Annotated in this window: 47 protein-coding genes (1 of these 47 running past the window's edge); 15 read left to right on the forward strand and 32 right to left on the reverse strand. The window is 54.4% G+C overall.

The window, feature by feature from the left end; genetic code table 11:
- Positions 1-77: 77 nt before the first annotated feature.
- The 5 genes from INT33_RS09115 to INT33_RS09135 all read right to left on the reverse strand — a co-directional run bounded on the left by INT33_RS09115 (position 78) and on the right by INT33_RS09135 (position 4,172).
- Positions 78-791: a Fic family protein gene (locus INT33_RS09115; RefSeq protein ID WP_193091701.1), complete on the reverse strand. Its 714-nt coding sequence runs from the start codon at positions 789-791 to the stop codon at positions 78-80.
- 126 nt (positions 792-917) lie between these two features.
- Complete coding sequence (locus INT33_RS09120) at positions 918-1,490, reverse strand: cysteine hydrolase family protein (protein ID WP_193091702.1); 573 nt, start codon at positions 1,488-1,490, stop codon at positions 918-920.
- A 98-nt stretch (positions 1,491-1,588) separates the two neighbouring features.
- A complete protein-coding gene (locus tag INT33_RS09125) occupies positions 1,589-2,035 on the reverse strand; it encodes a hypothetical protein (RefSeq protein ID WP_193091703.1) in 447 nt (148 codons plus the stop codon).
- A gap of 139 nt (positions 2,036-2,174) precedes the next feature.
- Positions 2,175-2,645: a hypothetical protein gene (locus INT33_RS09130; RefSeq protein WP_193091704.1), complete on the reverse strand. Its 471-nt coding sequence runs from the start codon at positions 2,643-2,645 to the stop codon at positions 2,175-2,177.
- An 87-nt stretch (positions 2,646-2,732) separates the two neighbouring features.
- On the reverse strand, positions 2,733-4,172 hold the full coding sequence (locus INT33_RS09135; protein ID WP_193091705.1) for an alkaline phosphatase: 1,440 nt from the start codon (positions 4,170-4,172) through the stop codon (positions 2,733-2,735).
- Between the two features lie 258 nt (positions 4,173-4,430).
- Between INT33_RS09135 and INT33_RS09140 the strand changes: the two genes are divergently transcribed.
- Positions 4,431-5,516 carry a PA0069 family radical SAM protein gene (locus INT33_RS09140; RefSeq protein ID WP_193091706.1) on the forward strand — a complete coding sequence of 362 codons (1,086 nt, stop codon included), beginning with the start codon at positions 4,431-4,433 and terminating at the stop codon, positions 5,514-5,516.
- A gap of 87 nt (positions 5,517-5,603) precedes the next feature.
- Here INT33_RS09140 and INT33_RS09145 read toward each other — a convergent pair whose 3' ends face one another.
- Positions 5,604-5,834, reverse strand: coding sequence for a hypothetical protein (locus INT33_RS09145; RefSeq protein ID WP_192537622.1), 231 nt, complete (start codon positions 5,832-5,834; stop codon positions 5,604-5,606).
- 10 nt (positions 5,835-5,844) lie between these two features.
- Entirely contained in the window at positions 5,845-7,029 is a 1,185-nt protein-coding gene (locus tag INT33_RS09150) for a Na/Pi symporter (protein WP_226940128.1), read from the reverse strand.
- A gap of 203 nt (positions 7,030-7,232) precedes the next feature.
- On the opposite strand from INT33_RS09150, the gene INT33_RS09155 reads away from it, so the two are divergent.
- Positions 7,233-7,544, forward strand: coding sequence for a winged helix-turn-helix domain-containing protein (locus INT33_RS09155; protein WP_192537623.1), 312 nt, complete (start codon positions 7,233-7,235; stop codon positions 7,542-7,544).
- 21 nt (positions 7,545-7,565) lie between these two features.
- On the opposite strand, the gene INT33_RS09160 is transcribed toward INT33_RS09155, so the two are convergent.
- The 4 genes from INT33_RS09160 to coxB are packed head-to-tail and all read right to left on the reverse strand — an operon-like array spanning position 7,566 to position 13,714.
- Entirely contained in the window at positions 7,566-9,752 is a 2,187-nt protein-coding gene (locus INT33_RS09160; protein WP_193091707.1) for a heavy metal translocating P-type ATPase, read from the reverse strand.
- A gap of 9 nt (positions 9,753-9,761) precedes the next feature.
- Positions 9,762-10,118 carry a hypothetical protein gene (locus INT33_RS09165; RefSeq protein ID WP_193091708.1) on the reverse strand — a complete coding sequence of 119 codons (357 nt, stop codon included), beginning with the start codon at positions 10,116-10,118 and terminating at the stop codon, positions 9,762-9,764.
- Positions 10,119-10,121: 3 nt separating this feature from the next.
- On the reverse strand, positions 10,122-12,650 hold the full coding sequence (gene ctaD, locus INT33_RS09170) for a cytochrome c oxidase subunit I (RefSeq protein WP_193091709.1): 2,529 nt from the start codon (positions 12,648-12,650) through the stop codon (positions 10,122-10,124).
- The gene (gene coxB, locus INT33_RS09175; protein ID WP_192537626.1) at positions 12,647-13,714 is read right to left on the reverse strand and encodes a cytochrome c oxidase subunit II; all 1,068 of its coding nucleotides are present in this window, start codon (positions 13,712-13,714) and stop codon (positions 12,647-12,649) included. The genes ctaD and coxB overlap by 4 nt, the downstream gene beginning before the upstream one ends.
- 35 nt (positions 13,715-13,749) lie before the next feature.
- Between coxB and INT33_RS09180 the strand changes: the two genes are divergently transcribed.
- Positions 13,750-14,211 (forward strand): DUF2231 domain-containing protein, encoded by a 462-nt coding sequence (locus tag INT33_RS09180; RefSeq protein WP_192537627.1) that lies wholly within the window; start codon positions 13,750-13,752, stop codon positions 14,209-14,211.
- A 21-nt stretch (positions 14,212-14,232) separates the two neighbouring features.
- On the opposite strand, the gene INT33_RS09185 is transcribed toward INT33_RS09180, so the two are convergent.
- The 8 genes from INT33_RS09185 to INT33_RS09220 form a co-directional block, all read right to left on the reverse strand.
- Positions 14,233-14,658: a CopD family protein gene (locus INT33_RS09185; protein ID WP_018917476.1), complete on the reverse strand. Its 426-nt coding sequence runs from the start codon at positions 14,656-14,658 to the stop codon at positions 14,233-14,235.
- 83 nt (positions 14,659-14,741) lie between these two features.
- A complete protein-coding gene (locus INT33_RS09190; protein ID WP_226940129.1) occupies positions 14,742-15,587 on the reverse strand; it encodes a DUF2797 domain-containing protein in 846 nt (281 codons plus the stop codon).
- Positions 15,571-15,855, reverse strand: a complete 285-nt coding sequence (locus INT33_RS09195; protein WP_018917478.1) for a YeaC family protein — start codon at positions 15,853-15,855, stop codon at positions 15,571-15,573. Before INT33_RS09195 ends, INT33_RS09190 begins: the two co-directional genes overlap by 17 nt.
- Before the next feature lie 10 nt (positions 15,856-15,865).
- Complete coding sequence (locus tag INT33_RS09200) at positions 15,866-16,717, reverse strand: rhomboid family intramembrane serine protease (RefSeq protein WP_193091710.1); 852 nt, start codon at positions 16,715-16,717, stop codon at positions 15,866-15,868.
- A 243-nt stretch (positions 16,718-16,960) separates the two neighbouring features.
- On the reverse strand, positions 16,961-17,911 hold the full coding sequence (locus tag INT33_RS09205) for a metallophosphoesterase (RefSeq protein ID WP_193091711.1): 951 nt from the start codon (positions 17,909-17,911) through the stop codon (positions 16,961-16,963).
- A 2-nt stretch (positions 17,912-17,913) separates the two neighbouring features.
- The gene (locus INT33_RS09210) at positions 17,914-18,846 is read right to left on the reverse strand and encodes an NAD(+) kinase (RefSeq protein WP_192537630.1); all 933 of its coding nucleotides are present in this window, start codon (positions 18,844-18,846) and stop codon (positions 17,914-17,916) included.
- Between the two features lie 85 nt (positions 18,847-18,931).
- Positions 18,932-19,801, reverse strand: a complete 870-nt coding sequence (locus tag INT33_RS09215; RefSeq protein ID WP_193091712.1) for a carboxylate/amino acid/amine transporter — start codon at positions 19,799-19,801, stop codon at positions 18,932-18,934.
- 99 nt (positions 19,802-19,900) lie between these two features.
- Complete coding sequence (locus tag INT33_RS09220) at positions 19,901-20,494, reverse strand: YqaE/Pmp3 family membrane protein (RefSeq protein ID WP_193091713.1); 594 nt, start codon at positions 20,492-20,494, stop codon at positions 19,901-19,903.
- A 234-nt stretch (positions 20,495-20,728) separates the two neighbouring features.
- Between INT33_RS09220 and INT33_RS09225 the strand changes: the two genes are divergently transcribed.
- From INT33_RS09225 to INT33_RS09250, 6 genes are all read left to right on the forward strand, one after another.
- Entirely contained in the window at positions 20,729-21,136 is a 408-nt protein-coding gene (locus INT33_RS09225; protein ID WP_192537633.1) for a CBS domain-containing protein, read from the forward strand.
- A gap of 246 nt (positions 21,137-21,382) precedes the next feature.
- Complete coding sequence (locus tag INT33_RS09230; protein ID WP_192537634.1) at positions 21,383-21,742, forward strand: hypothetical protein; 360 nt, start codon at positions 21,383-21,385, stop codon at positions 21,740-21,742.
- 32 nt (positions 21,743-21,774) lie between these two features.
- Entirely contained in the window at positions 21,775-22,608 is an 834-nt protein-coding gene (locus INT33_RS09235) for an AraC family transcriptional regulator (RefSeq protein WP_193091714.1), read from the forward strand.
- 150 nt (positions 22,609-22,758) lie between these two features.
- Positions 22,759-25,950, forward strand: a complete 3,192-nt coding sequence (gene putA, locus INT33_RS09240; RefSeq protein ID WP_193091715.1) for a bifunctional proline dehydrogenase/L-glutamate gamma-semialdehyde dehydrogenase PutA — start codon at positions 22,759-22,761, stop codon at positions 25,948-25,950.
- 293 nt (positions 25,951-26,243) lie between these two features.
- Positions 26,244-27,734, forward strand: coding sequence for a sodium/proline symporter PutP (gene putP, locus INT33_RS09245; RefSeq protein WP_192537637.1), 1,491 nt, complete (start codon positions 26,244-26,246; stop codon positions 27,732-27,734).
- 154 nt (positions 27,735-27,888) lie between these two features.
- A complete protein-coding gene (locus INT33_RS09250) occupies positions 27,889-28,515 on the forward strand; it encodes an OmpW/AlkL family protein (protein WP_192537638.1) in 627 nt (208 codons plus the stop codon).
- A gap of 92 nt (positions 28,516-28,607) precedes the next feature.
- Here the strand turns inward: INT33_RS09250 and INT33_RS09255 are convergent, their stop codons facing one another.
- A complete protein-coding gene (locus INT33_RS09255; RefSeq protein WP_192537639.1) occupies positions 28,608-28,940 on the reverse strand; it encodes a YqcC family protein in 333 nt (110 codons plus the stop codon).
- 286 nt (positions 28,941-29,226) lie between these two features.
- Here INT33_RS09255 and INT33_RS09260 point away from each other — a divergent pair, with 286 nt between their 5' ends.
- From INT33_RS09260 to INT33_RS09275, 4 genes are all read left to right on the forward strand, one after another.
- Positions 29,227-30,261, forward strand: a complete 1,035-nt coding sequence (locus INT33_RS09260) for a DUF3549 family protein (RefSeq protein WP_193091716.1) — start codon at positions 29,227-29,229, stop codon at positions 30,259-30,261.
- Positions 30,262-30,298: 37 nt separating this feature from the next.
- Positions 30,299-30,739, forward strand: a complete 441-nt coding sequence (locus INT33_RS09265) for an ATP-dependent zinc protease family protein (RefSeq protein WP_018917491.1) — start codon at positions 30,299-30,301, stop codon at positions 30,737-30,739.
- Between the two features lie 40 nt (positions 30,740-30,779).
- A complete protein-coding gene (gene rimK / locus INT33_RS09270; protein ID WP_192537641.1) occupies positions 30,780-31,688 on the forward strand; it encodes a 30S ribosomal protein S6--L-glutamate ligase in 909 nt (302 codons plus the stop codon).
- A gap of 88 nt (positions 31,689-31,776) precedes the next feature.
- Positions 31,777-32,223, forward strand: coding sequence for a hypothetical protein (locus INT33_RS09275; RefSeq protein WP_192537642.1), 447 nt, complete (start codon positions 31,777-31,779; stop codon positions 32,221-32,223).
- A gap of 7 nt (positions 32,224-32,230) precedes the next feature.
- Here INT33_RS09275 and INT33_RS09280 read toward each other — a convergent pair whose 3' ends face one another.
- The 12 genes from INT33_RS09280 to INT33_RS09335 form a co-directional block, all read right to left on the reverse strand.
- A complete protein-coding gene (locus INT33_RS09280; protein WP_192537643.1) occupies positions 32,231-32,953 on the reverse strand; it encodes a SanA/YdcF family protein in 723 nt (240 codons plus the stop codon).
- Positions 32,954-32,971: 18 nt separating this feature from the next.
- Positions 32,972-33,541, reverse strand: a complete 570-nt coding sequence (sufT, locus tag INT33_RS09285) for a putative Fe-S cluster assembly protein SufT (RefSeq protein WP_193091717.1) — start codon at positions 33,539-33,541, stop codon at positions 32,972-32,974.
- 8 nt (positions 33,542-33,549) lie between these two features.
- Positions 33,550-34,815 (reverse strand): cysteine desulfurase, encoded by a 1,266-nt coding sequence (locus INT33_RS09290; RefSeq protein WP_193091718.1) that lies wholly within the window; start codon positions 34,813-34,815, stop codon positions 33,550-33,552.
- Positions 34,816-34,880: 65 nt separating this feature from the next.
- Complete coding sequence (gene sufD, locus INT33_RS09295; protein ID WP_193091719.1) at positions 34,881-36,224, reverse strand: Fe-S cluster assembly protein SufD; 1,344 nt, start codon at positions 36,222-36,224, stop codon at positions 34,881-34,883.
- Positions 36,221-36,970: a Fe-S cluster assembly ATPase SufC gene (sufC, locus tag INT33_RS09300; RefSeq protein ID WP_018917498.1), complete on the reverse strand. Its 750-nt coding sequence runs from the start codon at positions 36,968-36,970 to the stop codon at positions 36,221-36,223. Before sufC ends, sufD begins: the two co-directional genes overlap by 4 nt.
- Positions 36,971-37,049: 79 nt before the next feature.
- Positions 37,050-38,492: a Fe-S cluster assembly protein SufB gene (gene sufB / locus INT33_RS09305; protein ID WP_193091720.1), complete on the reverse strand. Its 1,443-nt coding sequence runs from the start codon at positions 38,490-38,492 to the stop codon at positions 37,050-37,052.
- A gap of 67 nt (positions 38,493-38,559) precedes the next feature.
- Positions 38,560-39,024: an SUF system Fe-S cluster assembly regulator gene (locus INT33_RS09310; protein ID WP_193091721.1), complete on the reverse strand. Its 465-nt coding sequence runs from the start codon at positions 39,022-39,024 to the stop codon at positions 38,560-38,562.
- A 244-nt stretch (positions 39,025-39,268) separates the two neighbouring features.
- Entirely contained in the window at positions 39,269-39,610 is a 342-nt protein-coding gene (locus tag INT33_RS09315; protein ID WP_192537649.1) for a zinc ribbon domain-containing protein YjdM, read from the reverse strand.
- 77 nt (positions 39,611-39,687) lie between these two features.
- Positions 39,688-40,164 (reverse strand): YbhB/YbcL family Raf kinase inhibitor-like protein, encoded by a 477-nt coding sequence (locus INT33_RS09320; RefSeq protein ID WP_192537650.1) that lies wholly within the window; start codon positions 40,162-40,164, stop codon positions 39,688-39,690.
- A gap of 61 nt (positions 40,165-40,225) precedes the next feature.
- Positions 40,226-40,783 (reverse strand): hypothetical protein, encoded by a 558-nt coding sequence (locus INT33_RS09325; RefSeq protein ID WP_226940130.1) that lies wholly within the window; start codon positions 40,781-40,783, stop codon positions 40,226-40,228.
- Between the two features lie 49 nt (positions 40,784-40,832).
- On the reverse strand, positions 40,833-41,204 hold the full coding sequence (locus INT33_RS09330; protein ID WP_193091722.1) for a thiol-disulfide oxidoreductase DCC family protein: 372 nt from the start codon (positions 41,202-41,204) through the stop codon (positions 40,833-40,835).
- A gap of 214 nt (positions 41,205-41,418) precedes the next feature.
- Positions 41,419-55,041 (reverse strand): carbohydrate-binding protein, encoded by a 13,623-nt coding sequence (locus tag INT33_RS09335; protein ID WP_226940131.1) that lies wholly within the window; start codon positions 55,039-55,041, stop codon positions 41,419-41,421.
- Between the two features lie 633 nt (positions 55,042-55,674).
- Here INT33_RS09335 and INT33_RS09340 point away from each other — a divergent pair.
- Positions 55,675-57,444 carry a type I secretion system permease/ATPase gene (locus INT33_RS09340; RefSeq protein ID WP_193091723.1) on the forward strand — a complete coding sequence of 590 codons (1,770 nt, stop codon included), beginning with the start codon at positions 55,675-55,677 and terminating at the stop codon, positions 57,442-57,444.
- On the forward strand, positions 57,441-57,671 hold the 5' portion of the coding sequence (locus tag INT33_RS09345; protein ID WP_193091724.1) for an HlyD family type I secretion periplasmic adaptor subunit. The gene runs 1,110 nt beyond the window's last position; the window shows 231 of its 1,341 coding nt (coding positions 1-231); its start codon is at positions 57,441-57,443; the stop codon falls past the right edge of the window. Before INT33_RS09340 ends, INT33_RS09345 begins: the two co-directional genes overlap by 4 nt.

Here is a 57,671-nt window from a genome sequence, read left to right on the forward strand (position 1 = left end):
AGAAGAATGTCTGAATTTTCGATTTTTTCTCGGCTCAAGTGAGCGGTGATGAATATCGGCAGTTATTCAGACCTTCCCTAGCTAAGAGGTAGATCAAACGTAAAATTCTTGATAACACTAGGATGTAAACAGCTACGTAAAAACGTGTTCATAGGCTTCATATCATTTGACGAGTAGAAATCCAGCATCAATGTATTGAATTCCTGCTGACGTTTAGCGGGAACGTTAATAATTGGAAATCCATATGCCAGCAAGATGCCGTTCATCAAAAAACGACCTGTACGCTTGTTTACATCCCAAAAAAACTGAGCCCTGGCTATTTGAAGAAACGCAGTGATCGCTTGATCATAGCAATCAATTTCACTTTTCACCTGCCTCTGTAAGCTCTGCCATCTTGCTTCAAGCTGCTCAGGCGCGGGCGGCTCATAATCAGACCCTGAAATCGTGACATAGCCGGAACGAAACTTTCCCCATTCCAAAGCTTCCTCTTTACCCGCTATGGCATGGATATTTAAAACTGTTTCTTTATCAAAGCTAAACTTACCTTGATCGACTAGATCAAATATATATTTCCAAGCCTTCGCCTGATTAATCGCCATATTCTGATCGCTGATTTTGTGACCACCGACCGTAATCCCATCCAGAATCGTTTGCACTTCAGGTAGCGTCATGGCGACCCCTTCCAGGTTCACCGCATCGTAAACGAGGGCTGGTACATCCCGCACAGCAAGTTGCCGAGCCAAGCGAACGTTAGGCTTCATATTCCACTGTTTATCGTGTGCGGTTGTCATAGAACGTTCTCTGTATCCAGCAAGTTGATTAAATATATCACTACGGCACGGGCAGTAGATCGGCTACATGCACCATCGATTTATTTCAGGGCAGAAATATCCCCAGCGGTGGTTTGCGGCTAATACTCACTGGTGATGGCCAGAAGCCAATAGCTTTAGCGCCTCACCAGTGCTAAAGATAGCCGCATACTCCCCTTCCAAGTTCGCCAGTGACATGGCGTGCACTTCATCCGCCGTACGGTAAGTGCCTGCGTAGTCCTGCTTGGCAAAGGTAAAAGTGGCATCCGCGACAACGTGGGTATCAAAGCCAAGATTACCGGCTGTGCGAGCGGTGGCTTCAACCGAATTGCTGGTACTCACACCAACGATAACCAGCCGCTTGATCTCGCGAGCGTGGAGCCAGCGCTCTAAGCCTGAGTGGGTAAACGCACAGGGTATGTTCTTTTCTACTACGTGCTCTTTAGGTTGCGGGGCTAGTGCAGGCTGGAACTCTGCGCCTGGTAACCCCGGCCAAAATGGCGAGCTGGGGGTGCGTGAGATATGGCGTACATGCACTACGGGCCAGCCCGCTTTACGCCATTCAGTGAGCAGGCTCTGAATATTATTTTCGGCATCCGGGTTATTGCGCTCACCGATGGCGGGATCGCTCATTCCTCGCTGCATATCGATGACCATCAGGGCGACAAGTTGATTACTCATTGCTAATTCAACGTCCTCTTTTGTGTGCTTCTTGGATCAGGAATACACTCAGGCACGAATAGGAAAGCTAAGCGATACTGACCAACCATTACTTTCAATTATTTAAAATACTTCAACCACCGATACAGCTTGCCTAAAAAACGTGTGCCCAGCATTAATCCAATGCTGAGTATAACCACTGCCAGCGAACCGTAAGCTACCATTCCGCCCCACGTCCATTGGCTAATCGCCGTGCCCAAGTGCTGAACGAAAAGATACACGCCGATTAAGAAACTACCGGCCCGTACCAAGCCTGCCTCGCTGATGGATAAGGCTGAGCCAACACTATCACTGTCATGAATTTTATTGGCCAGAGTTACGGCAGAAAACCACAGTGCGATGCCCACGATAATAGGAATAACAACGGTGGCCACTAGTCCTGGCAGCCACTGGGTTAGCTCTGCCTCAAAGCTTGGGCTAAACAGCAACGGCGATACGCTAAGTAAAGGATTGATGGCAAGGTAAACGGCGAGCAATCGAATCAGCAAAATAGAAAAAGGTTTCATGGGTTTACCTAACACGCAAAACTTAAGCATAAGCCAACTTTGGCACGAAATCCCGATAGCAGATACAACATCGCCCTGATAATTGTTTATCAAGGCGATGAGGCAGCACCGTTATATCAAGAGTTATTGGATCGGTTAATTAACGATCGCGAATGGCAATAGGCCCAATAGGTGCAACGTTGGGCATAAAGATGGTGACCTCATTAACATCGTGCAGAGGGGCAACGAAATCTGCTTTCCAGGAGCCGACGCGAGGGTTCTTGGAAGGATCATAATTAAAGCCCAGATGCAGGTTATCCGGTGCGACCACGCCCCCATCTTTACGTAGCAACGAGAATGACTGGTCACCAAACTCGGCGTAGATCTGTCCATCAATGCGCTCTAACGGAATGTCTTCGTAAATAAGTTCGCCGGAATAACCGGGGTAGTCGGTCACAAAGCGCACCTCAATATGCAAAACGCCATCCTTGCGCACGGCCTTGTAAGGCTCGGCATAGGCGTGGCCACTGGCAGTGGGTGCCTGCTCAGCGTTGAGGGCAAGGGCCGGGCTGCTAGCCACTGCCGCCAGCGTTAGAAAAGAAAGGCTTAAAAAAGTGGTTCGAAGCTTCATATCTGGCTCTATTCGAAAGTTTCGTAAGTGTCTAACGGAATAGAGCCGCCCGAAGGCGGCTCTTAGGTAATTGCAGTACGTGAGTATTTACTCGGCGTCGATACCAAAGGCGTTCAGGCCCGCGCGGAATACGTCGGTGTTGTCGACCCAGTAGTGGCTGTCTGCATCCACTTCGTAGCGGGAAAGTCCTTCTTCTTGCTGAGCGATGTCATAGAAGAACTCGGCACCTGCACCGTGAGCATACAGCGGCACCAGTTCACGGGTGTGGGTGTCGGAGTGCCAACGTACCAGCGGTAGCGCACCAGCGCCCTGATTGACGATCGGGCTATAGGCATTGACGTCAGAATCAGGACCTTGCAGCAGGCCGTTGCCGTGGTCGGTAGTAACGATGATCAGCGTATCGTCCCAGGAGCTGTTGTTTTCTACCCACTCGACAGCGGCTTCGACGGCTTCGTTGAAGTCGATCTGTTCTTCGATGATACGCGGCAGGTTATTGGCATGAGCGGCCCAATCGACGGCGCCGCCTTCAACCATCAGGAAGAAGCCGTTTTCGTTGCCGGTTTCGCTGGCGTTGAGCACGTTCAGGGCAGCCCCGGTCAGGGTAGCCAAGCTCGGAGAGGTATCCAGGAAGTTGCCACCGCTCACACCAGGACGGTTGTATTGAAGGGTCTGAATGTTCTGCACCAGGCCCAGCAGCTTGTCCTTGGGCAGGTCGATTTCACCGGCGGCCAGCGCTTCAAAGTCTTCCTTACTTTCGATAAAGGCGTAATCCGTTTCGCCGTCCATCAAACGCTGGTAGTACTCTTCACCACCGATAAAGCGAAAATTGCTCTCCCCGGGGTTATCGACACGCTCGCCTGCCGCATCGTAATAAGGGTGGCCGGTACCGATGGCCACAGTGGCAAGGCCGGAATCAACGATTTCACGGCCAATCGCGCTGTAGTCGTTGCGACTTACGTTATGGGCCAGGAAACCGGCCGGAGTGGCGTGTGAAATCTGCACGGAAGAGACAACGCCTAGAGCACGGCCGCTTTCCACCGTGTATTCGCCGATATGCTTGAGCGACTCATCGTCGTTGGACCAGTTGATGGCATTGTTGAAAGTCTTTTGGCCGGACGCCAGTGCAGTCGCCGCCGCGGCGCTATCGGTGTAATCGGCGCGGGCATAGTCGTAACCGGCAAAGTAGCCTTTGTAGTTACCCAGGCTGCCCTCGTAAACGGTGTCTACCGCTTCGTCGTTCCAAAGCTCGGCTGGCTCAAACGTGACCGTACCCTCATCGCTCTTGGTGGGCGTATTGGAGGTATTCAGCGGATGAGTGGCCATGAAAAGCTGCACATCAAACTCATCGTAAACTTCATGACCCAGCGCACCATGACGGAAGTAACTTGCCGCGCGGAACGTCTCAATACCGGTACCGTCGGTGATCATCAATATAACGTTCTTAGCCGTATCTTCCTGCGCTAATGCTGGCGTAACCATGATTGATGCCAGTGCTAACGTGAGTGCATTCCACTTAAAATTTTTCATTTTCATCCCTTGGCTAAATTTAGCTAACTCGTTATTCGGCTAAGCCTAACGTTTGAAAATGTCATTTCTATGAATCTGAATTAATAAAATTAATTTTTGCTAATAAACGATTGGCTGCTTTCTACTCACTCATTAACGGGCCATTCAATAACGCCCCGTCTTAGCCATAAATTCGCCAATAAATCGCCCAAGGCTTGCACGTTCAGCCACACCGCATATACTGTATATATAAACATATATACAGATAGAGGCAGGCGTATGGCGTCTCTCGGTAAACCATCAGCGCAAACTACCGTGCATAAAGGGCGTGGGGCTACTTATGATCCGCACAACCGCTTTGCGCCAACCCACAGCGTGGCGGAGGATGATGGCTGGTGGCGAGAGGAAGCCTCCACCACGTTGGTCACGGAAGTACGCGAAGAAACCAGTAAAAGCGCGCTCTCCTGGAATAAATCGCCCGACCTTCCTTTTGACCGCTCGTTGAATCCTTACCGAGGCTGTGAGCACGGCTGCGTTTACTGCTACGCCCGGCCCTCCCATGCTTACTGGGATTTATCGCCGGGCCTTGATTTTGAAACCAAGCTGATTGCTCGCAACGGCTTGGTGGAGCGCTTAAGTGAGGAATTTTGCAAACCGGGCTATGTCTGCCGGCCTATCAACCTCTCGGGCAATACCGATTGCTACCAACCGCTGGAAGCCAAGCGCCAGTTAACGCGCCAGCTGCTTGAGCTTTTATTGGCATGCCGCCATCCGGTCATTATCGTGACCAAAAGCACTCTGGTGCTAAGGGATATTGACCTACTGGCTGAAATGGCGGAACACTGTCTGGTGCGTGTGTTTGTTAGCCTGACCAGCCTGGATGCCAATATGAAGCGCACACTTGAACCCCGTGCGGCCTCTCCTCAGGCACGCTTAAAAGTCATCCGCGAGCTTAATACCGCAGGCATTCCTGTGGGCACTTTGGTTAGCCCGGTTATTCCAGGGCTTACCGACCACGAAATAGAGCGCATTCTGGAAGCCGCCAGCCGCGCAGGCGCACGAACAGCCACCTGGATGTTGCTACGTTTGCCTCATGAGGTAGCGCCGCTTTTTGAAGCATGGCTTGAAGCTCACTACCCTGAGCGAGCGGCGAAAGTAATGAGCCTGATGCGCCAATGCCGGGGCGGGAAGGCCTATGATGCCCAGTTTGGCAAACGCTTTCGCGGTGAAGGAATTTTTGCCGATATGATCGCCCAGCGCTTTAATCGCGCCAGCCGTCAGTGGAATTTCCAGGCACGCACCGAGCAGGGGCTGAATACCCGAGACTTTCGACCGCCCAATGCCCAAGGCGATCTCTTTTATTAGCGCTTAATAAAAAGGCATCTGATCGGCGTTCTCTGGATAGCAAAGAGTGCCTGACAAATGCCTTGAAGATACTATCTATACATAGCCTTAATTACGCCGCTCACGCAGCTCATTAAGCACCAGTGTGAAAAAGCCTCGGATCTCATCGAGTTTGGGACGCGCTTGTTCAATCAGCGTATCGAACGGCTCCAGTTCGCGCTCCTGAGCTTCTCTCTCGGCCAGCTCATCGCGTATTTCTTCAATAAGCTCGGCTGAATCATCGAGCATGGACTTGAGTTCAGCGGTCGAGGTTGAAACGATCTTTTGATGGGGCGTCATGTTTTTTACCTCAAAGCAGCGTCGTGAATGCGATCAGGATGGCCGGTATGACAATAAATACGCTTAATACCCAAGCGGCCGCCAAAGCTTTTCTTTCTGAAGCTACACGGCCTAACCATTCAGCGCCTTTTACCGGCAGCGGGCGAAGAAACGGAAGTCCGAAAATGACGACTACCGCCAATAGATTAAAGAATAGATGAACCAGAGCGATCTCAAGGGCCAATATGGCCGTGGCGCCGGTTATTGCGGTGGCTGCAAGCAGCGCCGTAAAGGTCGTGCCGATGTTAGTGCCCAAGGTGAAGGGATAAATCTGACGTAATGAGAACGCGCCTGACCCCGCTAATGGCACCATTAAACTGGTGGTCGTGGATGAGGACTGTACTAAAAATGTTACCACCGCGCCGGAAGCAATACCGGCAACCGGGCCACGCCCGATGGCTTTATGCATTATATTTTTTGCCTGTCCTACCATTAATACTCTCAGCAGCGCACCGATATAACGAATCGCTAAAAAAATCAGCGCAATGCCAAAAACAATCATGGCAATTCCACCGGCAACCGTGGGCAGGTTCATGGCCACACTTTCAACAGTAGAGGTAATCGGCTTCGTTGCCATGCCGACAATATTGATGCTACCCATGGAAAGATCGGCGTCGCCGTAAAATAGAAATGCCGTGCTTTGCGCCATCTTCTCCAACGGATGAAAGATAAGTTCGATAGGCAGGAAAATAGCCACCGCCAGCAAGTTAAAAAAGTCATGCACTGTTGCTGCGGAGAACGCGCGTTTAAACTCAGCTTTATCGCGTACATGACCCAGGCTTACCAGCGTATTGGTAACCGTTGTGCCTATATTCGCGCCCATGATCATGGGGACCGCGGTGGCAACCGGCAATCCACCGGCCACAAAGGCGACGATAACCGAGGTAACGGTGGAGGATGACTGAATCAACGCCGTAGCGACAATCCCGACCATCAGGCCAACAAAGGGATTGGTGGCAAACTCAAAAAGCTGTTGGGCATGATCGCCAGCAGCTATTTTGAAACCGTTACCAATAATTGATACTGCACAAATCAAAAAGTACACCAGCAAGGCAAGCGTGAGCCACTGCCTTAATGTCCCTTTGCGCCTGACCTTTACCCTTCCACGCTGGCTGGGTAACACCTCTTGTACAGCGCTATTAATATTCTCGGCCATTTGCCACACCCTCTTGGAAGGAAAAACGCCCTGATGCCCACCTACTTCAACGAAGGATGGCGGCTATAGGTGACATAAGCGTGACAACAGCGTGGCACTATGATGTTAGTGCAAATAGAGTGGACACACATATTAAACGGTGGCTGTGGCAAAAAGCGTTCCGTATGCTTTAGCCGACGCTCATTTTTAAGGCAATCACACTTATGGCCGATGCTCTCAGCAAGACAAAATCCAGCTTCTATCGCCGTCTTTACGTGGCTTACCTGATCGATCAGGGAGTCTCTAGCGTGCCTGCGCTCGTGAGCTTCTGCGGCATGCCGCGTCGTACGGCTCAGGACACCATCACCTCGCTTGCCGAGCTGGATATTGAATGCCAATTTCAAACGACACAAGGCGAGCGCCATAACAGCGGTGAATACCGGATTATCAGTTGGGGTCCTATTGATCCTGCCTGGGTCAAGAAGCAAGCAAACCAGCTGGCCGAAGCGCTTGACTACCCCGCTCTCTCGGCTTGATTAATGTGCTGATTCAGCGGATCAGTCGCGCCAGGCAAGCCGTGCGGCGTTCAGCGTAACGCTTAATGAACTGGCGACCATGGCCAGCACCGCCACCAGCGGTGGAATGGCCATAATGATGACAAGCCCCAGTGCCAGCGTGTTATATAGCGCCGAAAGGGTTAAGTTTTGGACCATCACGTGACGGGTAGCGCGCGCGGTGGCAAGGCCCGTCACTAAACTGGCAATGCCAGGTTTTAACAGGTGCGCAGCGGCGCCTTCTCGGGCAGCGTCGCTGGCATTAAAAGGGGCCATGCCGACATCGGCGGCGGCTAGGCTTAAGGTGTCATTAATCCCATCGCCGACAAACAGAGTGGGAGCAGGCAATCCTTGCACCAGACGCGCTTTTGCTTCTGGCGAGCGCTCGGCATAGCAGGCTTCATCGGGCAACCCCAGCTGCTTGGAAGCGGCGTACACCGCGCTAGGCCGGTCACCGCTGAGCATAGCGACCCAGTAGTTAGCCTGCAATGCGTGAACGCTCTGCGCCGTATCCTCCAACAGGGCATCCTCTAGATAGAAGCTGCCTAGCCAGCCTTCCTCATCCGCGAGCAGTACTTCTGACGCCGATGGGCTTGAAGCACTGGCCGCCTGAGGCGGCAGCTTAATGCCCTGGCTTTCAAAAAAGCGTTGGCTGCCCAGCCAGATATCGCCGTGTTCAGGCAAGCGAAGATGCACGCCCTGCCCTGGCACATCCTGTGTCACACTGGCGTTTATAGTCGTTGTTTTCTCAGAACGCGCCCAGCGCGTCAATGCCTGGGCCAGCGGGTGCTGGCTATTAGACGCGGCCTGATAAAGTGTGGCCTTAAGCGTCGGCTCTGCCACACCCTCTCGGCTTACCCAGGCCATAAGCGCAGGCTCGCCCTGGGTAAGCGTGCCGGTTTTATCCAGCGCAATCGCCTGAATTTTAGCCAGCGTTTCAAGTGCTGCCGGGTCGCGTAATGCAATGCCTTGCTGAAGCAGTTGCCCACTTCCCGCCAGGCTTGCCAAGGGGACGGCAAGCCCAACGGCGCATGGGCACGCAACTACCAACACTGATAATGCGCGCACGGCGGCCTCTTCAATACCCAGCCCGAGTAACAGGCCCGCCGGAAAGGCGGCAACTCCAAGCAATAATGCCACCGGGCTTAACCAGGCGGCAAAGCGGTCGGCGAGTTTTTGAAGCTCGCCTTTCTGGGCCTGATAGTGACGCATTTGTTCACGCAGACGGTCCAGGCGGCGCTGGCCTAACGCCTGGGTAACGGTAATGACGACTTCGTCGCTGCCTAACAGCCGACACCCGGCGTAGACCGCCTCCCCTCTTGAAAAATGCCGGGGAATACTTTCCCCGGTGAGCGATGCGGTATCCACCCAGGCAGCGCTTTCCAAAATGCCATCCAGTGCAATCAGCGTTTGAGGCGCAAGTTGTATCCTCGCCCCTGGCTCAATCTCAGCTAATGGAGCTACCCGCCACTGATCCCCCTGCCATACCGCGGCTTCGTTATTGGGCTCGGGCAAGGCGTCTAGTGCCTTTAACCCTCGGTGGCGGCATAGGGTTTCTACCAGACGCCCGCCTAGCAGCAGCACAATCAGCATCACGGCAGTATCAAAATACACCTCTGCCGAGCCGCTCAATAAAAGCCCTATGGAAACCACTACAGCGGCAAGAACGCCGAGGGTTACCAGTACATCCATGCCCGGTCGCTTGGCGCGTAGCGTACGCAGGCCCGCACGATAAAACGGCCAGCCGGCAAAGGTCACAACCGGAATAGAAAACGCCCCGGACACCCAAGCGACGACCCACTCAATCGTTGGATTAGGCAACGCGCCGGCATAGATCAGGATGGAGGCGAGCATGGTCCACATGCCAAATACCGAACCTACCAGCAGGCGCAAGCTCAAATAGCGGCTTTCCTGCTCTAAGCGTGCATGCGCATCAGCATTGGGTTCCAGCTCGGTTAAACGGTAGCCCAGGCGCTTTACTTTAGGAGCCAGGGCCTCGAGCGAGATAGCCTCAGAGGCGCCCTTTACCCATAGCGTGGCCGTCGGGTAATGCACACTGATACTCTCAACACCTTTACGGTGACTAAGCACTCCCTCAACGGCGAGCGCACAGCTGGTGCACCACATACCGTTTAGGGTATAGAGCGCCTCGTTATTGCCCGGCTCACCCGGTGCCGTTTGAGTTGCCACACTAAACCCTTATAAACAAGGCGGCAGACCCACCATTGGCCCGGCAACAAACATCACGCCTCCGGCAGAAAACACATAAAGCCAGGCGGAAACAAAGGCGTTAAAGTGCCGCCGTCCTTCATGCATTTTGGCTTCCTGGAAACATCCCCAGGCTAGCCCTGCCAGTAGCAAAGCAGTCAGCAGGCTCAACAATAACAGGCTGATATTGATTGTAGTGAGTGCCCCCTGCGCGGGATCGGGCGGCGCCACGGCGCAGGCGACCGAAAGGCCGCCATATATCGTGATAAACCAGATACTCCAAAGCGTTAGCCCGCCGACAAAATGGCCCGGATGAGTGAGATGCAAACGCTGAATAATAGCTTTCATGCTTTAGCTCCCAATCACTCTAGGTAACACGGCCAGCGCAACAATCAGGATCCAGAACACCACTGCGTTATAACGCCAGAAATAGGCCACTACCACGGGCTCAAACGGCGCATGAACGCCTACATAGCGATAGCCAACACGCATGCCTTGAAGCAAAGAAATTACTGCTCCCAAGGCGCTGTGCAGCAATGCGTAGTACAGGCCTACCATTAAGATAGCGTCATGGGAGGTTTCCGTAACTGCCAAATCAGCGCGCCACATTACCCATAAAATCAACGCAAACTGTAAGGCGCCTAAAATCGCTGCCCCGTAAAGGCGCATCGCCAAGCCGCTGTCCTGCTGCTTACGTAGCTTACTGACACTGCTCTCCATTAGCGCCGAGCCTCCCAGCAAGGCAACCCCGGCGACCACTAACGCAATTAATGAAAGCGGCGAGGCGTCAGGCATCCTCCACCCTGGCGACACGGTCCACAAATAGAACCAGCCAAAAAGGTAAGACAGGAAGAAGGACCCGTTGGCGATCATCGCCGTGGTCATGGCCCATAAACCGGGGCCATCCATGGTACGCGAATGAAGCGGGGGATCGCCGGGCATCACCTTGGCATCGGGCGCCGCTCTGGGGTGAGCGCCATTTTCCCACGACCAGCGCAGTAGAAAGCCGATGGCAATCAACACGCCGACCCCAGCCACTGGATACCAGCGCAGCAACAGGCTGATACACACCACGGCCAGCGCCATAGCCGCAAACAGTGGCCACCAGGAGTTACCGGGCAAATGAATGACCTCCCGCACTTTGCCGGTCAGCGGGTCAGTACCCCATAGTTCACGGCGGCCGTGGTCGGCTGTCGCCAGGCCATGCTTGCCTTCCTGCATCTGCTGTGGCAGTTCAGGATGCTCCCAAAGCGGGTGGCGGGTTTCGACGGGTGGCAGGCTGACAAAGTTATAGGGGCTAGGCGGCAGTTGGTTGGCCCACTCAAGCGTGTCGGCATTCCAAGGATTGGTCTTGGCGGGTTTGCCGTAGCGAAAGTGTAAGGCAATATCGATCAGTACCATGGCAAACCCGGCGGACATCACAAAGCTACCGACAGACGACAGTAGATTGAATATGTCCCAACCAAAGCCGGTCTCGTAGGTATATACCCGCCGCGGCATACCCAAGAGCCCTGTCCAATGCATGATTAAGAACGTGGCATTAAAGCCTATAAACACCAGCCAGAAGCCCCACTTGCCGATCGTTTCAGATGGCATACGCCCGGAAAACAGCGGCAGCCAGTAGTAAATGCCCGCCATCAGCGGAAACAGCATGCCCCCCACCAGCACATAGTGCATGTGCGCGACCACAAAGTGAGTGTCATGGACCTGCCAGTTGAACGGCACCAGCGCCAGCATGACGCCGGTCAACCCGCCGCAAACAAAAATCACCAGAAACCCGACGATCCATAACATGGGTAGTTTCATTTTAGGCTTGCCAAGCCATAGCGTGGCCAACCAGGCAAATATCTGAATACCGGTTGGGATCGCCACCAGCATGCTGGCCGCCGAGAAAAACGCCTGGGCCAGTTGAGGGATACCCACAGTGAACATGTGGTGAACCCACAGGCCGAAACTGATAAACCCCATGACGGTAATCGCAAAGACGACCCAGCCATATCCTACGATAGGCCGCCCGGCAAATACGGGAATGATCGTTGATACAATGCCCGCCGCCGGCAAGAAAATGATGTAAACCTCTGGATGGCCAAATAGCCAGAAAAGGTGTTGCCAAAGTACCGGATCACCGCCGCCTGCAATATCAAAAAATGGCATACCCACAGCACGTTCAAGTTCGAGCAAAATACTGCCCAAAATCAATGGCGGAAAACCCACCACGATCATTAGCGCCATAGCGAGGATGTACCAGGCAAACAGCGGCATTTTATGCAGCGCCATGCCCTGCGTGCGGGTACGCAAAATGGACACCACCAGCTCTACACCGGCAGATAATGCGGAGATCTCAACAAACGTAATGCCCAATAGCCAGAAGTCGGACCCCAGTCCTGGCGAGTATTCGCTGCTACTCAGCGGCGTATACATGAACCAACCGCTGTTGGGGGCCATTTCGAGCACCATGCTGAACGACAAGATGATACCGCCAAATAGATAGCACCAGTAGCCCAAGGCAGTTAGCCGTGGGCATACCAAGTCGCGTGCGCCAATCATCTTGGGGATCATGTAGATCGCCAAACCTTCCAAGATGGGAATGGCGAACAGGAACATCATCACCGTGCCGTGCATGGTGGTCACTTGGCTATAGATATCCGGGGTCAAAAAATTCTGATCAGGCGTCGCAATTTGCGTGCGAATCAGCATCGCCAATATGCCGCCAATCAGAAAAAATGCCATCCCGGTGACCATAAACCGCAGGCCAAGCGTGGTGTGGTTAACGATGGTTAAGGCTTTTAATCCGCGTGGATTTCCCCAAACATCAGACAGGTCATCATGCAGCTTTTGCAGATTTTCTGGGCCGGTTGCTTCTGGGTTTCTCGTGGTCATGGTGTCAGGGTCTCCAGCCAAGCACCCAGGGACTCCAAGGTGGCAGTATCCATATAATCGTGCGGCGGCATTTTGTTACTCGGTTTAAGCGTTTGATGATTTTCCAACCAGTAATGGATGGCGCCCTCTTCCATGGGCAGCACGCCAGCACCCAGATTATGGCGCGCGCCTACATCAGACAGATCGGGTCCGATGGACGATGAAGAAAGTCCGGCCACGCTATGACAAGCGGCGCAGGTGGAGGCAAAGGTTTCGCGGGCCTGGGCAAAATTCTCATTGGCAATGGCCAGCTCCGCCAGCCGCTCTTCCTGCCGGTCAGCCAGCCACGCCTCATACTCCTCGCGCTCGACGGCCTCTACGTAAAGGTTCATATGGGCATGTTGCGCGCCACAAAACTCGGCGCACTGAGCGCCAAAAATGCCCGGCTCATCGGCCTCAAGACGAATAACGTTAACCCGACCGGGTAACATATCGATCTTGCCACCTAATCGTGGCACCCAAAACGCGTGGATCACATCAGCGGAGGTAACGTGAAAGTCCACGGGCTCACCGGCCGGCATAATCAGCTGGTTCGAGGTCACGACTTCGCCACCCTCTGCGCCTGGGTAGCGTACTTCCCACCACCACTGGTGGCCGATAACTTCTATAACGTCCGGTGGCTCGCTTAACGGCAGTGGCAGCATACGTTTACCGGTCGGTACGCCAAAAATGAGGAGCGCGCTGACACTGAACACGGGCAATAAAATTCCGCCGCCCACAATCCAGCGGCGAGCAATTTTACGCTCTTGCTGAGGTGTCCGTTCATGGTGCTTGCGCTTAAACGCATAAAGCCACAGCGCGATGACCCCGATAAACACGACCGTGGCAAAGGTCAGCATGATCCACCAAATAAGCACTACATCGCGTGCAGCTTGCCCAGCGGGGTCTAGAATAGACTTATCACCGGCACACCCCGTGAGCCCAAACAGAGCCACCAGCGATACGTACGTTAACCGGTTGACCCGCCGCGCAACAGCACGTTGAATACACAACGAGGCGACGTGATATAAGTAACGCTCCCTCATGTTTTTATCCCTATTTCTGCCCACAGGAAGTGATTATGGCAAACCCCAATAGGCGCACAATTAAAAGCCGCGCCGCGATTGCTGGCCACCCGCTGCACCCGTTGATGGTGCATTTCCCCGTCGCCGCACTCATGGCCCTGGTAGCCTGCGATTTGGGCTACTGGTATACCGCCGACCCTTTCTGGCTGCGCGTTGGACTTTGGCTGGCGGGCATTGGCGCGCTCGGGGGCTGGCTTGCGAGCATCGCCGGCACGATTGATCTGGTCAGCGTGGGGCAGATTCGCCGTTTGATCACAGGTTGGAGTCACGCCATTGTTGCCGTTGTCATGCTGTCGCTGGCATCGTTTAATTGGCTGATACGCTTTAATCAGCCCGAGATGGTGCTGCCCTGGGGCATTGCAATTTCCGTCATCACCGCTGGTTTGGTGGCGCTGGCAGGCTGGCTGGGTGGTCAGTTGGTGTATGAACATGCGGTGGGTGTTGAAGTAGAGGAATAGCTTGGCACTGGTCATGGCGGGTTAACTCCAGTCCAAGGGTTTAGCCAATACAAATCCTAATACGCTAAGAATACCCGCCAAAGCCAGCAGCAATGCTAAAATCGAGGCCGTTTTTACACCTTTATAAATGCCCATTTCCAAACGCAGGATTAACCAGCCGCAGCTGCCATGCGCCGCGACCATGGCCACGACCGCGGCTAGTTTAAAAGCTAACCACCCCCCCATTAAGCCGTGCAATAAAAATAACGCGGTGCCCGAAAATATGGCGACCAGGGCTGCAGGGGTTGCCACGGAAATATAAAAAAACCGCGGCATGGGAGGCGAGCCTTGAGCAAAACCCGCATCTTTACGCAGCTGAAGCGAGTAGCTCAGTAACGCAGGCAGGTATAGAAGTGAGCCGCACCAGATAACGAGCGAGGCTATATGCAGAAGTTTTAGCCAAGGCATTGTGGCTTCCTTGCGTTGCGTTAGGCTTGGATGAATTGCGCTCCCTATACCTTAGCCAACACTTGCCACTCTAGCTAGCCGATTTACGTGAGGCTAATTTCGTAACCTGTGAATTTTCGGAGATTAATTACGCCAGTATCCAATATCAGATACTGTCCTTTAATGCCTTGGAGCACTCCCTCGACCCGCGGCTGCTTGTCAAAATTATGCGATACCACCTTACGTGGAAACGTCTCAACCGGGTAGTCAAAGGCGTGCGGCGCCTCATCCAGCGTGCGGATAGCGTCCTGCCCATGCAGATCGCGCAGCTTGTCTAATCCGTCACTCAACACATCCAACAGGCGATCGCGCTCAGCGTTTAAGTCAAGCGGCTCGACTTCCCCTTTTAGCATAGCGCGCCAGTTAGTGCGGTCGCTCACCTGCTCTTTAAAGAGCATCTCGACAAACCCCGACTGTTGACGCGTATTGACTTCGAGTATGGGCAGCGCCTGAATAGCGCCCTGATCCAACCAGCGAGTAGGCATCTGCGTTTTACGCGTAATACCTACTTTTAAGCCTGATGAATTAGCCAGGTAAACAATATGTGGTTGAAAGCAGTGTGTTTCGCCCCATTCCGGCTCGCGGCAGGTACCCAAAAAAAAGTGGCAGGTTTCAGGCTTCATGATGCAGGTATCGCACTGCGCCAAACGTTTGAAACATGGGTAACAGTGACCTTGGGCAAAGCTTTTCTTGGTTGCCCGCCCGCAGTGCGTGCAGGCAATGGCGCCGCTCCATTCAAGCGATAACGGCATTCCAATACGTGAATTGAGGGGAATCTCTTGATCCCCTGCCCGCAGGTGATAGACCACCTTATCGCCTAGCTGGTCGGGCAATGTGGCGGACATCTTACGTAAGCACCCTTGCACTACCTGATCAGTCACGCGTTGCATCCCGGCCAAGCCCTGCCATTTCCGGTGTAACGCCAGCACCTGAGGACGCTGCACCACAAGTACGCTGCTCCAGGTAGCCCACCCGGTTTTCTTCAGCAACGTTATTTTCGGCCTCGTAGCGCATTACCGCTTCCAGACATAGCTCTGTTTGTTCGGCGGTTAGAAAGCGGCCGTCGGGCCATTTACGCAACGACACAGCCTGTTTAAGGCTTTCATAAATCGCCGGGGTCATCTGGTTGATCATTTTATCAAACGTCATATCGCTCATTGCGGGCCTCTTAATCTGTTTTCAAACGGCGTGAAGAATAATACCAGCCTGTGACAAGCCCCACGAGAAGCCCACCTAAATGTGCTTCATTGGCGACATTGCCAAACCCTACTGAACCAGCCAGATCCGTCATGGTAAATACCATCCATCCCAACATGAATACGACTAGCATTTGCGGAACGAAAAAACCGCTACGCGGCACGCGGCGAGACATCAGCCAGACATGCCCCAGCAAGGCATATACCACGCCCGACATTCCGCCAAACAGCACCGTGCCAGTGACGTACTGAGCGAGGTTGGCGCCAATACCAGCGATTAACAGCATAAGCAGCATGGTACGGCTGCCCTGTAACGCTTCGATTTGGCGCCCAAAATACCATAGCCACATTAGATTGAAGATAAGGTGCATCAAGCCGAAATGCAGAAATGCCGGAGAAAGCAGGCGCCACACCTGACCAGACGTCAGGGCTTGCGTTAAATTGCCGTACACCAGCTGATTGCCCTCGATGCCTACCGGCACAATGGTCAACGCCATGACGATAACGTCACCAAACATTTCGGTTAAGGCAAATATCGCAAGGCTTATCGCAATGGATAGCACGGTTACCGGCACGCCACGCAGCAGCGTCAGCATATTGCCTGTCGTACGCTTGCTTGTGGCAGGCCGATCCAGAATCAGTGGTTCGCCACGCTCCCAACGCCCTACCAGGGCTTTTAATTCTTCATGCTGGCGCGGGTCGGCCACCCATAACAGCGGGCCATCGGCTTCATCAGTAATACGGTGGCCGATTCGGTGGTGCCATAGTGCTTTACGCAATTCCTGCGTATCGACGCCACTGGGTAAACGTATAACGGGGTGCATAGCCTCTCCCTGTTGAAGGCCTTGAAACTTAACCACCACCCTATAGATCAAGCCACCAATCTATAGACAAAAAAAATCCGGCGGAGGGGCCGCCGGAAAAAAGCAAGGGATCATTCAAGGGAACACTTACTCTGATAGCCGACCGCACAGTTAGTTCAGCAGTTTCATAAAAAAAATGTAACCAGTTGTATCTATGACTAACGCAGGTTAATAAAAATCTTTCGCGTTTATTGAAAAACAGTTTTAACCCTCGTTAACCACCTGAACCCAAACAAAATTATCCGAACTTAGCTGCTTTTCTCCGCTCCACCGATAGGCCACCAGACGGCCATATTTAACCGCACTATAATCCAGACAGGCGATATTGTGGGTAGGCAACGCGGGGATTCCTTCGCACCAATAATGGCCTATAAAAAGCGGTGGCTCTTCCGGGCCATAATAGCTCAGGCGCTGGTGCTCACTCTCGGAGAGCACACGCTCTTCCAGGTCGCCCGGCAGGTTATCCGGTTGAAAAACGACATCGCCCCACTGCTTAGGGCGAGCCGACCAGAAATGCGCCCGAAAGCTCTGCCGGGTATAACCATCGCCGGATTGAATGGCGATGCCGCTAGGCAGCGGAATATTCGCTCCCCGGGTTAGCCGGTCGATAATACGATAAGCCTCGGTAGATGTGTCGGCAGATTCAATTAAAAACTGGTCATCCAGACGTCCATTAGGTAGGCGCTGCTTTAATTGCCCGATCAACCCATCATCCCAGCAGGCGTGTACTACGCGGATTCCGTCTATTTCTAGAAAAAGCGGCAGCGTTTTAAACCAGGCAAGCGTGTCTTCCCACTCGCTGGGGTAATCCTGGTACTGGGCCAAAGTGGCTTCAATAATACGGTTATGGCGCGGTGTGTGCTCACACAGCCAGCGTTTATGGCTGTCTGGCGGCGCCGGGTGGGTATACGTCAGAGCATTGTGCTCGTGATTACCCATGACGATATGCGCCTCCCCCGCCTCCACCATACGCCGTGCAACGGTGACGGCAAGACGAATACGTGGGCCACGGTCAATTAAATCGCCTAGAAAAATAACTTTTCGCTGAGGATGTCGATAAACGCCCCCTGAGTCGCGATAACCCAGTTTTTCCAACAGGGCAATCAGCGTTGCACCGCAACCATGCACATCACCAATCAGGTCGTAACCTTCCATGCTTAATCTCCCAGCCGGTGGCTCCAACCTAATTTACTGCGCAGCACCTCATAAAAGTTATGTCCAATAGGGTGTACAAGCTTGACGCGCTCTGGCTTGCGCTTAATGACTAGTATGTCGTCTGGCTTGGCCACCGCTCGTGTTTGTCCATCACAGCTTATGTGTGGGTAGGCCTGATTGGTTTCACCAATATGAATTCGAATTTCGCTGGCCGCATCAACCACGATGGGGCGGCTGGAAAGCGTATGCGGGAACATGGGTACCAACGTCACCACATCAAGCTTGGGATGCATAATCGGGCCGCCGCCGGAAAGCGCATAGGCTGTCGAACCCGTCGGCGTTGCAATAATCAAGCCGTCGCTGCGCTGGCTATAAACAAACTGGCCATCAATGAACAGCTCAAACTCGATCATGCGCACGGCTTTGCCAGGGTGCACGACCACTTCGTTTAACGCATCACCATTACCGACGGCGACTCCGTTACGATACAGCACCGCATCGAGCAAAAAGCGCTCTTCAATTTCAAACTCGCCAGCCAGCACTTCACCCACCCGGCTTTCCAGTTCGTCGGGCGAGATATCGGTAAGAAACCCCAGCCGACCCCGGTTCACGCCCAACATTAACGTGCCGCTGCGGCACAGCGTGCGTGCCGCGCCCAGTAGGCTGCCGTCTCCGCCAATCACAATTACCAGGTCACACAGTTCGCCCAACATCCGCCGGCTGGCTTCAGGCTGGCCGTGGCTTGGAATTACGGTGGCCGTGCGATCCTCAACCAACACGTTATAGCCGTGCGCTACCAGATAGCTGATCAACCGTTGAAGCGAATCGACGACTTTGTCGCTGCCTAAACGACCAATCAAACCAATCGTTTTAAAGGGCCGTGTACTCCTTTCGCCGGATAACGGCGCGGAAGATGGCGGTTGAGTGTTAAGCATGGGAGGCTCTCGCTGGCATCAGCCTCACATTATGGCGATACCGGGAGTAACGGGCAAATAAGCTTAACGAACCCAAAGTAATAACTCAGGCCACGCTTGCGGTCCGACGCGTCAGCCACCAATGATTCAACCATAGTGACCCGACCATGATGAGCGCGCCCACGGCTAACCGCACGATATCCGCATCACGGTTCCAGATTAGCAGGTTGACCAGTAAACCGGCCGGCACAAGGGCATTATTCATAATCGCCAGCGTACCCGCATCGACCTTGGTAGCGCCCTGGTTCCAGGCAAAGTAACCTACGCCTGAAGCCACTAGGCCCAGCCACGCCAATACCCCCCACTGCAGTGACGTGCTGGGCAGCGCTGCACTATTGCCAAACAGAAGGTAAGCGGGCAGCGCAACCAGCATGGCGCCGATAAAAAACCAGCCAAACACGTTATGCCAGGCAAGCGTTGGCGGCAGGTCGGCCGCTAAGCGGCGATAGCCAACTTGGCCAAGCGCAAAGCAAAGGTTGGCGCCCTGAACCACAAAGAAACCCTGCCAAAAGCCGCTATCGATCCCATCGTAGCGAATAATGGCGGCGCCGATTACCGCCAACAGCGCGGTGATAAGGTACATAGGCGTAAAGCGGCCAAACAGTAAATCGTCAAGCAGCGCGATATACACAGGCGTAAAGATAGTAAAGAGGAGCACTTCCGGTACGGAAAGCAGCAAAAAAGATTGGTAAAAAAACGTGTACATTACGCCAAGCTGTATCGCACCCAAGCCCATCAAAGCGAGGCGTTGCTTACCGCGTAGCAGGCTTGGGCGTAAAAAAGGTAAAAAAACCAGCATTGCCAGCGTTACCCTAATCAGCACCGCGAAATAGCCATCGACCTGGCCCGCCAGGTAAACGCCTATTAACGAAAATGAAAACGCCCATAGCGCCGTTACACTAATTAGATAGCCCACTGGTAAACCTCGTTTATTAAAATGGTTTACGCAGATTATACGGACTTATCGCGGCCTGCCAACTGGTAAACCTGCATAAATGTCCTAGTTAACGACGCTCTATACACGCTTGAGCCACCATAGCGCATAAATTACGCCAGGCAGCCAGCCAACTAGGGTGAGCACCACGCCGATAACAATACGCGTAGCGCCGGCACCGGTTAACGCCAATGCTAACGGCGGTAATAAAACAGCCAGCGCCATATAGGCAGCTTTTAGCGCTTTAGGCTCGGAGACGGGGGAGTCCGCGCCAGTTTTTTCCGATTTAGCCTTATCAGAAGTAGCCTCTTCAGCCTTAGCTTCCAATTGAGCGCCGGCTGGCTTGGCATGAGATGGCAACGGCTTGGATTGGGGTGAAGATTCCGGCGGCGTAAAATGCTCCACTGCTGGCTGAGCACGCTGAGTTTCGGATTGTTCACGGGCTTCTTTGCGGTGGGCCTGCTTATCGATTTTTTGCTCTAATTCAGTGGCACCCTGAGCGAGATCATCGTGGTAGCGCTCCCAATCTTCCCAGTCGTGCGGGGTGCCGGATTTGGGTCGCTGCTGCCCTGCCCCACGGGCACGTTCCCAGGATTTTTCCTCAAGGGTATTCGGACGGTCGGGTTCGCGTTCAACGCCCACACCTTTGCGATTAAGATACTCACGTGCATCCATTTGAAGCTCCTTACGTTAGCGATACGCAAAGCGTTGAATGTAATTAGTGCCAATTCACACCAAGCATGGCTCTAAATCATCTACATTGGTAAGAGCGTTTGAGCTGTAAAATGTTTAAGCCGTGACTACGCATTATCGAATAACCTAGCTCGCGTTGCACTTAGCTATCACGCGTTAAGACCTCGTTGCACACAGGTGTGATTCATATACGAAGGTGTGCATAAGGAGTGACCGATGAACCAGCAAGCCCCGCATACCGTTCGCGATATTATGTCCCGAGACTGTTACCGCGTCTCGCCCTCCACATCCATTACCAACTTGGCCCAAGGTTTAGCGCTTCATCGCCTGCCGGGTGCCCCCGTTGTTGATGCATCAGACCGACTAGTTGGTTTTATTTCTGAACAGGATGTATTGGGTCACGTACTTGATTGCCTTTATCATGACCACGAGACACCAATGGTCGGCGAGCTGATGCGCCAGGAGGTGCTGACGACCACTCCCAATAAAAGCATTACCGACCTTGCCCAGGAAATGCTCGGCAAAAAACCTAAAGTTTACCCGGTCGTTGAGCAGTTGCGCTTGGTGGGTATCGTTACCCGGCGTGATATTCTGATTGCGCTTCTTAAAATTCGCTGCCATTAAGCGCTGATAGCAAGCTAACCACTGAACAACGGTCAAAAAAAACCGCTGCTTTAAAAGCAGCGGAAGCAAGGGATCGAAAACAATAGCTAGGACAACACTATTAGCGACTGCTATCGCTACGTTGTCTGTACTAACTCAGACACTCTCTAATGAAAAAGTTCGCTACTCCGTAAAATTTTCGTCTCCAAAGGGGTGCACGCGTATACTAAAGCTTACATATACGCATAAGTGGTTAGGAGTGAATACATGGCACTTTACCTACTGGTGCTTGGGGTTTGCCTGTTGGTGATGGGTGCCGTTTTACTGGTATTAATGACGGCGGGTACCCCCAGGTATCGCACCGAACCAAAAGATTTGCTGGCCCTTTTTGACAAGGCGTTAGTTAGCCAGGTGAGCGAAACCGAGTGGAATGCGATTATCGGCTACCCGATACGCCATAATGAGTATCTGGATGGGGTTCGCCGACGCGCTGCACACCTGATGGAGCTACATGGTCGACGCTGGCTGATCGCTCAGGGTAAACCGCTTTTAAATCATGAAGGGCAAGCAGAGCTGCAAGCATTACGCGACCATCTGGCGGCCCATACGGCGTTGCATCAGAAGTAGATGCGGCTAAACGCGCCGAGGAGATAATAGCCATGCCGAGTACCATCCGCAGAATCCCACTGGATAGCGCCACACATCATCACTCGCATGATTTTCACCAAATCGTGATAACCCTGTGTGGCTCATCGGAATTTGAGATTGAGGGGTTGGGTGGCCGCGTGAATGCTTTTTCAGGCTGCATTGTGCCGGCGAACCATGAGCACTACTACTCAGGCCAGGGCCACAACCGGCAGCTCATTCTGGATCTTCCAGAAGATGCACCAGCACTTACCGGCGAGCATCGCGAGCTGGTCGCCCTATTTGATGCCCCGCGCTTTTTTGCCCTGGATAACCCATTACGCCATTATTTGGCATTTATGGAGAGCGAACTCGCCCAAGGATTTGACACATCCTATGCATCTTTTCAGCAGGACCGCTTGGCAGCCACCCTACTTGGCTCACTAAAAGCCCGGCTTGGCAACCCACCAACAGTATGTCAGCGGCGGATTGACCTTACCCAGATTGATCGTTTTATCCACCGTCATCTTGCTGATGCGTTACGTGTGGCTGATTTAGCCAAGCTCGCCTGCCTGAGTGAGGCGCACTTTTCAGAACGTTTTCGGGGGCAAACCGGGCTTTCTCCATGGCAATACGTCAAGCGCCAGCGGCTGCACGCCGCCCGGCAGCTTATTTTGCAAAGTCGGCTACCCTTAACCGATATTGCCATTCAAACCGGCTTTGCCAATCAAAGTGCGCTTTCTCATGCGTTCAGACATAGCTACGGCGTATCACCTCGCATGCTGCGCCAAGCGACATCAGAGCCACTATCTAAAGCGTCACCAACCAGAGCTAAAAATCCTCTGGCAGCACAAAAATCATTCCACTAAAGTCTAAAAACCACAGCGCTTGCCACGGAATTGACATGTTTTTCCGAGGAAACGACATACACCAAACTTGATAGCACTCTACATTCGACCGCTGCTTGGGCGAAAAGCCCTACCACCTATTTGTCTTTATTTAGATTTTCGGGGGCCTCAATGCTCAACGCTAAAAAAATGCGTGATTCTGCCACCTGGCAAACTGATCTTGATACGCTAATGGCCCAGGTGAGCGACCACTATTTGGTGGACGAAGAAACCTACGTTGGCGAGCTTATCAAACTGCTGGATGCCGATCGCGAAGACTTTGCTCGCATTGAGGCCAATACGGCGGCGCTAATACGCGATGTGCGTGAAATGGACACGGCCGTCGACACCATTGACGAGCTTTTACAGCAGTACAGCCTGGACACGCATGAAGGGTTGATGCTGATGTGTCTGGCCGAAGCCATGCTGCGCATCCCCGATAAGGCGACCGCCGACGCTCTGATTGAAGACAAGCTTGGTCCGGCCGACTGGCAGTCTTACGCAGGCAAAAGTGAGTCGTGGATGGTCAACGCTTCCACGTGGGGTCTTTTAATGACCGGCCGCGTTCTAAAGCTCGACCATCCGCGGGATGGCCAGCCAGCCACCTTTATTAACCGCATGGTTAATCGTATGGGCGAGCCTGTGATTCGTCGCGCGATGGTTGAAGCGATGAAAATCATGGGTAAGCAGTTCGTATTGGGGCGTGATATCAACGAAGCCCTGAAACGCTCCAAACCGCTTTTCAATAAAGGCTACACCTACTCTTACGACATGCTGGGTGAAGCCGCGCGTACGCGTGATGACGCGAAGCGTTACTTTGATGATTATGCCCGCGCCATTGAGCAGGTGGGTAAAACGTCTAAAGCACTGGGCGAGAAAACGCCCGCCCCGTCTGTCTCGATCAAACTTTCTGCACTTCATCCGCGCTATGAATTCGGCCGCCGTGAGCAGGTACTCGCAGAGCTTGTCGACACCGTTATCAAGCTGGTAACTAAAGCCCGCGAGCTGGATGTTGCCGTTACTATCGATGCCGAAGAAGTTGACCGCTTAGAGCTTTCGCTGGAAGTTTTCCGCGCGGTTTACTCAAGCGATTCGGTAAAAGGCTGGGGCCACTTTGGCCTGGTGGTTCAGGCGTACTCCAAGCGCGCCCTGCCGGTGCTTCACTACATTAACCGCTTGGCGGATGAGCAAGGCGATGAAATTCCGCTGCGCCTAGTGAAAGGCGCTTACTGGGATAGCGAAATCAAAGAGTCGCAGCAGCTGGGTGTCGATGGCTACCCGGTTTATACCCGTAAAGCATGTACCGATGTTGCTTACCTGGCGTGTGCCCAGTTTCTGCTTTCAAACGATACCGTCGGGCGCATTTTCCCGCAGTTCGCCACGCATAACGCCCATACGGTCACCAACATTCTGGAATTTGCCAACCACGACAGTCGGCCGTTTGAGTTCCAACGCCTGCACGGCATGGGTGAAGCGCTTTACGATGCGGCCCTGGAGCGCGCGCCCAAAGGCACGTACTGTCGCATCTACGCCCCAGTAGGCGCACATAAAGATCTGCTGCCCTATCTGGTGCGCCGCCTGCTGGAAAACGGTGCTAACTCGTCGTTCGTCCACCAGCTGGTTGATCCAGAAGTGCCGGTGGAATGGCTTTGCCAGCACCCGATTGAGACCTTGCGTCAGCAGAAATCATTGACCAATACGCGGATTCCGTTACCCAAGGATATTTACGGACCCAAGCGGCGTAACTCGCGGGGCGTTAACCTAAATATCCGCAGCCACTTCTATCCGCTGATGGATAAGATGGCCGCCTTCATGGATAAGCAGTACCTGGCCAAACCGCTATTGGCGTTCGATGTGGCAGACGATGCCGCCAATACCCACAGCGTGACCTGCCCGTTTGATCGTCGTCAAAGCGTAGGCAGCATTCAGTGGACGACAAAAGAGCAGGCAACCGAGGCACTGGATGCGGCCTGGAATGCCTTCCCACGCTGGGAAGCCACGCCGGTTGCTGAGCGCGCGGCCGTGCTGCGTCGCTTAGCCGACCTGATGGAAGACAACATGCCGGAGCTTATGACCCTTTGCTCACGCGAAGGCGGCAAGCTCTTAACGGATGGTGTGGACGAAATCAAAGAAGCCGTTGATTTCTGCCGCTACTACGCCATGCGCGCAGAAGAGTCTTTCGGCGAGCCCATTGAACTGCCGGGACCAACCGGCGAATCCAACCGGCTGATCATGGGCGGTAAAGGTGTGTTTGCTGCGATAAGCCCCTGGAATTTCCCGGTGGCTATCTTCTGCGGTCAGATTGTTGCCGCTGCCGTTGCGGGCAATACCGTACTGGCCAAGCCTGCCGAGCAAACATCGATTGTCGCTCACCGTGTGATTAAGCTGCTTTACGAAGCAGGCCTGCCGCGCGATGTGGTTCAGCTACTGCCGGGCGATGGCCCGACCGTGGGCAGCGTGCTGACCTCCGACCCGCGAATCACCGGCGTAGTTTTTACCGGCGGCACCGACACGGCGCAGATCATCAACCGCGCCTTGGCTGCGCGTGAAAACGCACCGCTGCCCACGCTGATCGCTGAAACCGGCGGCATGAACGCCATGATCGTCGACTCTACCGCCCTGCCCGAACAGGTCGTGGTCGATGTTATTCAGTCTGCGTTCCAAAGCGCTGGCCAGCGCTGCTCGGCGTTGCGAGTTCTTTACCTGCAAGACGATGTTGCCGACCGCGTCATCACAATTCTTAAAGGCGCTATGAACGAGCTGCGCATCGGTGATCCGCGCGATTTGGGTACCGACGTTGGCCCAGTGATTGACGAAGAAGCCCGCAAAGGCCTGCTTGAGCATATCGAAAAGCTTAAAGGCGAAAACCGCTTAGTCGCTGAAACACCGATGGCTGCCGAGCATACTCAGAACGGTACATTCGTGGCGCCCGTAGCCTTTACCATCGACAGTATCAATTCGTTGACCCGAGAGCAGTTTGGTCCTGTGCTGCACATTGTGCGCTACAAGGCCAGCGAGCTTGACCGGGCAATCAATGATATCAATGGCCGTGGCTACGGCCTGACTTTTGGGGTGCATAGCCGCAATGAGTCCTTTGCCGCTGAAATTGCGCAGAAAATTCGTGCGGGCAATGTATACATTAATCGTAATATCATTGGGGCCGTGGTGGGCGTCCAACCCTTTGGTGGTCAAGGACTTTCAGGCACAGGCCCTAAAGCGGGCGGGCCGAATTACCTGCAGCGCTTTATCACTGAAAAAACGGTTACCAATAACACCGCCGCTTTAGGTGGTAACGCGTCTTTACTGGCGCTAGGCGATGAGTAAATAGCTCATCATAATAACGAACCTGAACTCCTCAAAAAGGATCTCTCATGGTTGAAAATAATAGCGCAACGGCCTTTACGTCCCCCCTCTTGAGGAGGGGGACATTAGGCATAGGGAACGTTACACATAAACGCTCGAAACCTCTTTTTGACGACTCCTTCGAGGAACGCTCGAAGGTCGTAACGTGAATAAGAGACAGGGTTAACAACAATAAGTCCGTGCGATTACCAAGCATTGCTCGGTAAGCGCACTCACCAGTCGGTGCTATCCGACTTGATAAACGGGAGAATTTCATGGCTATTGGCGTTTGGATCAGCCTTTTTGCTTATTTTGCGCTTATGATCGGCATTGGCCTTTATGCCATGCGCACATCCACTTCGACCTCTGAAGACTACGTGCTGGGCGGTCGAACCTTGAGCCCCAAAGTAGCGGCCCTGTCAGCGGGTGCATCAGACATGAGCGGCTGGCTGCTGCTGGGGTTGCCCGGTGCGATGTTCGTGTCTGGTTTGGGCTCGGCCTGGATCGGTATTGGCCTATTCGTGGGCGCCTTCTTCAACTGGTTATTGGTCGCACCACGCCTGCGTGAGCAAACCGTTCACTATGGTAATGCGATCACTATTCCAGCCTTTCTGGCCAATCGGTTTCCTACCCGGGCAATGTCGCTAAGAACGGTATCGGCCATCGTTATCGTTATTTTCTTCGCAGTTTACACAGCGTCTGGCCTAGTGGCAGGCGGGAAGCTGTTCGAAAGCGCCTTTGCGGGGATTATCAACATTGGCGACATGAGCGACTACGCTCTGGGCATTATCATCACTCTCGGCGTGGTGCTTATTTATACGGTAGTGGGCGGTTTCTTGGCCGTGAGCATGACGGACTTTGTGCAAGGCTGCATCATGATGCTGGCACTGATCATCATGCCGGCAGTTGTGCTCTTTGGTGAAGGCGGCGGTGGTTTCACTCAAGCATCGCAGACGCTTAACGACGTCGATCCCACGCTGCTGTCGTGGACAGAGGGCCTGACCTTCATCGGCTGGCTTTCTGCCGTTACCTGGGGCTTAGGTTATTTTGGCCAGCCGCATATCATCGTGCGTTTCATGGCCATTCGCCACCTGAAAGATGTGCCTACTGCACGTAATATTGGTATGGGCTGGATGGCGATTTCTCTGATTGGTGCGGTTTCGCTCGGCATCTTTGGTCGGGCTTACGCTATCCGCAACGGTATGGATATTCAGGATCCGGAAACGATCTTTATTATCCTGGCAGAGCTGCTGTTCCATCCGCTGATTACCGGCTTCCTGTATGCGGCCTTGCTTGCGGCAGTCATGAGTACCATTTCCAGCCAGCTGCTGGTGGCGTCGTCATCGCTAACCGAAGACTTCTACCGTCTCTTCCTGAACAAGCAGGCATCAGAAAAGCAGACCGTTACCGTGGGCCGGATTAGTGTGGTACTGGTAGGTTTGGTGGCAGCCTTTATTGCCTCCGACCCCGACTCTCAGGTGTTAGGCTTAGTCAGTAACGCCTGGGCAGGCTTTGGTGCAGCGTTCGGCCCCCTGATTATCTTATCGCTGATGTGGTCACGCACTAACGGCGCTGGCGCCATCGCAGGCATGATCGTCGGTGCTGTCACCGTGATGGTCTGGATCGCGCTGGGCTGGAATGGCGAATTCATGGGTGGCCCTGGCATCTACGAAATCATTCCTGGCTTCATTGCTTCCTTCATTGCCATTCTGGTGGTGAGCAGCGCGACTGCCGATGCCGGTGAATATCAGCATATCGAACGATAGAAAGAGTCTGAAATGATCTTTGAAGGCCACCCCCGGGTGGCCTTTTTCATGCGCTCATTGCCCTGGGTCAATAATGCCGCCGCACCATGACGATATCCTTTATTCATAAGTGACAGACACTTATCGAGTAACGTCAACAGCAAGGAGCAACGTCATGCGCCATCTATCTTTCCCCGCACTGTTAACCATGGGGCTGGCCACGGCCACCCTGGCCGCCAGCAGCCAAGTATTTGCCTACGGTGCAGGCGACTTTTTTACCCGTGCAGGGGTCGCCAAAGTGGCCCCCAAAAGCCACAACGGAGAACTTGCCGATGGCGCCTTTGCGGTCAATGTACAGGATAAAACGGATTTCGCTTTTACCCTTGGTTACCGTTTCCACGACAAGCTAGGGGTTGAGCTTCTCGCCGCCCTCCCGTTTGAGCATGATATTGCTCTCAATGGGGATAATCTGGCATCAACCAAGCATCTTCCCCCGACCCTGACACTGCAGTATTACCCGCTCGGCGGTACGCAATCCCGAGTGCAGCCCTATATTGGCGCAGGCATCAATTACACGCGTTTTTCAGATGAGTACGTGGCGATTGGTGAACTTAATTTGGAAAACTCCTGGGGGGCAGCAGGCCAAGTAGGTGTCGACCTACTGATCGACGACCACTGGGCGCTTAACGCGGCCGCCTGGTATCTGGATATCAATACTGATGCCACTATTAACGGTACGGCTGCGGGCTCTGTGGACATTGATCCGGTTGTCGTGATGGGCGGGCTAAGCTATCGCTTTTAACGGATAGCACTAGGAAAAGTGCTTGGCGAACCAACACAGGGATGAATTTTTCCTACCGGGCCAGCCAGTGCGCAGGCCCGATGGGTTAACCGCTAGTTGTCTGTGACTAGCTGATCGACCTTCTCAAATGCCCGCACCACCAGAAATTGGTCACTGGAGCGCACTTTTTCCTGGATCAGATAGGCGGCAATCGCAGGGGCCACTTCGCATTTGGCGGGTAACGGCGCATTGGCATCAATAAGCGCATTAAGCCGGGCGACAAACACAAAGCGCACCCACTGGGGTAGCGACATGGTATCGATACAAAAGGGCTCCTGACTTGCAAAAGCGCTTGCCTGGGGAGTTTCGACACGCCATAAGTTGGCGGCCTTCATGGCGGCTTCAAGCTCGAGAAGCGCGGTTTGAAGCTGTTGATGGACGCTCATAAGCACCTTAATTAATCAGTAACGGTTCACCTTTATTATCCCAACTCTATACGTGAGTTGCTACTTATACCCAGTAATTAACAGTTACCCACCGATTCACAGAAAACCTGCAAGAGCCTGTGGATAAACTATGGAAAGGTGCCGGAACCGCTACTCTCAGAAGGCTTACAGGAAATTGTTTGTTTTTTGATCACTAACCAAAAGAAAGCACCGATTTAACCGCCGTTTCGGCTGACACTGTGCGGTGGGCAAGGTAGAGTGCAAGCTTGAAATGCGGAAGGACATCATGCAACCAATTCAGACCATTGATGAGTTTTTTACACGCAGCGGTGCCGAGGTTTCGCTCTATCATATGGGCCGGCGTGTCTCCGCCTGTACGCGCGATACGCTGGCAAGCTTTGAGCTGGGTCATACCGCTTGGCCCGAGCCATGGCAAGGCCAGGCGCGAATAGCGGCCGTTTTTCGCCTTGGGGATATGCCAGAACCTGCGATTTGGTTTTTAGCATTGCCTCTAGACGAGCAAGGATTACTCTCCCCCGCCCAGCGCGACGGTTTTTTAAACCGGCTGATCGAGACGCTGGGAAAAAATGTTGCTCAAGCGGGGCAAAACGTTAAAGACGCAGATCATCTAATGAAGGATAATCCGCTCGCTTTCACGCCAAATGTGACTTTTCAGGCAATGCTTAATGCCTACGCCACCCTTGAGCGAGGATTGCCCGCCAGCCAGCATTTTGAGCCGGTTGACGCCTATTTGAGCGGTCAAATGGATATCGACTGGCAAGCATTAGGGCTTCAAGGTATTGCCGACTATACGGTCAGGCTGGACGACACCCAGGCAGAGGCGCTTGCTTCTCGTCTAGCGACGCTGCCAACTAGCGTTGTGCACTCACTCTGCTACTGTTTAGAACACCAGCCACTGCCAGTATCCATGATACTGGCGCTGCGCGAGATAGGTGAGCAGGCAGCGAACAATGGCGACATGGAAACCTTATGTAGCTGCATTCGTGCGGTAGGCAGTACCTCTCATCCGGCGGTTGGCGACTGGTACTCAAGCCTGTTAGATGATAAACACGCCTGCGGGCCGGATGTACTCGCAGCTATTGCCGGGCGAGGCTGGCTTTTATTGGAAGACGCATATCGTTTACCACTTTTCCTCAACCTTTTGGCTGAAGATGAGCGGACTAGCTTTGCCGCTGTTGTTCGTGATATTGCGCTTATCCCGCGCTTGCGGCTGCCCGTCATGATGGCACTGCGAGACGCTCCGGCAGGCTCAGCGATACAGCGTCGTTTAGCAGCCATGACACAGGCAGCTAGCCGTTAGACGGATAGCACTATCTATGCATTGCAAGGAGTAAGCCGTGAAGGAATTACCCTATCAGGCTAAAGCGGTCATTGGCCGCCGCGAGATGGTAACGTTGCCTGAACTGGGCCTTCATCTATGCTGTAAAGCAGATACGGGCGCCCGGACTTCAGCACTGCACGCCGAAGATATTCAGACCCATGAAGATGAGCACGGCCAGTTATGGGTAAGCTTCATTACCCATAGTGGCGGGCCGACAACGCCTGAACACCGTATCAAGCTGCATCTTCATGATCGGCGCCGGATTACCAGCTCAAACGGACATAGCGAATGGCGCTACGTGATACGCACGCCAATGCAGATGGGCCAGCTGAACTTTTTCGTTGAGCTCACTCTGACAGATCGCAGCAATATGCGTCACCCTATGCTGCTTGGACGCCGCGCCATGCGTCGCCTGCTGGTTGCCCCCGGCGCTGCATTTTTACATGGCGAACCCTAACCTAACAATGATTAGTCTTTTATTTGGCCCGGAGTCCTGAATGCACATCGCTCTACTATCACGTAATCGCAACTTGTACTCTACTCGCCGCCTTATTGAGGCCGCGGAAGTTCGGGGCCATACAGCGCGCGTAGTAGATACACTGCGCTGCTATATGAGCATCGCCTCGCATCACCCTTCGATTCATTATAAAGGCCAGGAAATAGAGCCGTTCGATGCAGTCATTCCGCGGATTGGCGCGTCAGTTACGTTTTACGGCTGTGCGGTACTGCGTCAATTTGAAATGATGGGTACCTACGTCATCAATGATTCGGTAGCGATTACTCGCTCGCGGGATAAACTACGCTCACTGCAACTTTTATCACGTAAAGGGCTAGGATTGCCGATCACTGGTTTTGCTCATTCACCAGATGATATTCCCGACCTGATTACCATGGTCAAAGGCGCGCCGCTGGTCATTAAGCTGCTGGAAGGCACCCAGGGGATCGGCGTAGTACTCGCTGAAACCAATCAGGCGGCCGAGTCGGTTATTCAGGCCTTTATGGGGATGAAGACCAATATCATGGTGCAGGAATACATTAAAGAAGCGCGCGGTGCGGATATTCGCTGCTTCGTGATTGGCGATAAAGTGGTTGCCTCAATGAAGCGCCAGGCGGCAGAGGGTGAGTTTCGCTCTAACCTCCACCGTGGCGGTACCGCAAGCGTTATCCGCATTACGCCTGAAGAGCGCTCTACTGCGATTCGCGCAGCGAAAGCCATGGGGCTAAGTGTGGCAGGTGTGGATCTTTTACGCTCTAACCACGGGCCGGTCATCATGGAGGTAAACTCCTCCCCCGGTTTGCAGGGCATTGAAAACGCCACCGGCAAAGATATTGCGGGCATGATTATCGAACATATCGAAAAAAATGCCTCTCCGGTTCGTAAAGCGCCCCCCAAGCCTAAAGGCTAAGAGGAAAAACCAAAAATAATCCGCATTAGGGGTGGCAAATAGACGCTGCCACCCCCACAATCTGCGTCACCGAAGGAGGTAGACGCTCATGTTTCTCGACAATCGCCAAGTGGCGATGGACAGCGTGCTGGAAGCGCTGGCCGATAGCATTGATTATTTCCAGGATAATATCGAACGCTTGCGTCCCTCGCTGCGTGATGCACTGAAACCGCACTATACTGCGCGGTTAAAGCAGATGCGTAAACTGCAGGAATTGGCACGTGCGCATTTAAAAATGCTGCCGCGCGATGCTGATGTTGAACGCGATGATTTTTTATGGCTCTGGAGCCGTCTTAAAAGCTTCGTTGGCAACGATAGCCAAGTATTAATCAATGAACTGTTAGAGCAAGAGCGTGTGCTGATGCAGGCGTTATCCACACTCTTTACTCACCCCCTACCCGACCCGATCGAGCCAGTCGTCGATGAGTGCATGCAGGGGTGTCGGAAGCTGATTCGTGAGCTTTACGGGCTGCAAAAACGTAAAGCGCATCGCTAGCTAGCATCTATTCGCTTGATTCCGGTTCAAATATATAAAGCGTCGGCGTAATGACTGGCTCGACGCTTCGCAGCTCGATGGGCTCGGCGGGTCCTAAAAAGTAGGGCTGCCTGTCCCACACGTAAATATCTCCAAGCGTGGCTACACGTGCCGCCCACTCGCGCACTCTTAAGCGCCACTCGTCCGCGGTGGGCCTTTCTTCGGCCACACATCCGGTTACATCCATACCCAACGCCCGACCAATAAATATTGCCCTCGGCAAATGCCAGCTTTGAGTTACCAAAAGCGCATGCTCAAGCTGAAAAACATCTCGGGCCCTCGCCAGCGTGTCATAGGTGCTAAAGCCAGCAAAATCCATGGTGAGCTGGTCAGCAGGCACCCCCCGCCGATGCAGATCACGCCACATGGCACGCGGCTCGTTATAGGCCTGGGTACGATTATCGCCGGATAGCAGTAGATGCGATACACGCTGCTCGGCAATCAACGTGGCGGAGGTGCGCATACGCGCGTGAAAGTGAGGGTTGCGTAACCCGCTACGCGTCCAGTGAGACGTGCCAAAAACGATGCCTACATCCGCTGGACGGCACTCAGGTATCTGTCGATCGATATAGCGTGCCGTAGTGCCGAGCACATATAAATTACCGAGCACAAACAACAATGCCGCCAGCAGCAACAATGCTCCTAGCGACATCAGCAGACGCTTTGCCCACCTCAACAACATGCTGTACATCTAGCGACCCAGAGGCGTTTAAAACATGCCGAGCTCAAGCTTAGCCTCGTCGCTCATCATGTCACGGCTCCAGGGAGGGCTGAAAACAATCTCAGTGTGCACTTTATTTATTTGCGGCGCCCCTAAAATTTTATTACGTGCATCTGCCGCGATGACGTCCCCCATACCACAGCCGGGGGCCGTTAGCGTCATGCGAATGGTTACTAACCGCTCGCCGGCAATCAGGCGCTCAATACGACAGCCATATACCAGCCCCAGATCCACGATATTGACGGGGATTTCCGGATCAAAACAGGTGCGCAGCTGTTCCCATACAAACTGCTCGATCTCATCTTCACTAGCACTTTCAGCCAGGGTTGGGCGCGGCAGCGCCTCAAGCCCCAAGGCGTCCAGGTTGCGTCCTTCAATAAGATAAAGGCGCCCTTCAAAACCAACGCTGACCGAGCTACCTTTCGCCTGCATGACGCTGACGATGCTGTCTTCCGCCAAGGTTTCCGTTTTGCCAAACGGAATCGCAATAGCCTCCACGTCACGCTGGAGCGGCAGTTTCTGGCCTCGATCAAGGCTAGCGATTTGCTCGATATCCATAGGATTCCTTAGCGCACCATACCAATAACACGATTAAGCGCTGCAACAAATGCATCCACTTCGTCGAGGGTATTATACGCAGCAAACGAGGCACGGCACGTAGCATCCACGCCAAAATGATGCAGCAGCGGCTGTGCACAATGGTGCCCGGTACGAATGGCCACGCCTAATTGATCAATTAATAGGCCGATATCTTGGGAGTGTGCGCCGTCAACCACAAACGACAGCACGCCCGCCTTATTCGGCGCGGTTCCTAAAATACGCAGCCCATCAATACGCGGCACTGCCTGAGTAGCATGCTCAAGCAGCACGCTCTCCCACTGCCCAATGGCGGTGATACCCACGCTCTCAACCCACTCAAGCGCTCGGCCCAGTGCGATAGTTTCCGCAATGGCGGGCGTACCCGCCTCAAATTTATGCGGAATACTTGCAAAGGTGGTGCCTGCGTCGAAAGAGACGGTTTTAATCATCTCACCACCGCCCTGCCATGGCGGCATGGCCTCCAGCAGCGTTTTTTTACCATACAGCACGCCAATACCGGTGGGGCCATAAACCTTATGGCCGGAAAAGGCGTAAAAGTCAGCATCAATCGCCTGCACGTCAACTGTTTGATGCGGTGCAGCCTGCGCTCCATCGATGAAAATCAGCGCACCGTGCTGGTGAGCAAGCGCCGCCATCTCTTTTACCGGGTTAATCGTGCCCAGCGCATTAGAGACATGGTTAACGGCGACTAGCTTGGTGCGCTCGCTTAAAAGCTCACGATAAGCGGCCATATCCAGCGCACCCGTGTCATCGACCGGAATGACCTTGATGGTAAAACCGCGCTCAGCGGCCAGCAGCTGCCAGGGCACAATATTGGAGTGATGCTCAAGCAACGAGACCAGCACTTCATCACCCGCGGTGAGGTTAACGCGCCCCCAGGTTTGAGCCACCAGGTTAATTGCTTCCGTCGTTCCACGAGTAAAGATAATCTGACGAGTATCTTCGGCATTGAGAAACGCTTTTACACGCTCACGCGTGCCTTCAAACGCCGCCGTCGCTTCATCGGCCAGCGTGTGCAGCCCACGATGGATATTGGCGTTATAGCGCGAGTAGTAATCGCTAAACACGTCAATGACCTGTTGCGGCGTTTGGCTGGTCGCGGCGTTATCCAGATAGACGAGCGGCTTGCCATGGACTTCCCGACCAAGAATCGGGAAGTCTTCACGAACCGCCAGCACATCATAGGGCGCCTGGCCACTCGCTGTCGCTTTCTCAAGAACCGTTGACGACATTCATCACTCCTCATGTAAGCGTTGAGCTTAGTCGTTAAGATAGCCGTTAAGACCAGTTGTTAAGACTAGTCGTTAAGCGCGACGGCGGTTTCCACCAGGCCTGCCAGGTTGAAGCGCTCAGGCAGCTTACCGGCAACGGCCAGCTCGACGCGCTCGGCAATTTCATCCAGCGCGACTTTATCCAGCACTTCGCCTGCAAACGCCAGGGTCAGAAGACCACGTGCCGTGGCTTCATCAATACCGCGAGTACGCAGGGCATAAATCGCCTCTTCATCCAACTGACCGGTCGTGGTGCCGTGAGAGCACTTCACATCATCGGCGTAGATCTCAAGCTCAGGCTTGGCATCAATCTGGGCGCGGTCAGACAGCAGCAGGTTCTGGTTGCTCTGGAAACCTTCGATCTTCTGGCTGTCACGCTTGACGTAGACCTTACCGTTAAACACACCGTGAGCGCGGTCATCCAAAATGCCTTTGTAGTTCTCGTTGGAGAACGTTAAGGGCGCGTTGTGATTGACCTTGGTATGGTTATCCACATGCTGGCGGCCTTGGCCAAAGAACAGTCCGTAGAAATTGGTTTCAGCACCCTGGCCGTTCAAGTCACTGATCAGGTCGTTACGTACCAGCGCCCCGCCCAGGTTCAGGTTGTACGAGGTATAGCGAGTGTCGCGGTCCTGCTCGACGTGCATGCTGGCAATGTGCAGGTCGTTAAGCGGCGCTTCCTGCAACTTGTAGTGGTTCAGGATGGCACCGCGATCAAGCATGAACTCGCCTACCACGTTGGTGAAGTTAGCGGCTTCCTGATCACCACAATAGTGCTCAATCAACGTGGCTTCACTGCGCCCACCGGCCTCTACCAGAATACGCGGATGGCTCATCACCGGCGCACTGTTAGCCCGGGAGAGAAACTGCAGCACGATGGGTTTATCAACCACCGTACCGGGCGCGATACGTACCACAGCGCCCTCTTCCATAAACGCGGTATTCAGCGCGGCAAACGAGGAGAAATCCACGCCGGTCAGACGGCCAAGCGGCCCACCCACTGCTTCATGGTTTTCAGTCAGCGCCTTGGAAAGCGGCAACACGTGAACGCTTTGGGGCAGCGCATCAAGGTCTGAAAGCGCCGGAGCAAACACACCATCGACAAACGTGAGGCGATAAGCCGAGATAGGCAATGTGACGGCCGCCGCCTGCGCTGGTGAGAAATCAGCGTTATCGGCTAGCGCAAAGTTGCCTTGGGCAATAGCGCGAACGTCGGTATATTTCCACTCTTCATCACGACGCGTGGGGAAGCCCAGCGCTTCAAAGCGTGCAGCGCCCGCCTGACGGCGCGCGGCAATCCACGTCGGCTCCGCCTCGCGTTGCTGGCTACGCGATTTCAGCGTGTCCAGAAAAGTTTGCGTATCGCTCATGCCGCGGACTCCTCAATACCTTCGTAACCATTGGCCTCAAGCTGCTTGGCAAGCTCGGCATCGCCGGTTTTGACGATTCGACCATCCACCAGGACGTGGACTTTATCGGGAACGATGTAGTCAAGCAGACGCTGATAGTGAGTTACCAGCAGAATCGCCCGCTCTTCGGCGCGCAGGCTGTTAACACCATCCGCCACGACTTTCATGGCATCGATATCGAGGCCCGAGTCGATTTCATCAAGCATGGCAAGCTTGGGCTGAAGCACCAGCATCTGGAGAATTTCGTTGCGCTTTTTCTCGCCGCCGGAGAAGCCTTCGTTAACCGCGCGCTGCAGGAAGCTGGCATCCATCTTCATAAAGCCGAGTTTTTCTTTAACAAGCTTCATAAACTCAGGTGCTGGCATGTCCTCAAGACCGCGGGCTTTACGCTGAGCGTTAAGCGCAGATTTCAGCAGGTAAATATTTTTAACCCCCGGAATCTCGACCGGGTACTGGAAACCTAACAGCAGGCCCGCCTGGGCGCGCTCTTCGATTTCCATTTCAAGTACGTCTTTACCTTCAAAGGTGATGCTACCCTGGGTGACTTCATAGCCATCTTTACCGGCAATCACCGCTGACAGGGTTGATTTACCCGCGCCGTTAGGACCCATAATGGCGTGCACTTCGCCTGCGTTGATGGTCAGGGTCAGGCCCTTGAGAATTTCTTTATCTTCAACGGTGACGTGTAAGTCAGTAACTTGCAGCATAATCTTAAACCTTCTAATTCTGGCGAGTCGCTGGCGCGACGCGTATCAAAGTAATTTGTACGGCAAACCGGCTAAACGATTAGCCTACCGCGCCTTCCAACGTCACGTTCAAGAGCGCTTCCGCTTCTACCGCAAACTCCATCGGCAGCTCCTGGAATACATCCTTACAAAAACCATTCACGATCATACTGACCGCATCTTCTTCGGAAATGCCCCGGCTACGGCAGTAGAACAGCTGGTCTTCACCAATCTTGGAGGTGGTAGCCTCGTGTTCAATAGTGGCCGTGCTGTTGCCAATTTCCTGATAAGGGAAAGTATGTGCGCCACACTTGTCACCAATCAGTAGCGAATCGCACTGGGTGAAGTTACGTGCGCCTTTGGCACGTGGGCCAATTTTCACCAGCCCGCGGTAGGATTGGTCACTTTTACCTGCCGAGATACCTTTGGCCACGATATAAGAGCACGTGCCTTCACCGATGTGAATCATCTTGGTGCCGGTATCTGCCTGCTGGCGGCCGTTGGTGACGGCGACAGAGTAGAATTCACCGATGCTGTCTTTACCGCGCAGCACGCAAGAAGGATATTTCCAGGTAATGGCCGAGCCGGTTTCAACCTGCGTCCAGCTAATGCGCGAACGCGCACCGCGGCAATCGCCACGCTTGGTCACAAAGTTATAGATACCGCCCTTGCCGTTCTCATCACCGGGGTACCAGTTCTGTACGGTGGAGTACTTGATGTACGCATCATCTAACGCAACAAGCTCAACAACCGCCGCATGCAGCTGGTTCTCATCGCGCATCGGCGCGGTACAGCCTTCCAGGTAAGACACCTGAGCACGGTTTTCACAGATAATCAGCGTGCGCTCGAACTGCCCAGTATTGGCGGCGTTGATACGGAAGTAAGTGGATAGCTCCATCGGGCAGGTAACGCCTTCTGGTACAAACACGAACGAGCCGTCGGTAAATACCGCCGAATTAAGCGCGGCAAAGTAGTTATCCGCTACCGGCACCACGGTGCCCAGATACTGCTTGATCAGCTCGGGGTAGTCGCGAATCGCCTCAGAAATGGAGCAGAAGATAACGCCGGCTTCAGACAGCTCTTTTTTGAACGTAGTGGTAACCGATACCGAGTCAAACACGGCATCGACGGCCACACCGGCAAGCGCTGCACGCTCATGCAGCGGAATACCCAGTTTCTCGTAAGTTTCCAGCAGCTTGGGATCGACCTCATCCAGGCTTTGTGGGCCATCTTCCGGGCGCTTGGGAGCACTGAAATAGGAAATAGCCTGATAATCGATCGGCGGGTAATCCAGATGCGCCCAGGAGGGTTCCTTCATGTTCAGCCACTGCCGATAAGCGTCAAGACGCCACTCAAGCATCCACTCTGGCTCGCCCTTTTTCTTGGAGATAAAAGCAATCGTGCCTTCATCCAGGCCAGGAGGAAGAGTGTCGCTTTCGATATCGGTTACAAAGCCATCTTTGTATTCGCGACGAACCAACTGTTCCATTTCTTCGGTTGCCATGGTGTTACCCTCCGGGCAGTTGGTGGCGAGGTCTCCTCGCCGTCAATAAGGATAAATTGCCTAGTCGTTACGCAGAAACCGCCGATAGGCTGATACTTTGAATCGGTAATTGCACGGGCAGCTTAAGGGGCGTGGACGCCGCTAAATGGGCCAATGTCACGCTTTCAAGCAGGGTACGAATCGCTAGCGACACGCGCTGCCAGTTATCGGCCACACCGCATGTTGCAACCAAGTCACACTCGCCTTGGGCTTGGCTACACTCCGTCATCGCTACGGGCCCTTCAATGGCCGAAATAATGTCGGCTGCGGTAATCTGCGACGCGGGCCTAGCGAGCCGATAGCCCCCCTGAGCGCCGCGCTGCGATGCTAAGAGCCCTGCCCGAACCAACATTTTAAGCGTTTTACTAACCGTTGGATGCGGTAGCTGAACGGCTTCGGCGAGATCAGCTGCCGCATGCGATGCGTGAGGGTGACGCGCAATCTGCGCCATAACCACAGCGGCGTAATCAGTCAGCCGAGAAAGCTTTAGCATGTCGACTCCTATTAATTAGTCAGTCATCAAGCTGGCGTACGTATTAATTGGGTACCATTTTAGTCCTGTATAAAATTGATGTGAAGCCCTAACGCACAATCATTGGCAAATTAGCCTTATTCTTGGCACGTTCGATGCAAATGCCATCAAAAACGCCAATCATTATCATTTAAGAATTCTATTTGCTACTCGATATAAAAAAACCTACCGCGTAAAGGGGTAGGTTTTATAGTGCATTAAGCAATCAGGCCTTTTTAACAAACTCCGATTTGAGCTTCATAGGACCAATACCATCAACTTTACAGTCAATATCGTGGTCGCCCTCGACGATACGAATACTCTTGACCTTCGTGCCTACCTTAACCACCAACGAGCTACCCTTGACCTTCAGATCCTTGATAACCGTTACGCTGTCACCGTCAAAAAGCAGGTTACCGTTAGCATCACGCACGCTTGGAGCGTCATCCGCCGCGTCGGTATTTGCCGTTTTTGACCATTCATGGCCACATTCCGGGCACACGTACTGCAAGCCGTCATCGTATGTAAACGTTGAGGCGCAGGAGGGACAGTTAGGCAGTTCGTTCATGGACGGCTCCATCGCGGGCAATAAGAAAGCGATGGAGCCTACACCGAATGGACAAAATGCTCCAGTCTGAGAGGCTATCAGCCCCGCTGGTAAGTGCCCACCAGGCGGTCAATGCCTAATAGATGCGGCTCAACTTCTTTTAAAAGCTCAGCCATGCTGAGCCCTTCCGGCAGCGCCGTTTGATGATCCAGCGCCAGCACCAAGAAATAGTAAAGGTGCTTGCCATGCCCTTCAGGTGGCATCGGGCCGCCATAGCCGCGCTTGTCGAAGTCGTTGCTGCCTGGCGTACCGATCGGGGTATTTTCCTCAAGGCCCGTAATATCGCCCGGCAGATTATAAAGAGTCCAGTGAATAAACCCGTAGCTGCCGTCTTTAACAAGCGGCGCATCGGGGTCATGGCAGATCACCGCAAACCCTTTGGTACCTTCAGGAGCGTTATGCCAGGCAAGCGGTGGAGATACGTCCTCACCTTCGCCGGTATAACGTGCAGGAATCGCCTGATGCTGCTCAAAAGCCGTACTGGTAACTTGCATGGATGATCGTGCAAATGCCATTTGTCTCTCCTTGGGTTAGCCAATGACGCTTAGTACAGGGTGGCTGGAAAGAGTGCCGCTATCAAGGCCGGTTCAGAAAACCTGAGTTTTGTTGCCACCACTGCCGAGCTATCTCGACATTTTCTGCGTTACCGGCAGGATTCAGCACGGTGGGCAGCTGAACGTAGCTTCCACCTGTGTTCACCATCAAGAGCGGATCTTGCGTTGCCAGCTGTAGCGCATACAGCACCAGCATTTGCTCATACTCATCGTGTGTATCCAAACGTGAAAACAGCAGAGGCACGGCGGGCAAGCCAATTTCGCCTAATCGTTCTGCCGCGATATACCACACCCGTGGATTGTCACGATCACCGTAGGTGGAAACAAACCGCCGGTCGGAAAGCCGGCTTACATAGTAAGACGCCTCTTCTTCAGGGCTTACAAAGAGCGGCGGCACCCAGTCGGTCGCCGAAGCCGTATTGGCGTAAGTAGTCGGCGCTGCCGGGGGCAGCGTTTGGGAAACCGGCACGTCAACCGTGCGCGGATTTTCGGGCGCGGATGTACGCTGGCTGCCCGCACATCCGGCTAACAATACGCTTCCCAGCAGTAAGACATACAACACTTTTTGCTGCATTTTCATGCTCCCTGTGCACTCCCTCACAATAGACCTGCCATATCCATGACCAACATCATGACCAACGGCCCTGGCGTTTTAAACGTCTTTTTACCCAGCCATCATACAGCTTGCGTAACCCGGGTTTAATAAGCGGCAAGCCAATAACCCAGGCCACTGGACGCAACAATGCAACGCGCGCCATTAATAGCCGATAGGCATCAATCCCCTCAACGATGCGCCCGTCGGTTTGCTCAATATGCAGCGACCTTAAGGCCGCCTCCAGCGCTATCCCTTTATTTTGCAACGCCTGCTGATATTCGCTCACATCGCACCAGCGAATATCGCTTGCCCCTTCGCCCGCCCAACGCTCATAGCGCTGTCTGTCTTTGCGGCAGCTGGGGCAAACCGCATCGTAATAGACATTGATGACATCGTGATTAGGCATAGTCAGCTCTAGGTAACGTTTTACCGATTAAGTGTGGCACTTACCCCGCCAGAGGCAACCCCACTGCAGCGCAACTCGGCAAGCATCCGCGGTTAACCGTCAAACTACAATCAAAAAAGCCTGCGATGCCAAATGAACGGCCTCGCAGGCTTTATTAACACCTTCTATTTCATTAGCACCACTGTGAGTGCCAAAGAAGCCCTACTTATGCACGTTACATCAATGCGCTCTGCGCATCGTCCTGTACTCCGCTAATGCTGACATCGTCGCTAAGAGCAGCTACCTCCTCATCTAGATAAGCAGCATCATTCGCTTCAGAGGCCATGGCCATCATCATACCCATGTTCGAAGCGCTGGCTGCTTCCGCGCCCGCATCTCGAGTGATCTGGAAAGACGCCAGATCCATGGAGCCGCCGTTGAAGGTAATGCGCAGAACCTGAACGCCTTCCTCTAAATCCAGCGTCAGCGAGGGCCCATCGACATACACACCCCAGTCGCCGGAGTTGGGTACCGAACCGCTGGCCTGCTCATAGAAACCGCCATTTTGCTCCACCGCTGCGGTGATCGTGCGCCCGTCATTGGGGCTTGAGGTAACGAACGACAGGGTATGATTTCCCGCCTGCTCAACGTTAATGGTGTACTCCAACCACTCGCCCTCATCCACCCAGCCGACAGCCTCCCCTTCCCCGACGATATCCACACCGTCGCCAGGGCGCACTACTGTGCCGATCTGGAAGGCATCCGCATCGTTGTAGGCAACGCCTTGACCACCCTCATCGTAGTTCACCGCATCGAGCGTCAAGCCATCATTGGCATCCACTAGCCATGGCGTTCCTTCAGCGTTGAACGCCTGCTGCCCATCGCGCGACAGAGTGAACGAGGCCAAGTCCATCGATCCACCATTGAAGGTGAGCCGCAATACCTGCTCGCCAGCTTCAAGCGCTACCTGAGAAGCATTGGTGGGCTGGAAGTTACCCCAGCCGCCGGTCGGCGATACCACCACCGGGCCGCTCGATGAGTAGGGCGTACCGTCACCTTGAGTAAAGGTGGCTGTAATGCTGCGCTGAGAGCCGTTAACGTCCCCAAGCGCTGACAGGAAGGATAGGTCATAAACGCCGGCCTGCTGAATGTTGAGCGTGTATTCCACCCATTCGCCTTCATCCACCCAGCCGATGGCATCGCCATTACCCACGATATCCACACCGTCACCGGGACGTACTTCCGTACCGATCTGGAAGTCATCGACATCGTTGTAGGCAACCCCCTGACCTCCCTCATCATAGTTTACGGCCTTAAGGCTGAAGTTACCGCCCACTAGCCACGCCTCACCATTGGCGGTGAAGGCCTGTTGACCGTCATCTACGGGGGCTTCTTCTACTGCTAGCGTAAAGCCTGCTTGCACGCTAGCCTGGCCGTCAGAAGCCGTAACGATAATGTCGAAGCTTCCCGCCGCGGTAGCCGTTCCGGAGAAAACTCCGTCCGAGGACATAGAAATTCCGCTGGGTAGGCCACTGGCGGTATACGCCAAGCTATCGCCATCGGCGTCGACAAACGCATCCTCAGGCAGGCTGAAGCTAATTGCTTCCCCCTCCACCAGGGTGACATCGTTGATGGCTTCCTCTACCACCGGCGCCTGATTGACTGGGGTCTGATCGACGGGCGCCAGGTTGAACGAGGCCAGATCCATGGACCCACCGTTAAAGGTAAGCCGTAACACCTGCTCGCCGGCTTCAAGCGCTACCTGCGTGGTGCTGGTCTGGGTGAACGTCGTCCAACTGCCGGTTGGTAACACCCCTACCGGTGAAGCCGTTACGTAAGGCGTATCGCCCTTGGCAAAGCTCGCGGTAATGGAGCGGGCGGTCGAATTGGTCGAGGCCATGGCGGTCAAAAAGCCGAGATCATAAACACCATCTTCTGCCACATTAATGGTGTACTCGACCCATTCGCCGTTCTCTATGAAACCAATCGCTTGCGATGGAGTGGAGATATCCACCGCCTCGTCGGAGCGGAAGGAACCACCCTGGTGGGCGGCATCCGAGTCGTTATAGGCCACACCCTGGCCGCCGTTATCATACAAACGTGCCTCCAGGCTCAGCCCATCAGCGCCTACCTCCCAAGCGGTTTGGGTGTCGTTGTAAGCACTCTGGCCATCATCGACAGGCGCTACAAAGTCGAGGTTGAACGACGCCAGATCCAACTGACCACCGTTGAAGGTCAGCCGCAGCACCTGCTCCCCTTCCTCCAGATCGAAGGTCAACGGGCCCACGGTCTGGAAGCTGGTGAAGCTACCGGTGTTGGGAAGACTCTGCACCTGCGATGGGGTGTAGAACTCGCCATCCTGCTCGAACGCGGCGGTAATGGTCTTGCCACCGCTCGTCGCAGAGGTTGAGAAGCTCAGCGTATAGGTGCCCGCTGTTTCTACGCTTAAGGTGTACTCGACCCACTCACCATCCGCGATGTAACCCAGTGCCTCGGTACCGTTTGAGATATCGACCGCCTCGTCGGAGCGGAACGCAGCACCCTGATGGCCTGGCGTGGTGTCGTTATACGCCACGCCCTGGCCGCCGTTGTCATACAGTTTCGCTTCCAGCGCTAATCCTTCACTGCCCACCACCCAGGCGGTCTCACTAGCATTAAAGGCGGTCTGGCCGGTTGGTTCAGGGTTATCGAGGAAGTTCGGCACGCCGTCGTTGTTATCGTCGTCGTACAGATCCACCCGGCCGTTGCCGTCGGCATCCTCCGCTCCTGTCGGGTCGTAGGGGGTAACGTTTTCGACCAGGAAGATATTGTCGTTGTAGTCGTAGTTCACCCCGGCATAGTCCTGGATCACGATATAGGTGTCAGGAATGACGTTGCCCGCGGCGTCCTTGGCGATATACACGCGGATCAGATGGCCGTCGCTTGCGTCCCAGTTGAGATTGGTGCCCGGGTTACCAATGGCATCAATAGTGTCCTCGTAGAGGTTAGCATCCGGATCCGACCAGGAAATGTAGCCCTGACGGCCCGATATCTCAGCGAAGAAGCCAAACGGCGCATCACGATCCAGGGTAGTTATGGTCAGCTGGTTGCCGTTGTTAAGCGTGCGCGGCAATAACGTCTGACCATCCGCCTCGTCGTGGGCCAGAATTTCATCACGGTTGCGGCTATCCACATCGTGGATGAATAGCCGAGCCACATCGCCTTGGGTGTGATAGGCCGCCAGCTGAGAGATCTTGATTGGTGAGCTGCCCTCAGCACGCTGGAAGTACGGCGCCAGAATTTCGTCACCATTGGCTTCCACCAAACCACCCTTGTTCATCTGTCCTTCAGCCACATTGGTGGTGTAGCCAAAGGCGTTGATGATTTCCTGGACCAGGGGCTCTTGACCGCTTTCAGACTGGTTTTGAGCCAGGCCCGCCAGTTGGATAACCTTTTCGCCCTCGTCGGCATCGCTTGAATTGATGATCAGGCTCGCTTCATAGAGGCTTGCATCGTTGGGGTCATTGGCAATAAAGCGCACCGTCACATCAATGGCCTCACCAGGCTCCAGCGTCACCGCAGAGAACGCCTGGGTAAGTTCGAACAATGTCGTATCGCTGACCTCGATGCTTTCGATATCAAGGTTCTCAATACCATCGTTTCTGAGCGTGATGGTTACTTCATCATGCACCATTTGCGCCGCGTTGGCCGGGTTCTCGATGCGTGACATCACCAGGCGGTCATTGGACGGCACGCCGTCGTTATTAATCACCGTGAGTTCACCACCGATCACCGGCGTCACGCCCTCAATGAGGAACATGTTGTCGTTGTAATCGTAGTTGATGCCGGTGTAATCCATGATGCCCAGATAGGTATTGGGAATCACGTTGCCGTTAGCATCCAGCGCCCGGAACATACGCACGGTGTAGCCCCGCTCGATGCCTTCAGCACCGGCTGGCGGCGTACCACCACCTTGGGGATTAAGCGACGGGTCGGTGGAAAGATTGGCAACCTCAATCCCAAACACGCCCTGGCCGGTCCAACTGCCGGGAATATCGTCAAGCGAGAAGCTCGCGGTAGCGAACTGCCCATTGCTTTTTACCGGTAGAAGGGACTGGTTATTATCTCCCGCATGGTTGCTGAAGATGATGTCCTGGTTTTTATTTCCTGGATTATGGATGCCCAGGGTTGCACCACCATCGCCATGATAGGCCGCTAACTGAGTAATCTTGGCTTCCCCGACGCCATCTGCCAATGCCCAATAGCGCGACATGACTTCATCATCGTTAACGGGCCGATAGAGATCGAAATCGTTGAGCACGGAGTTCTCTCCGCCGCCCACCGTGGTCAGGCCATCGATACGGTTACCAAAGCCAAACACTTCCCAGACTTCATTGACGTTGGGTTCCCAGCCGCCCTCGTCACGCGCCTGCCAGAAGCCGGCCATATGGATCTCAGCCACCGGCGAATCAGCGTCATTGGTGACCAGACGAATGCGGCCTTCGAACACACCATCTCCCGCGTCGTTGGTAGGTGCTGTGTAGCTGCCACGGTCGAACAAGACCGTCACCTCAAGCGATTCACCGGCGGCGAGCGTCAAGCCTTCAAAGACGCTGGGGTTTTCCAGCACAAACGGGCCTTCAATATCGGCGTCGAGTATCTCAAGCACATCGCTGCCGGTGTTGGAGATCGTGACCGTCGCGCTTTCCTTGAAGTCGCGATTGGGGTTCGAGGCGCTGTCGTTCTCCAGATAGCTGAAGTGCAGCCGATCAGAGAAATAGGCAGCATCGCCGCTTTGCACCGCGATATCGGCATTATCGTTGCCAGAGACTGGCATTACATCCAAATAGTCCAGATCATCGGCGCCATCGGCCGTGGAAACGGCACGCAGGTTGTATTCCACACCCGCTTTGAGCTCGACATAAACACCCTCTTCGCCAGCCTCTCCCACGCCCGGATAGGCCAGTACTTTAACCGTCTGGCCGTTAAGGGTTAGCGACAGCCCCTGGCCATCGTCACCGCCAACATTCGCGGCTAGATCCAGGCGATAAAGGCCGTCGGCATCGACCGTGAAGTAGAAGTCGGCGGTTAGCTCGTTAATGGTGCGAGCACTGTCGCCGCTCTCAAGCTCGATACGCGACCCATCCGAAACGTCGGCATATACCGGGACGAAGTTATCGGTCGGCGCATTCGGCACCTGCAGCAGGTCGATGTTGGGGCCCACGCCGTTCGGCGCAGTCAGGGTAACGGTATTGCTGCCCGCTTGTAATGTCACCAGAGTGTTTTGGAAGAACCAGTTATCCTCGGCGGCGTTGCTTTGACCTTCAAAGTTCAGTTGTCCCAGATCGACACCGTTGATAGTCAGGCCCAGCGGGCGATCAGCTTTTGTCGTATCCAAGGCATAGCGGAAGCCGATGTCGTAGCTACCCGCCTCACTGACATCAATGGTCCAGGTAATCGTCTGATCGCCCGTTCCATCAAAGTCGACAAAGCCGTCACCGGAGGCATTGCGATCATCGTTACTCGAAAGTACTACCACCGGGCCATCCAGCGTCGCGCTTTCGGCTTCATATTGGATCACGTCCGGCGTGGTATCCGGCGTGCCTTGCAGGATTTCCAGCTGATCGATATTGGGGCCGGTATTGGCAGTGGCTTGCAAGCGCACCGTATTCTGGCCGCTGACCAACGTGGCCGCCACGTCTTCGGTCAACCACTCGGCCCAGGCCGCGTCACCGGTCAGTCCTGGCGGCGGGCTAAAGTCGAATACGCCGACACTGACATTGTTGACGAACACCTCAAGAGGACGATTGGCATCGCCACCGTTGGCATAGCGCAGCCTGAGTACTGAATCGCCTGCCTGAGCGGCGCTCAGATCAAAGGTGAAGGTGAGGAAGTCGACGTTAGTAGAGCCAAAATCGGCATAGCCTCCCAAAACACCATCGTTATCGTTGGTATTGCCATCCACACCGAAGGATCCCGGGCGCAGGCCGTTGGGCAGGCCTTGGGTAGTTTCCGGGTTACTGGCATCGCGGATCTGGATCTCGGCGCCAGCACCGGTGGCAATCGTCACGGCGGTGCCGTCATCCGGCGTCTTATCTTCTGCCTGAATGATCAGCAGCGATTCCAAATCACCTGGTTCGGGATCAACCGGATCCACCACTCCACCCGGCGCCGGGTCTAAGCGAATGATTTGGCTCTGGCCATTACCGCGGTTCAGCGTCAACACGTAGAGCTGTCCAGTAACCGGGTTCTCGATAATATCCAGCGGATCTACATAGGTGATAACGTTGCCGTTAGGATCGCGCAGCACGTCATCACCGATCACATTGCCGTTAGCATCCAGCGTGATTGAGCGAATGTCGTCGCCACCCGAGTACTCGGTGAACAGTACGTTACCTTGCAGGTTGCCGCCGAACACGCCACTGGTGTACTCCACCGCGCCGTTGGGTGAGCGGTTTTCGCCAAGTGAATAAACGCCAGAGATATCGTAGGTGCCCTCAGGGTTGGTGCCGACCGGATAGCGGTCAACCTGGTTGGGGTCGCTGCCGCCCGTCGGGTTGCCGCCATTCATGATGTACTCATCGCGCAGCGGATTGGGGTGACCGTAATAGCCCCCCTCAACGATCTTGAACAGATAGTCGTCCTGTTTTTCGACGTTGGTGTAACGCTCGTTTTCAGGCGTTGAAGGGTCGTCCGGTACGTTGCCGCCTGCCGCCGAGCCGTTGGTCGGCACATACAGGAAGCCGTTGGAGTGCCACACCAGGTCATAGGCGTTCCGCGCCCCGGTGGCGAAGATCGTCAGCACCGCGTCTTCGGCATAGGGGTCATAAAAGCTCTGGAGCACGGTGCCGTCAGCATCCTGCACCGTGGCGACACCACGCTCATCAAATACCAGGAATTCGCCGTTGCCCATGGGAATCGGATCATCCTTGGGATGGCCATCCGGGTCATCATAGCGCGTGTTCTGGCCGTTATTAGGCACAGGTTCAGTGGAGACATCAAAGCCTCCAGGAGGCGCATCGCGGGTCGGATCAATCTCCATCACGGCGGCGTTCAGCAGACGCTCGGGGCGGTTGCCCCAGGCGCTATCCGGTTCACCCATGGCCGAGTTGGAGCCTTGAATCAGATACAGCAGATGCGTCGGCACGTCGGGGTTGGTAGCCGCGTCATAATCCGGATTGGCGCGGAACTCGAGGCTGTTAGTCACGTGGTCGCCGTTAGAGCGCGGAAGCCCCGTAATGTAGGGCTCGGCGACACCGGAAAAATCGCTGCCGCCATCCAGGGTGATCTTGGTAATGCGACCGCTGAACTCCGGCACGCCGTTATCGCGCCCATTGAGCGGGATGGGATAGTTGTCGGTGATCCACAGCACGTTCGAATCGGTGGGATCGACCGTCAGGCCGATAATGCCCCGTCGGTCGTTACCGCTCTCAGCCCCCGCTTCGAAGAAGTAATCGCTTGGCAGCGAAAGCTCCTGACGGTTGACCAACGAGCCGTCGCTTGGATCGATGTCAAAGCGCAGGATCTGGCCGCCAATGGTGGCCACGTACATGGTCGAACCGTCAGAGGTAATTTCAAGCGACGTGAAGCCAAAGGCGTTGTCTGCGGCGCCATTGAGTTCAACCACATCGTTGAAGGCCACGTCACGGGCAACCACCTCGGGCGTTTCACCAGTGACGAAGGTATTGGTGTATTTCTGGAACTCACGGGTCGGCGCCAAAGCGTCATCGTTAGGGCCACGGTCCTGAAAGCCATCAATTACTAACGTATAGCTGGTAAACGGTTTGAGTATGCCGCTGGGCGAAATCGTCAGTGAGTCGAAACCGCCCGTCGTATTGACGTTAAAGGAAACCTCCTCGCCGGTGACCGTTTCAAACAGCTTTACAGAGCCATCGTTAAGGCTCTCAAGCAAGGCTCCGCCACGCCCGTCGACCACCGAGATACCTACGAAAATATCCGAAGTCGGGTCAACGCCGGTAGGAATAGCGCCATTCTCTGGATCAAGATCAACCTCCACCTCGTTTTGCCCGACACCGGCAATAGCCCGCGCATCGGTGAAGAAGGCGTAATCCTCTGGGGCGGCGCGGTCATCGTCCGGGGTCAGGTCCGGCAGCGACTGAATCTCAATGTACTGGATCTCAGTGTTCTCGTTATCCAGGCCCATAGAGTCCAGCGTCAGACGGCCATCAGTGACCTGCACGATACGAGTCACGAGGTCAGAACGTACACCATCGGTGTCGTCGGCCGGGTTACCGTCGGCTGGGAAATCATCTGGTCGGAAAGGCGTGAAGGGGTCGTTGAACAGCTCGCCCTCCGCATTGAGCACGTTGCGGCTGTCGTAAGGGCCCGAGGTGTCGCCAATCGAGATGGTGACCTCATAGTAGCCGTCGGCAAGCTCAATCTCCCAACCGGCGCGTATATAGTTGCTTCCGGGCTGGTCAAAGTGGGCATAGGTGCCCTGGCGTGGGTCGAGACCCGCGATATCATCGGTACGGTCATTGACCGCCACGCTGGTCAGGCTCGATATATCCAGCGGCGTAGTGCCGGGTTCACCATCGTAAATCGACGCTTCGGTCACCCAGCCGTACTGGTAGGTTTGGCCATCGATGGTCACCGACTGAGTGCCGAAGGCTTTACCGTTATCGGCGATATACCCTTCAGGCACCGCTACTCCTTCTGGCTGGAAGTTTATCTTGACCGAGAAGCGCTCACCCGGCTCTACCACGTCCGGCGGCTCGACACCGTCACGGGTAATGCTCAGGCGGTCGATATTGGGGCCCGCTGCGGTCAGATTCTCCAGTCGGATGGTGTTGCTGCCCGCCTCGAGTTCAACCTCGATCGTGGTATCCGTCCAGTTCTGCCAGTCGGTGGTACCCACGCCGGTTGATACAAAGGCCAGGCTGCCCTGGGACTCACCTCCGACCAGAATATCCATGGGCCGGTCAGCACCGTTGCTGCCCGCATTGGCATAGCGCACGGTCAACGTATAGGTGCCCGCCTCATCGGCGACAACATTGAAGGAGGCGGCGTCGCCAATATCACCGCCCATATCCAGATAGCCGCTTCCCGTAAAGCCATCCCAGAGGCCATCGGCACCGGCGGCCTCGTTAGTTTCAGGATTCGCGGCATTGCGCACCTGGGTATCCAATGTGGTGCCTACGTTATCCGGATCATCGATGGCTAGCGCTTCGCCCTGAATCTCGAAGGTAAACGGTGCAGGAGGCGTTTCGCCATCATTGAAGTCGAATACGATCTGATCGATATTAGGGCCGTTAGCCACGCCACCATTGGCTGCCGTGGGAATCGTCAGCGTTAACGTATTGGCGCCCTCTTCGAGCGTTACCTGTATCTCCTGCTCAAGCCACGCATCCCAAGGGTCATTGACGCCATCATCTAGCGCATTGGTAAAGGCAACTTGGGGTTGTCCTGCACCATTAACCGCCAGATCCAATGGCCGAGGCGCAGTCCCCCCGTTGGCATAGCGGATGGTGGCGGTGTAGGTGCCCGCGGTGGGCGCATCAATGTTAAATGTGATTTGGTCACCCGCATCGGTGCCGAAATCCATATAGGCACCGCCTACCGCACCTTCCCGGTAATTGCCGAAGTCATCGGGATTGCTTGCGTCCACCGTACGTGTAACGGCTCCTTGGGCCGTGCCGCCAACGTCGGTAACGACGGCGTCTTCACCTTGCACGGTAAAGGGCTCCACCACTACGCTGCCATCGTCGATGGTGACGCTATCGCTGGCTTCAGCTTCGTTACCCGCAGCATCTGTCACGATCAGCGTCACGGTAACGTTACCGCTCTGACCGCTGAGATCCACGCTGATATCGCCGTTTGCTGCAGGCGTTACGGCAGTGCGAGTGGCGCCGCCATCAAAGCTGACTTCATAGGCCACGATGTCGTCATCGGCACCGGCAACATTAAACATTGCCGTGGCGAGCTGGCCGGGCTCCAGAGTATCGTCGGCAACAGTCAGGCTCAGGTTGCCATCTTCATCTGCGCTGTCATCGACCGGGATCGGGCCGCTGCCCTCCTCGGTGATTTCAATGCGGTCGATATTGGGGCCGGTGGTCGCGCCTGCGGGAATAGCCAGTGAAACACTGTTACTGCCAGCCTCAAGGGTGATCGTAACGGTTTCAAAAAGCCAGTGGTTGAATCCTTCCTCGGGGCCGGTGCCATCGGGATCAGTACTGGCAAACGGCAGCGCGTCGACATCACTTCCGTTAACGCTAAGATCAAGCGGGCGACCGGTGTTGCTGGCGTAGCGAATATTAAGATCGTAGCTACCCGCTTCCGGAACCGTGATCGCAAACGTTATTGCATCACCCGCGGTATCGCCGAAATCAAGGTAACCTTCACCCGTGAACCCGGGTCGCAAGCCGTTGGGCAGGTCGGAATTGTCTTCGAGATTATCCGGATCACGAATGGTGGTAACGGTAGCGTTTGAGCCATTATCCAGGATGGTCAACACGCCCTCTTCGGCCTGAACAGCGAAGGGGATAAATTCGGCAACCTCCGCGTCATCTTCACTCACGCTACCACTGGCCGTGGCGGCGGCACTGTCGATAGCGAAGCTGTCATCCGTGGCGCCCGTAAGCGTGACGGCGACCGTCTCGGTGTCGTTGTCCTCATCATCGTTGGCTACATCAACCGCGAGCGTAGCGACGCCGTCGGTAAAGGTCACGGTACGGGTCTCGGCGACACCATCAATTTCTAGTGCAAGCTCTACATCGCCACTGAAAGAGTCCGAGGCGCTCAAGGCGAAGTTCAGCGTCGTGACGCCCGTATCGCCACCTTCTACGACCGTATCCGCATCAGCGATGCTGATCAGGATGGTGGGTTCAGGTTCAGGATCGACGCTGCCCATAGGCACAAACTCGATATAGTCGATGCGCGCGTACTCCAACGCCGTCGAGTTGGCGGTGAGCGTCAGGGTGGCGTCATCGCCTACGGTCACATCGGTAAAGGTGACGGTGCGGAAGTTTTGCACCTGAACGCCGTTGCCGCTGTCGGCATCATCATCAAAGACCCAGTTGCCGCTGAAGCTTTCGCCTTCGGCGCTGCCGATACTCAGCTGGGCGGTGCTTTCACCGTCGTTTTCATCGATATAGCCAACAATAATGGTGTAGGTGCCTGCTGCCACCTTGCCATCCAGTAAATAGCTCGCGGTGCCTTCGCTGTTGCCGGGCATGCGAATTGCCTGGCCACCATCGGCGGCGGCAATATTTTCAATAGTGAAAGTGGTTGCGCTGTCGAAATCTTCCGCCTGCAGACGGATCGGTTCGCCAGGCGCTGCACCATCGTCATCTTCACTGACGCTACCGATAGCCGTGGCCGCGGTGCTGTCAATTACAAAGCCGTCACTCGTCGCGCCGGTAAGGGTCACCGCGACGGCGTCTGTGCCATTGTCCTCGTCATCATTGGCTACATCGACTGCTAATGTAGCAACGCCGTCGGTAAAGGTAATCGTACGGGTCTCGGCGGCGCCATCAATGTCGAGGGAAAGTTCTACATCGCCGCTGAAATCATCCGAAGCGCTCAAGGCGAAGTTCAGCGTTGTGACGCCCGTATCGCCCCCTTCGACGACCGTATCCGCATCAGCGATGCTGATCAAAATGGCGGGTTCAGGCTCAGGATCGACGCTACCGGTGGACACAAACTCGATATAGTCAATGCGTGCATACTCCAACGCCGTCGAATTGGCGCTGAGCGATAGCGTGGCGCCATCGCCTACGGTCACACCGGTAAAGCTGACGGTGCGGAAGTTTTGGATCTGGGTGCCGTTGCCACTCTCGGCGTCGTCATCGAATACCCAGCTGCCGCTGAAGCTTTCGCCTTCGGCGTTGCCGATACTCAGTTGGGCGGTGCTTTCACCGTCGTTTTCATCGATATAGCCGACGATAACGGTGTAGGTGCCCGCGGCCACCTTGCCATCCAGCAAATAACTGGCGGTGCCTTCGCGGTTGCCGAGCATGCGAATCGCCTGGCCACCATCCGCGGCGGCAATATTTTCAACGGTGAAGGTGGTTGCACTGTCGAAATCTTCCGCCTGTAGACGGATTGGGTCGGCAGGGACGATAACCTCTTCATCATCTTCGCTGACACTGCCGGTCGCCGTTGCGGCAGCGCTGTCGATAGCGAAGCCATCATCCGTAACGCCAGCGAGCGTGACCGCGACGGTTTCGCTGCCGTTGTCTTCAGCATCATTGTCCACATCGACCATTAGCGTAGCCACACCGTCGGTAAAAGTGGCGGTGCGGGTCTCGGCGACGCCATCAATGTCGAGAGCCAGTTCCACATCACCACTGAAAGCCTCCGTTGCACTCAAAGTGAAGCTAAGCGTAGTAACGCCTTCATCACCACTCTCGACGACTGGATCAGCGTCAGCGATGCTGAGCAGGATGGTAGGTGCCGGCGGCGCAGCTTCCAACAACGCTATCTCAAACTTATCGATATTAGGGCCGTTGGCACCGCCCCCCAGACGCAGGGTGTTACTACCGGCATCCAGCGTGACCTCAATGGTTTCGGTGGACCAGCCTTCCCATTCGGTCTGGCGAGTCGGATTCCCACTAGTGGGTGCTGCCGGTTGGTTGGCCGTCGGCACATCACTGACATCATCCGGATAGTAGCCGGGCTCCGCCGTTGCGGCGAAATTAAAAGTACCTAATGGCGTAGTCGAACCAGCATCAACCAGAGAAAGATCCAACGGGCGACCGGAGCTACTTGCATAGGTCACCGTGACGCTATAGGTACCGGCGGTGGCGACATCCAGCGTGAACTCACCGTAAGCATTGGCGTTATTTAAGGCCCAATCAAGATAGCTTGCGCCCTCGGCGCCCACTCGGAAAGTTTCGCTGCCGCTCGTAAAATCGGCAATATTGTCGACGGTCACTACCCGGTTGGTTGCACTGTTGTCGTTATCAACCGTTGGAGAAAGCACCAGGTCTTCCCCCTGAATCACATAGACGTCAGGATTCGGCGCGCGCACTTCCAGATAATCGACGTTGGGCCCGCTGGCACCGTTGGACGTAAAGGTAACGGTGTTCTCGCCGGCCTCAAGCTGCACACGGATGATGCGCTCACCGAATTCGCTAAAATCGGTTGGAGTGGCATTTAGAGTGGTGCTGGGAAGGTCGAACATGCGATCCACCAGCTCGCCGTTAACGTCCAAGCGCAAGGGACGGTTTCGATCAGAGCCGTCATCGTTCTGGCTAAGCGCATAGCCCAGCCCTAGCTCGTACTCTCCCGCTTCGGCAACGCTGAATGTGAACGTCAGCGTCTCACCACCGTTGATACCATCGCCATAGTCTACATAAGCTTGACCATCGGCATTGACGGCATTCGGCTGCAGAACGGGGTCGCTAACCACGTTAATGCCAGGGCCCGAAGTAGCCGCCCAGGCGCCATCACTCGCATCGGCATCTTCGGCCTGTATGCGCAGTGGAGAGAAAGTGTCGGGCGTGACGGCCAACGCGGCCACCGGGGCTTCATCAGCCTGTAACAGTATTGTTTCGTAGGTAGCCTGCTCAATGGGCTCACTCTCTGGCGCCACATCAAGCTCAAGGTCCATATTCGAGCCTGGCAACACCTGACCAGATGCATCCAACGCTTCCAGGCGAAGCTTTAACATTCCCAAGGCAGGCGTGGGTAAATCATCAAAAACAAAGGGGCGCTCAACGCTCTCAAATGTTGAGATCTCGTTGCGACCATCTTCCCAGATCATCCTGAGTGAATGAATAGACGGCTCCCAAGGAGAGGCATATGGCGTTACGTGAAGCTGGTTATCATGGAAGGTATCCCTGCCAAAGCGATCTCCCTCATTAATGGAACTCAGCAGAGTGTTCGCTTGGCTGGCAAAAAAAGACATAGAATACATGGTCTACCCCTTGGCTTTAATTATTTTTTATAAGCGCACTCGATATGCACTTATGAGCACCCATTAACCGTTCCTTTTCTCAGCAGGCTTATGAGTGTAAAGCGCACGTTTAGCATTAACCGTGCTGAGGAGAGAACTGGCTATTCGAGAGTCTAACCGGGCTTTCTAGAGTGACAAGCTGGGGTATTTGACATACTTATTTACCAAAATGTTACTAAAAAATAAGCAGAGTCATTTTTTTAAATAATTTAAAATCAATGCATTAAAAAAAATACATAATTAAACCTAACTCCGTACAGATGAAGCACCAGATAAAAAATAAGCGATTTTAATTACCAAAATAGCTTTATTACTTCGTAAAAAATATTGCACGATAAAAAAACAAACCATTAGTATTCAAAACAAATAAAACTAAAAAAATGGTCACTTGGTTTCAAAACAAACCTGATACGCTGATTAATAACTCAATAATAAAATTATTTAAAACCTGAAACACAAAAATCTCTTAGTAAAGTTAGCCAACAGGCGATTAGCGTCTCATGCCAATCCTGCTCATAGACTCGCAAGATTAACGTTGCCGTGTCGTGAAACGGGGCCGCAAGAGCAATTACAACAATGCCCTGGAGCTAGGCCATGTCGAAATTTGATAACGACTCAGATCTTAAGAAGGTGCTGAATACCTGCAGGCGCAGCTTTATCTACGTTGGGCTGTTCAGTTTGTTTATTAACTTACTGATGCTGGTTCCACCGCTCTATATGCTACAGGTCTACGATCGGGTTATTACCACGCGGAGCCAGGAAACGCTGCTAATGCTGACTCTGGTCGTGGTGTTCCTGTTCGTGGTCATGGGCGGATTGGAATTAATGCGCTCTCGAATCCTAGTACGGGTTGGCAACCGGCTTGATGTACTGATTAGCCAACGGCTTTATTCCGCGATGTTCAAACGCACTCTGATGATGCCCGGTAAGCCTTCGGCTCAGCCGCTAAATGACCTTACAACGCTGCGCCAATTTCTTTCCGGCAACGGCCTGTTCGCTTTTTTCGACGCCCCCTGGGTGCCTATCTATATCGCCGTTCTGGCAATGTTTCATCCATGGTTCGGCCTTTTCGCCCTAGGCGCCGGGATTATTCTGGCGGCATTGGCCGTTATCAACGAAATGATTACCAAATCGCTGTTAAACGACGCCAACAGCCAGCACGTACTCGCTCAGGACTTAGCTAACAGCAACCTTAGAAACGCTGAAGTGCTTCATGCCATGGGAATGCTACCCGGCATCATGGGTCGCTGGAGCGCACGGCATCGCGAATATCTGGTGCTACAATCTAAAGCCAGCGACCGGGCAGGTTTGATAACCAATACCTCCAAGGTACTCAGGTTAATGTTCCAGTCGTTAATTCTCGGCCTGGGCGCTTACCTGGTACTGGCCGGCGACTTAACCCCCGGCATGATGATTGCGGGGTCTATCCTGATGGGGCGCGCGCTGGCACCTATTGATCAAATGATCAATGGCTGGAAGGGCTACTCCGGTGCGCGTACGGCACGTGCCCGCCTTGAAGAGCTGCTGAATATCATTCCGGCTGAAGAGCCACGGATGCCGCTTCCCAAGCCTAAAGGGCGCCTCGTGTTGGAAGGCGTGACCGCAGCGCCTCCTGGGCAGAAACTGGCGACGCTGCGTGATATCAATCTGACGCTGGCCAAAGGAGAACACTTAGCCGTCGTTGGCCCAAGCGCATCGGGTAAGACGACGCTTGCCCGCGTGGTACTTGGCATCTGGCCAAGTCAGTTTGGGTGTGTGCGCCTTGATGGCGCGGATATTACCCAGTGGAACCGCGCAGCGTTAGGCGCTCACATCGGTTATCTGCCCCAAGATATCGAGCTGTTCGACGGCACCATCTCTGAGAATATTGCCCGCTTCGATGAAGTAGATGCCCAGGCGGTAGTGCTCGCGGCACAGCGGGCGGGTGTTCACGAAATGATTCTGGAGCAACCCAACGGGTACGACACATGGTTATCCCATGGCGGAAACGCCCTTTCGGCAGGTCAGCGCCAGCGCATCGGCCTGGCAAGGGCGCTCTATGGCCAGCCAGTGCTGATAGTACTGGATGAACCGGATGCCAACCTGGACGAAGCGGGCGAACACTCACTTGCCAACTGTTTGATCCGCCTACGCCAGGAGGGCACCACGGCACTGATCATTACCCACCGCTCACGCCTGCTACATAACGTCGATAAGGTACTGGTACTTAGAGAAGGCCAGATCTCTTCGCTCAAACCACCTCCCCGAATGGCGCCCGTCACCAAGATGACCGCCGATGGAAATCGCCCCGTGCAGCCCCAGCGCGTGGCCGCCCTGAAACCCAGTGCGCGCGGCCGTAATAGCAGCGAGGACACCCAGTCATGAATATACAAAATCCCCCAGGTTTCAGCATGCCGCAAGCGGCTAACGATGAGTTACCGCTGGAAGATAGGCGCTACCGACGGCTGGGTATCGCCATACTCATTATTGCCGTTGGCGGTTTTGGCAGCTGGTCGGTATTCGCCAACCTGGCCGTCTCGGTGGTTGCGCCAGGCTCTGTCTCGGTCGAGAGCTTTACCAAGACGGTGCAGCACCTGGAAGGCGGCATCGTC

It is taken from the genome of Halomonas colorata (assembly GCF_014897985.1).
In the GTDB taxonomy this organism is placed as follows: Bacteria; Pseudomonadota; Gammaproteobacteria; order Pseudomonadales; family Halomonadaceae; genus Vreelandella; species Vreelandella colorata.

Coding starts and splice junctions, on each gene's coding strand:
- INT33_RS09115 (WP_193091701.1), bottom strand. CDS start 791: ATGACAACCGCACACGATAAACAGTGGAATATGAAGCCTAACGTTCGC.
- INT33_RS09120 (WP_193091702.1), bottom strand. CDS start 1,490: ATGAGTAATCAACTTGTCGCCCTGATGGTCATCGATATGCAGCGAGGA.
- INT33_RS09125 (WP_193091703.1), bottom strand. CDS start 2,035: ATGAAACCTTTTTCTATTTTGCTGATTCGATTGCTCGCCGTTTACCTT.
- INT33_RS09130 (WP_193091704.1), bottom strand. CDS start 2,645: ATGAAGCTTCGAACCACTTTTTTAAGCCTTTCTTTTCTAACGCTGGCG.
- INT33_RS09135 (WP_193091705.1), bottom strand. CDS start 4,172: ATGAAAAATTTTAAGTGGAATGCACTCACGTTAGCACTGGCATCAATC.
- INT33_RS09140 (WP_193091706.1), top strand. CDS start 4,431: ATGGCGTCTCTCGGTAAACCATCAGCGCAAACTACCGTGCATAAAGGG.
- INT33_RS09145 (WP_192537622.1), bottom strand. CDS start 5,834: ATGACGCCCCATCAAAAGATCGTTTCAACCTCGACCGCTGAACTCAAG.
- INT33_RS09150 (WP_226940128.1), bottom strand. CDS start 7,029: ATGGCCGAGAATATTAATAGCGCTGTACAAGAGGTGTTACCCAGCCAG.
- INT33_RS09155 (WP_192537623.1), top strand. CDS start 7,233: ATGGCCGATGCTCTCAGCAAGACAAAATCCAGCTTCTATCGCCGTCTT.
- INT33_RS09165 (WP_193091708.1), bottom strand. CDS start 10,118: ATGAAAGCTATTATTCAGCGTTTGCATCTCACTCATCCGGGCCATTTT.
- ctaD (WP_193091709.1), bottom strand. CDS start 12,650: ATGACCACGAGAAACCCAGAAGCAACCGGCCCAGAAAATCTGCAAAAG.
- coxB (WP_192537626.1), bottom strand. CDS start 13,714: ATGAGGGAGCGTTACTTATATCACGTCGCCTCGTTGTGTATTCAACGT.
- INT33_RS09180 (WP_192537627.1), top strand. CDS start 13,750: ATGGCAAACCCCAATAGGCGCACAATTAAAAGCCGCGCCGCGATTGCT.
- INT33_RS09185 (WP_018917476.1), bottom strand. CDS start 14,658: ATGCCTTGGCTAAAACTTCTGCATATAGCCTCGCTCGTTATCTGGTGC.
- INT33_RS09190 (WP_226940129.1), bottom strand. CDS start 15,587: ATGCAACGCGTGACTGATCAGGTAGTGCAAGGGTGCTTACGTAAGATG.
- INT33_RS09195 (WP_018917478.1), bottom strand. CDS start 15,855: ATGAGCGATATGACGTTTGATAAAATGATCAACCAGATGACCCCGGCG.
- INT33_RS09200 (WP_193091710.1), bottom strand. CDS start 16,717: ATGCACCCCGTTATACGTTTACCCAGTGGCGTCGATACGCAGGAATTG.
- INT33_RS09205 (WP_193091711.1), bottom strand. CDS start 17,911: ATGGAAGGTTACGACCTGATTGGTGATGTGCATGGTTGCGGTGCAACG.
- INT33_RS09210 (WP_192537630.1), bottom strand. CDS start 18,846: ATGCTTAACACTCAACCGCCATCTTCCGCGCCGTTATCCGGCGAAAGG.
- INT33_RS09220 (WP_193091713.1), bottom strand. CDS start 20,494: ATGGATGCACGTGAGTATCTTAATCGCAAAGGTGTGGGCGTTGAACGC.
- INT33_RS09225 (WP_192537633.1), top strand. CDS start 20,729: ATGAACCAGCAAGCCCCGCATACCGTTCGCGATATTATGTCCCGAGAC.
- INT33_RS09230 (WP_192537634.1), top strand. CDS start 21,383: ATGGCACTTTACCTACTGGTGCTTGGGGTTTGCCTGTTGGTGATGGGT.
- INT33_RS09235 (WP_193091714.1), top strand. CDS start 21,775: ATGCCGAGTACCATCCGCAGAATCCCACTGGATAGCGCCACACATCAT.
- putA (WP_193091715.1), top strand. CDS start 22,759: ATGCTCAACGCTAAAAAAATGCGTGATTCTGCCACCTGGCAAACTGAT.
- putP (WP_192537637.1), top strand. CDS start 26,244: ATGGCTATTGGCGTTTGGATCAGCCTTTTTGCTTATTTTGCGCTTATG.
- INT33_RS09250 (WP_192537638.1), top strand. CDS start 27,889: ATGCGCCATCTATCTTTCCCCGCACTGTTAACCATGGGGCTGGCCACG.
- INT33_RS09255 (WP_192537639.1), bottom strand. CDS start 28,940: ATGAGCGTCCATCAACAGCTTCAAACCGCGCTTCTCGAGCTTGAAGCC.
- INT33_RS09260 (WP_193091716.1), top strand. CDS start 29,227: ATGCAACCAATTCAGACCATTGATGAGTTTTTTACACGCAGCGGTGCC.
- rimK (WP_192537641.1), top strand. CDS start 30,780: ATGCACATCGCTCTACTATCACGTAATCGCAACTTGTACTCTACTCGC.
- INT33_RS09275 (WP_192537642.1), top strand. CDS start 31,777: ATGTTTCTCGACAATCGCCAAGTGGCGATGGACAGCGTGCTGGAAGCG.
- INT33_RS09280 (WP_192537643.1), bottom strand. CDS start 32,953: ATGTACAGCATGTTGTTGAGGTGGGCAAAGCGTCTGCTGATGTCGCTA.
- sufT (WP_193091717.1), bottom strand. CDS start 33,541: ATGGATATCGAGCAAATCGCTAGCCTTGATCGAGGCCAGAAACTGCCG.
- INT33_RS09290 (WP_193091718.1), bottom strand. CDS start 34,815: ATGTCGTCAACGGTTCTTGAGAAAGCGACAGCGAGTGGCCAGGCGCCC.
- sufD (WP_193091719.1), bottom strand. CDS start 36,224: ATGAGCGATACGCAAACTTTTCTGGACACGCTGAAATCGCGTAGCCAG.
- sufC (WP_018917498.1), bottom strand. CDS start 36,970: ATGCTGCAAGTTACTGACTTACACGTCACCGTTGAAGATAAAGAAATT.
- sufB (WP_193091720.1), bottom strand. CDS start 38,492: ATGGCAACCGAAGAAATGGAACAGTTGGTTCGTCGCGAATACAAAGAT.
- INT33_RS09310 (WP_193091721.1), bottom strand. CDS start 39,024: ATGCTAAAGCTTTCTCGGCTGACTGATTACGCCGCTGTGGTTATGGCG.
- INT33_RS09315 (WP_192537649.1), bottom strand. CDS start 39,610: ATGAACGAACTGCCTAACTGTCCCTCCTGCGCCTCAACGTTTACATAC.
- INT33_RS09320 (WP_192537650.1), bottom strand. CDS start 40,164: ATGGCATTTGCACGATCATCCATGCAAGTTACCAGTACGGCTTTTGAG.
- INT33_RS09325 (WP_226940130.1), bottom strand. CDS start 40,783: ATGAAAATGCAGCAAAAAGTGTTGTATGTCTTACTGCTGGGAAGCGTA.
- INT33_RS09330 (WP_193091722.1), bottom strand. CDS start 41,204: ATGCCTAATCACGATGTCATCAATGTCTATTACGATGCGGTTTGCCCC.
- INT33_RS09335 (WP_226940131.1), bottom strand. CDS start 55,041: ATGTATTCTATGTCTTTTTTTGCCAGCCAAGCGAACACTCTGCTGAGT.
- INT33_RS09340 (WP_193091723.1), top strand. CDS start 55,675: ATGTCGAAATTTGATAACGACTCAGATCTTAAGAAGGTGCTGAATACC.